This is a genomic window from Streptomyces sp. NPDC029138 (assembly GCF_055564375.1).
In genome coordinates this window covers 1-49,740 of the sequence record NZ_JBVHWM010000074.1, presented here as the reverse complement: position 1 = coordinate 49,740, position 49,740 = coordinate 1, and the positions used below count along the sequence as shown (strand labels likewise).

Annotated in this window: 34 protein-coding genes, 1 rRNA gene and 1 pseudogene; 20 read left to right on the top strand and 16 right to left on the bottom strand. The window is 72.3% G+C overall.

Translation table 11 applies throughout. From position 1 onward, the window contains the following. Window positions 1-104 precede the first annotated feature (104 nt). From ACZ4WH_RS37245 to ACZ4WH_RS37235, 3 genes and pseudogenes are all read left to right on the top strand, one after another. Window positions 105-1,502, top strand: a pseudogene (locus ACZ4WH_RS37245) (CDP-glycerol glycerophosphotransferase family protein); the annotation flags it as partial. A 125-nt stretch (window positions 1,503-1,627) separates the two neighbouring features. Continuing rightward, the gene (locus ACZ4WH_RS37240; RefSeq protein ID WP_468189308.1) at window positions 1,628-3,829 is read left to right on the top strand and encodes a bifunctional glycosyltransferase/CDP-glycerol:glycerophosphate glycerophosphotransferase; all 2,202 of its coding nucleotides are present in this window, start codon (window positions 1,628-1,630) and stop codon (window positions 3,827-3,829) included. A 6-nt stretch (window positions 3,830-3,835) separates the two neighbouring features. After that, complete coding sequence (locus ACZ4WH_RS37235) at window positions 3,836-6,037, top strand: bifunctional glycosyltransferase/CDP-glycerol:glycerophosphate glycerophosphotransferase (RefSeq protein WP_468189306.1); 2,202 nt, start codon at window positions 3,836-3,838, stop codon at window positions 6,035-6,037. A gap of 59 nt (window positions 6,038-6,096) precedes the next feature. Here ACZ4WH_RS37235 and ACZ4WH_RS37230 read toward each other — a convergent pair whose 3' ends face one another. After that, window positions 6,097-6,510: an organic hydroperoxide resistance protein gene (locus ACZ4WH_RS37230; RefSeq protein WP_468189304.1), complete on the bottom strand. Its 414-nt coding sequence runs from the start codon at window positions 6,508-6,510 to the stop codon at window positions 6,097-6,099. Window positions 6,511-6,584: 74 nt separating this feature from the next. On the opposite strand from ACZ4WH_RS37230, the gene ACZ4WH_RS37225 reads away from it, so the two are divergent. Beyond that, window positions 6,585-7,076: a MarR family winged helix-turn-helix transcriptional regulator gene (locus ACZ4WH_RS37225; protein WP_468189303.1), complete on the top strand. Its 492-nt coding sequence runs from the start codon at window positions 6,585-6,587 to the stop codon at window positions 7,074-7,076. Here the strand turns inward: ACZ4WH_RS37225 and ACZ4WH_RS37220 are convergent. Beyond that, on the bottom strand, window positions 7,024-8,508 hold the full coding sequence (locus tag ACZ4WH_RS37220; protein ID WP_468189301.1) for a glycosyltransferase family 39 protein: 1,485 nt from the start codon (window positions 8,506-8,508) through the stop codon (window positions 7,024-7,026). The two genes, ACZ4WH_RS37225 and ACZ4WH_RS37220, sit on opposite strands and share 53 nt — an antisense overlap. A 225-nt stretch (window positions 8,509-8,733) precedes the next feature. On the opposite strand from ACZ4WH_RS37220, the gene ACZ4WH_RS37215 reads away from it, so the two are divergent. Genes ACZ4WH_RS37215 through galE form a run of 3 tightly spaced genes read left to right on the top strand, consistent with a single transcriptional unit; the run spans window position 8,734 to window position 12,718 of the window. Continuing rightward, complete coding sequence (locus tag ACZ4WH_RS37215) at window positions 8,734-10,005, top strand: glycosyltransferase 87 family protein (protein WP_468189299.1); 1,272 nt, start codon at window positions 8,734-8,736, stop codon at window positions 10,003-10,005. Window positions 10,006-10,049: 44 nt separating this feature from the next. Continuing rightward, complete coding sequence (locus ACZ4WH_RS37210; RefSeq protein WP_468189314.1) at window positions 10,050-11,696, top strand: glycosyltransferase family 2 protein; 1,647 nt, start codon at window positions 10,050-10,052, stop codon at window positions 11,694-11,696. A 41-nt stretch (window positions 11,697-11,737) separates the two neighbouring features. Then, on the top strand, window positions 11,738-12,718 hold the full coding sequence (galE, locus tag ACZ4WH_RS37205; RefSeq protein WP_468189297.1) for a UDP-glucose 4-epimerase GalE: 981 nt from the start codon (window positions 11,738-11,740) through the stop codon (window positions 12,716-12,718). An 87-nt stretch (window positions 12,719-12,805) separates the two neighbouring features. Here galE and ACZ4WH_RS37200 read toward each other — a convergent pair whose 3' ends face one another. Beyond that, window positions 12,806-13,444 (bottom strand): TetR/AcrR family transcriptional regulator, encoded by a 639-nt coding sequence (locus ACZ4WH_RS37200; protein WP_468189295.1) that lies wholly within the window; start codon window positions 13,442-13,444, stop codon window positions 12,806-12,808. A 203-nt stretch (window positions 13,445-13,647) separates the two neighbouring features. Between ACZ4WH_RS37200 and ACZ4WH_RS37195 the strand changes: the two genes are divergently transcribed. The 4 genes from ACZ4WH_RS37195 to ACZ4WH_RS37180 all read left to right on the top strand — a co-directional run bounded on the left by ACZ4WH_RS37195 (window position 13,648) and on the right by ACZ4WH_RS37180 (window position 19,431). Next, on the top strand, window positions 13,648-14,562 hold the full coding sequence (locus ACZ4WH_RS37195; RefSeq protein ID WP_468189293.1) for an ABC transporter permease: 915 nt from the start codon (window positions 13,648-13,650) through the stop codon (window positions 14,560-14,562). Further along, complete coding sequence (locus ACZ4WH_RS37190; RefSeq protein ID WP_468189291.1) at window positions 14,555-15,454, top strand: ABC transporter ATP-binding protein; 900 nt, start codon at window positions 14,555-14,557, stop codon at window positions 15,452-15,454. The genes ACZ4WH_RS37195 and ACZ4WH_RS37190 overlap by 8 nt, the downstream gene beginning before the upstream one ends. Window positions 15,455-15,556: 102 nt before the next feature. Beyond that, entirely contained in the window at window positions 15,557-17,770 is a 2,214-nt protein-coding gene (locus tag ACZ4WH_RS37185) for a CDP-glycerol glycerophosphotransferase family protein (protein WP_468189289.1), read from the top strand. Continuing rightward, window positions 17,767-19,431, top strand: coding sequence for a glycosyltransferase family 2 protein (locus tag ACZ4WH_RS37180; RefSeq protein WP_468189286.1), 1,665 nt, complete (start codon window positions 17,767-17,769; stop codon window positions 19,429-19,431). The genes ACZ4WH_RS37185 and ACZ4WH_RS37180 overlap by 4 nt, the downstream gene beginning before the upstream one ends. 107 nt (window positions 19,432-19,538) lie before the next feature. Here ACZ4WH_RS37180 and ACZ4WH_RS37175 read toward each other — a convergent pair whose 3' ends face one another. After that, the gene (locus ACZ4WH_RS37175) at window positions 19,539-20,981 is read right to left on the bottom strand and encodes a hypothetical protein (protein ID WP_468189312.1); all 1,443 of its coding nucleotides are present in this window, start codon (window positions 20,979-20,981) and stop codon (window positions 19,539-19,541) included. A gap of 200 nt (window positions 20,982-21,181) precedes the next feature. Further along, entirely contained in the window at window positions 21,182-26,128 is a 4,947-nt protein-coding gene (locus ACZ4WH_RS37170; RefSeq protein WP_468189283.1) for an NAD-glutamate dehydrogenase, read from the bottom strand. Between the two features lie 708 nt (window positions 26,129-26,836). Here ACZ4WH_RS37170 and ACZ4WH_RS37165 point away from each other — a divergent pair. Then, a complete protein-coding gene (locus tag ACZ4WH_RS37165; RefSeq protein WP_468189281.1) occupies window positions 26,837-27,403 on the top strand; it encodes a DJ-1/PfpI family protein in 567 nt (188 codons plus the stop codon). A 244-nt stretch (window positions 27,404-27,647) separates the two neighbouring features. Here ACZ4WH_RS37165 and ACZ4WH_RS37160 read toward each other — a convergent pair whose 3' ends face one another. Then, entirely contained in the window at window positions 27,648-28,316 is a 669-nt protein-coding gene (locus ACZ4WH_RS37160; RefSeq protein WP_468189279.1) for an HAD family hydrolase, read from the bottom strand. A 57-nt stretch (window positions 28,317-28,373) separates the two neighbouring features. Next, window positions 28,374-28,886 carry a DUF6912 family protein gene (locus tag ACZ4WH_RS37155; RefSeq protein WP_468189277.1) on the bottom strand — a complete coding sequence of 171 codons (513 nt, stop codon included), beginning with the start codon at window positions 28,884-28,886 and terminating at the stop codon, window positions 28,374-28,376. Window positions 28,887-29,220: 334 nt separating this feature from the next. Here ACZ4WH_RS37155 and ACZ4WH_RS37150 point away from each other — a divergent pair, with 334 nt between their 5' ends. Further along, window positions 29,221-29,700, top strand: coding sequence for an Rv3235 family protein (locus ACZ4WH_RS37150; RefSeq protein ID WP_468189275.1), 480 nt, complete (start codon window positions 29,221-29,223; stop codon window positions 29,698-29,700). A 162-nt stretch (window positions 29,701-29,862) separates the two neighbouring features. Here the strand turns inward: ACZ4WH_RS37150 and secA are convergent, their stop codons facing one another. Next, on the bottom strand, window positions 29,863-32,673 hold the full coding sequence (gene secA / locus ACZ4WH_RS37145; RefSeq protein WP_468189273.1) for a preprotein translocase subunit SecA: 2,811 nt from the start codon (window positions 32,671-32,673) through the stop codon (window positions 29,863-29,865). Window positions 32,674-32,926: 253 nt separating this feature from the next. On the opposite strand from secA, the gene ACZ4WH_RS37140 reads away from it, so the two are divergent. Together ACZ4WH_RS37140 and ACZ4WH_RS37135 are read left to right on the top strand one after the other, a co-directional pair. Continuing rightward, window positions 32,927-33,496, top strand: coding sequence for a GNAT family N-acetyltransferase (locus ACZ4WH_RS37140; RefSeq protein WP_468189270.1), 570 nt, complete (start codon window positions 32,927-32,929; stop codon window positions 33,494-33,496). An 88-nt stretch (window positions 33,497-33,584) separates the two neighbouring features. Further along, complete coding sequence (locus tag ACZ4WH_RS37135; RefSeq protein WP_468189268.1) at window positions 33,585-34,760, top strand: winged helix-turn-helix domain-containing protein; 1,176 nt, start codon at window positions 33,585-33,587, stop codon at window positions 34,758-34,760. 3 nt (window positions 34,761-34,763) lie between these two features. Here the strand turns inward: ACZ4WH_RS37135 and ACZ4WH_RS37130 are convergent, their stop codons facing one another. The 7 genes from ACZ4WH_RS37130 to mtnA all read right to left on the bottom strand — a co-directional run bounded on the left by ACZ4WH_RS37130 (window position 34,764) and on the right by mtnA (window position 43,703). Then, on the bottom strand, window positions 34,764-35,510 hold the full coding sequence (locus ACZ4WH_RS37130; protein WP_468189266.1) for a response regulator: 747 nt from the start codon (window positions 35,508-35,510) through the stop codon (window positions 34,764-34,766). 203 nt (window positions 35,511-35,713) lie between these two features. Next, complete coding sequence (gene hpf / locus ACZ4WH_RS37125) at window positions 35,714-36,412, bottom strand: ribosome hibernation-promoting factor, HPF/YfiA family (RefSeq protein ID WP_468189310.1); 699 nt, start codon at window positions 36,410-36,412, stop codon at window positions 35,714-35,716. A 312-nt stretch (window positions 36,413-36,724) separates the two neighbouring features. Beyond that, a complete protein-coding gene (locus ACZ4WH_RS37120) occupies window positions 36,725-37,678 on the bottom strand; it encodes a ComF family protein (protein WP_468189264.1) in 954 nt (317 codons plus the stop codon). A gap of 121 nt (window positions 37,679-37,799) precedes the next feature. Then, a complete protein-coding gene (locus ACZ4WH_RS37115; RefSeq protein WP_468189261.1) occupies window positions 37,800-39,632 on the bottom strand; it encodes an LpqB family beta-propeller domain-containing protein in 1,833 nt (610 codons plus the stop codon). Further along, window positions 39,622-41,742 carry an MtrAB system histidine kinase MtrB gene (gene mtrB / locus ACZ4WH_RS37110; protein WP_468189259.1) on the bottom strand — a complete coding sequence of 707 codons (2,121 nt, stop codon included), beginning with the start codon at window positions 41,740-41,742 and terminating at the stop codon, window positions 39,622-39,624. The genes ACZ4WH_RS37115 and mtrB overlap by 11 nt, the downstream gene beginning before the upstream one ends. 1 nt (window position 41,743) lies before the next feature. Continuing rightward, window positions 41,744-42,433, bottom strand: coding sequence for a two-component system response regulator MtrA (gene mtrA, locus ACZ4WH_RS37105; RefSeq protein ID WP_468189257.1), 690 nt, complete (start codon window positions 42,431-42,433; stop codon window positions 41,744-41,746). A 118-nt stretch (window positions 42,434-42,551) separates the two neighbouring features. Next, on the bottom strand, window positions 42,552-43,703 hold the full coding sequence (mtnA, locus tag ACZ4WH_RS37100; protein ID WP_468189254.1) for an S-methyl-5-thioribose-1-phosphate isomerase: 1,152 nt from the start codon (window positions 43,701-43,703) through the stop codon (window positions 42,552-42,554). Window positions 43,704-43,843: 140 nt separating this feature from the next. Between mtnA and ACZ4WH_RS37095 the strand changes: the two genes are divergently transcribed. Genes ACZ4WH_RS37095 through ACZ4WH_RS37075 form a run of 5 tightly spaced genes read left to right on the top strand, consistent with a single transcriptional unit; the run spans window position 43,844 to window position 49,541 of the window. Next, window positions 43,844-45,256, top strand: coding sequence for a glycerophosphoryl diester phosphodiesterase membrane domain-containing protein (locus ACZ4WH_RS37095; RefSeq protein ID WP_468189252.1), 1,413 nt, complete (start codon window positions 43,844-43,846; stop codon window positions 45,254-45,256). A 4-nt stretch (window positions 45,257-45,260) separates the two neighbouring features. Continuing rightward, on the top strand, window positions 45,261-46,049 hold the full coding sequence (locus tag ACZ4WH_RS37090; protein ID WP_468189250.1) for a DUF4129 domain-containing protein: 789 nt from the start codon (window positions 45,261-45,263) through the stop codon (window positions 46,047-46,049). Next, window positions 46,046-47,242, top strand: coding sequence for a DUF4350 domain-containing protein (locus ACZ4WH_RS37085; RefSeq protein WP_468189247.1), 1,197 nt, complete (start codon window positions 46,046-46,048; stop codon window positions 47,240-47,242). Before ACZ4WH_RS37090 ends, ACZ4WH_RS37085 begins: the two co-directional genes overlap by 4 nt. After that, the gene (locus tag ACZ4WH_RS37080) at window positions 47,242-48,231 is read left to right on the top strand and encodes an AAA family ATPase (RefSeq protein WP_468189245.1); all 990 of its coding nucleotides are present in this window, start codon (window positions 47,242-47,244) and stop codon (window positions 48,229-48,231) included. The genes ACZ4WH_RS37085 and ACZ4WH_RS37080 overlap by 1 nt, the downstream gene beginning before the upstream one ends. Next, window positions 48,231-49,541, top strand: coding sequence for a DUF58 domain-containing protein (locus tag ACZ4WH_RS37075; RefSeq protein WP_468189242.1), 1,311 nt, complete (start codon window positions 48,231-48,233; stop codon window positions 49,539-49,541). Before ACZ4WH_RS37080 ends, ACZ4WH_RS37075 begins: the two co-directional genes overlap by 1 nt. Window positions 49,542-49,649: 108 nt before the next feature. On the opposite strand, the gene rrf is transcribed toward ACZ4WH_RS37075, so the two are convergent. Next, a 5S ribosomal RNA gene (rrf, locus tag ACZ4WH_RS37070) occupies window positions 49,650-49,740 on the bottom strand; the annotation flags it as partial.

Below are 49,740 nucleotides of genomic sequence, written 5' to 3'. Positions count from 1 at the left end.
CCTTCCCCCCCAAACCCCCCCCTCCCCCCCTGTTTCTCCTCCCCCCCCCCCCCCCCCCACCCCCCCCCCCCCACCCCCCCCCCCCCCCCCCACGCCCCCCCCCCCCCCCCCCCCCCCACGGCGAGTTCCTGCGCCGGGCCCGCGCCCACTACCGCCGCTACCGCGTGCCGGGGGCGCGTCCGCGGCTGCGGCACGGCCTGATCCGCTTCGGGCTGCACCGCACGTTCCGGGCGCTCCGGCTGGCCGCCGCCGCCCGCCGGCGCGTGCTGAGGAGCGCGGTGAAGCTCGCCCGCACGCTGCGCGCCGGCGCGCTCCGCGTGCACTACGGCATCCAGCTGCGGCTGCCGCTGCGGTCCGACCGCGCGGTGTTCGCCGCCCAGGAGGGGTACGGCGATCCGGCCGCGCTGGAGGAGGCGTTCCGCGCGCACGCCCCACGGCTGCGCACGGCGTGGGTCGCCCGGCCCGGGCGCGCGGTGCCGCAGGGCCCGCGCCGGCTGACGCCCGGCACGGCCGCCTACTGGACGGCGCTGGCCCGCTCCCGCTACCTGGTCAGCGACGCCCGCTTCGAGCGGCGGCTGCGCAAGCGGCCCGGGCAGGTCGTCGTGCGGGCCCTGGAGGGCACCCCGCTCGGACACACGGGCCTGGATCTGCTGGAGCGCCCGGCGGCGGCCCGCGGCCTGGACTTCGCGGAGCTGCTGCGGGAGGTCGACCAGTGGGACTACGTCCTGTCCGGCAACCGGCACGCCACCCTGACCTTCGAGCGGGTCCTGCCGGGCGGCTACGCCACACTGGAGTACGGACTGCCCCGCAACGACGTCCTCCAGCGGGCGACCGCGGCGGACGTGGCCCGGCTGCGGGCGTCACTGGGCGTCCCGGAGGGCGCGGTCGCGATCCTGTACGCGCCCGCGTACCGCGACCACCGTCGCACCCAGCTCCCGCTGCTGGACCTGGAGCGGGTCCTGCGCCGCCTGGGCCCGCGCTTCGTGGTCCTCGCCCGCACCCATGTCCCCGTCCAGGGCACCCGGATCATCGACGTCTCCGGCCATCCGGACCTGGCGGAACTGTGTCTCGCCTCGGACGCGCTGCTCACCGACTACGCGCCCGTCATGTTCGACTACGCGGGCCTGGACCGGCCGATCGTGGTGCACACCGAGGACTGGGCGGCGTACGAGGCGTGCCGTGGTGCCTACTTCGACCTGCGGGAGTTCCCGCCGGGGGCGGTGGCGCGCAGCGAGGACGAGCTGATCGACATCTTCGCCTCCGGGCACTGGCGCGGCTCGCGCTCGGCGCAGCTGCGGACGGCGTTCCGGGAGCGGTTCTGCCCGTGGGACGACGGGCGGGCCGCCGAGCGGGTGGTACGGCGGGTGGTACTGGGCGAGACGGAGCCGCCGCAGGCGGTGCCGCTCGCGGACCGCACCCCGGCACCGCCGTCCTGCGCGCGCTCCCCGCTGGCCACCGTCCCGCAACCTTCCGGCCCCCTCCCCGTCACCGAGAGCCGCTGAACGGCGTTGGTCCTTCCGGGAGTTCCCATGCCCCTCGGCTCGACGCGGCCCACCCCGAGCCGGCCGTCCACCTGGCGTCCGGCGGGACGGCCCGGCCGCGTCCGCAAGACGACAGAAAGAACAGAATGCCCCGCTTCAGCATCATCGTCCCGTCCCACGGGGTCGCCGGCCGGCTGTCCCAGGCGCTGGACTCGGTCCTCGGCCAGTCCTTCGGCGACCTCCAGCTGATCCCGGTCTGTGACGCCCCCGACGCCCCGGCCGCCGAGGTCGCCGCCGGGTACGCCGGGCGGGACTCCCGGGTGACCCCCGTGCACTCGCCGCCGTCCGCCGGGCTGAGCGGGGCGCGCAATGCCGGGATCAGGGCGGCGACCGGCACGTATCTGCTGTTCCTGGACGGCGACGACCTGCTGCTGCCGGGCGCGCTCGCGGCGCTGGACGCCCGGCTGACCGAGACCGCCGGCGTGGACGTGATGTACGCCGAGCACGAGCGCGCCCCGTGGTGGGAGGGCGAGTCGACGAACCCGGCCGCGCCGCTGCTCGCGGGGGCCCCGAAGGGCGCCTTCGCCCCCGCCGACCGGCCCGCGCTGACCGGTGTCCAGCTGCCCGCGTGGAGCGCGGTCTACCGCCGGGCCTTCCTCGCCGAGCGGGAACTCGTCTTCCCGGACGGCCACTTCACCGACCTCGGCTGGGGCGGGCTGGTGACCGTCGCCGCCGAGCGGATCGCGGTGCTGCGCCGGACGGTCGTACGGCACCGGTTGCGCCGCCAGGGCAGTCGGCTCAATCTGCCCGGGCCGCACCAGCACACCCTGCTGGACCAGGTGGAGCGGGTGCTGACGCGGGCGGCCGAGCACGCCCTGCCGGCCGAGCGGACCGGGCCGCTGTTCGACCAGTTGTTCGCCGTGGTGCTGAAGACGGCGTCCCGGCCGGAGCGGCTGCTCTCCGGGCGCCGGGCGTTCTTCCGCCGCGCGGCCCGCCTCTACCGGCGGCACCGGCCGGCCGGCCACCGGGTGCCGGACGGCAGCCTGGGCGTGCAGCACCGGCTGCTGGCGGCGGGCGCGTACACCGCGTTCCGCGCCCTGCGCGGCGCCAACCGAACGGCCGGCGGCGCCACCGGCCGGCTGCCCCGCCCGCACATGCTGCGCACCCGGCTGCGCTACGCCCGCGACCTGCGCCGCCCGCTCGATGAGAACCTCGCGGTGTACTGCGCCTACTGGGGACGCGGTTACGCCTGCAACCCGGCCGCGATCCACGCCAAGGCCCGCGAACTCGCCCCGCACATCCGCTCGGTGTTCCTGGTGGAGGCCGGCCAGGAGCACGCCGTGCCACGGGACGTCGAGTACGCGGTGATCGGCTCCCGGCGCTACTGGGAGGTGCTGGCCCGCGCCAAGTACCTGGTCAACAACGCCAACTTCGCCGAGGGCGTCGTCAAACGGCCGGGCAGTGTGCACGTGCAGACCCAGCACGGCACCCCGCTGAAGACGATGGGCGTGGACCAGTCGACGTACCCGGTGGTGGCCGCGCAGTCCGGCAGCTTCGCCAAGCTGCTGGGCCGGGTCGACCGCTGGGACTTCAACCTGTCGTCCAACCGCCACTCCACCCAGATGTGGGAGCGCGCCTTCCCCGGCTCCTATGAGCACCTGGAGTACGGCTATCCGCGCAACGACGTCTACTACACGGCGACCGCGCGGGATGTGGCCCGCGTCCGGCGGGAGCTGGGGGTGCCGGAGGGCAGGACGGCCGTGCTGTACGCGCCGACCCACCGCGACCACCACACCGGTTTCGAGCCCGGCCTGGACCTGGAGGCGTTCTGCGCGGCGGCCGGCGAGGACGTCGTCGTGCTGCTGCGCGCCCACTACTTCTACGACCGGGGCAGCGCCCGGGGCTCGGACCGGATCATCGACGTCACCGCCCACCGCTCCGCCGAGGACGTGTGCCTGGCCGCGGACGCGCTGGTCACCGACTACTCGTCCATCATGTTCGACTACGCCAACCTGGACCGGCCGATCGTCGTCTACGCCGACGACTGGGACGTCTACCAGGAGACCCGGGGCGTCTACTTCGACCTGATGGCCGAGCCGCCCGGGCTGGTAGCCCGGACCCCCGAGGAGCTGGCCGCCGTCTTCCGCGACGGTTCGTACGCGGGCCCGGAGGCCGGGGCGCTGCGGGCCGCGTTCCGGGAGCGGTTCTGCCAGTTCGACGACGGGCGGGCCGCCGAGCGGGTCGTCCGGCGGGTGCTGCTCGGCGAGCCGCCGGAGGCGGTCCCGGCCGTGATCCCGCTCGCGGAACGCATCCCCGCCCCCGCCGCCGCGACCCTCGTGAGGAGCTGACCCGCCGTGCCCCGCTTCAGTGTGATCGTGCCCTGTTTCAAGGTGCAGGGCTTTCTGCGCGAGTGCCTGGACTCGGTGCTCGGGCAGTCCTTCGGCGACTTCGAGCTGATCGCCGTGGACGACTGCTCCCCGGACGGCTGCGGCGCGATCCTGGACGAGTACGCCGACCGCGACCCGCGCGTGAAGGTGCTGCACCTGCCGGAGAACGTGGGCCTGGGCCGGGCCCGCAACGCGGGGATGCCGCACGCCACCGGTGACTACCTGCTCTTCCTGGACAGCGACGACACCCTCACCCCGGGCGCGCTGCGGGCCGTCGCCGACCGGCTCACCGAGGCCGCCGACCCGGACGTGCTCGTCTTCGACTACGCCCGCACCTACTGGTGGGGCGGCACCCGGCGCAACGTCCTCGCGCACGTCCTGGCCGAGGCGCCCGACACGTTCGCCGTCTCGGAGTATCCGCAGATCCTCGACCTGCTGATGGTGGTCTGGAACAAGGTCTACCGGCGCGCGTTCGTCACGGAGAACGGCTTCGAGTTCCCTCCGGGCTACTACGAGGACACCCCCTGGACCTTCCCGGTCATGCTCAGCGCCCGCCGGATCGCCGCCCTGGACCGGATCTGCCTGAACTACCGGCAGCGCCGCCAGGGCAACATCCTGTCCACCACGAGCCGCAAGCACTTCGACATCCACGACCAGTACGAGCGGGTCTTCGCGTTCGTGGCCGAGCGGCCGGAGCTGGCTGCCTGGCGGCCGTATCTGCACCGCAAGATGGGCGAGCACTGCCTGGACATCCTGGCCAAGCCGGACCGGCTGCCGCCCGCCGACAAGGCCGAGTTCTTCCGGCGTACGGCGGAGATGTTCCGCCGGCACCGGCCCGAGGGCGCCCTGCCGGCCGGCGAGGTCGGCGTGCTGACCGGTTCCTGGACCGGGTACCGGGTCAAGCGGCAGGCGGCGCGGGCCGGGCGGGAGGCGGCCCGGCGGGCGGACCGGGCGCGCCGGGCCGCCGCCGCGCGGGCCCGCACCGGGTGGACGGCCCTGCACGCCCGCCGGCCGCTCGATCCGCGTCTGGTGGTCTACTCGGCGTCCTCGCACGGGGGCCTGCTCGGTGACCCGGCGGCCGTCCACGCCGCCGCCCGGGAGATCGCCCCGCAGCTGCGCGGCGTGTGGGTGGTGCGGGACGCGGAGACGGCCGCGCGGCTGCCGGCCGACGTCGAGCACGTGATCGTCGGCTCCCGGCGCTACCTGGAGGTGACCGCGCGCGCGAAGTTCTTCGTCAACGACGTCAACTGGCCCGGCACCCTGGCCAAGCGCCCCGGCAGCGTGTACATCCACACCCATCAGGGCACCCCGCTGAAGTACCTGGGCGCCGACCTGCTGGACAAGCCGGGCGCCCGGCTCGGCTTCGACGTGCCGCAGATGCTGCGCCGGGCCGACCGCTGGGACTACAGCCTGGTCGCCAACCGCCACTCCGAGCTGGTGTGGGAGCGGGCCTACCCCTGCCACTTCACCTCGGTGCGCACCGGCAGCCCGCGCAACGACGTGCTGGTGAACGGCGGGCCCACCGACTTCCGGGAGCGGCACGGCATCCCGGCGGACCACACGGTCGTGCTGTACGCGCCGACCCGCCGGGACTACCGCCGCAGCGGGTACGTGGAGCGGATCGACCTGGCCCGGTTCGCGGCCGACCTCGGCGAGGGGCACACGCTCGTGGTCCGGCTGCACCCGTCGCTGGCGAACGGTCCCGCGCGCGGCATGGGCCTCACGGAGCTGGCGCGGCGCGGGATCGTCGTGGACGCGACCGACGAACCACGGCTGTCGGACGTGCTGCTGGCGGCGGACGCGCTGGTCACCGACTACTCGTCCGTGATGTTCGACTACGCCAACCTGGACCGGCCGATCGTGGTGCACGCCGACGACTGGGCCGCGTTCACGGCGAGCCGGGGCGCGTATCTCGACATCACCGCCGAGCCGCCGGGCCATGTCGCGCACTCCTACCGGGAGCTGGCCTGGCTGTTCGCCTCGGGCGGGTGGCGGGACGAGGAGTCGGCGCGGCTGCGCGCGGACTTCCGGGCCCGGTTCTGTGCGTACGAGGACGGGCGGGCCGCCGAACGGGTCGTGCGGACCCTGCTGCTGGGCGAGCGGATGCCCGGTCCGGGGCCATGGATTCCGGGCCAGGCGGCGGCCCCGGACGCGCTGACGCCGGCGTAGCGCGGACGCCGAGGGGGCCGGCCCCGGTCGGGACCGGCCCCCTCGGGCGCGCACGGTGCCTACTCGACGACCAGGTCGACGTCGATGTTGCCGCGGGTGGCGTTGGAGTACGGGCAGACCTGGTGGGCGCTCTCGATCAGCTTGCGGCCGGTCTCCTGGTCCACGGTGTCGGGCAGCTCGACGCGCAGGGTCACCTTCAGCCCGAAGCCCTCGCCCTGCTTGCCTATGCCGACCTCGGCGGTCACGGCGGCGTCGCTGACGTCGACCTTCGCCTGGCGCCCGACGAGCCCGAGGGCGCTGCCGAAGCAGGCGGCGTACCCGGCGGCGAAGAGCTGCTCCGGGTTGGTGCCCTGGCCGTTGCCGCCCAGCTCCACCGGCATGGCCAGGGCGAGGTCGATCTTGCCGTCGGAGGAGACGGCGCGGCCCTCGCGGCCGTGCGTGGCGGTGGCGACAGCGGTGTAGAGCGCGTCCATGAAGACCATCCCTCTCGGGTGTGCGGTTCGTTGTGACCACAAGTAGAGCACACAATTAAGTTGCGCACAACTGAATGGGCCGCAAGAGCTATCCTGGAGTCATGACCGACACGGAGTGGCTGCGCCTGGACCGCCAGATCTGCTTCTCGCTGCACGCGGCGTCGCGCGCCTTCAACAGCGTCTACCGCGTGATCCTCAAGGACCTCGGGCTCACCTACCCCCAGTACCTGGTGATGCTGGTGCTCTGGGAAGAGGGCGACCTGCCGGTCAAGAAGCTCGGCGAACAGCTGCGGCTCGACTCCGGCACGCTATCCCCGCTGGTCAAGCGGCTGGAGGGGGCCGGTCTGGTGCGGCGCGAGCGCAGCACGGAGGACGAGCGATCGGTCCTCGTCCACCTCACCGAGGAGGGGGCTGCACTGCGCGAGCGGGCCCTGGAGGTGCCCCGCCGGATCATGTCGGCGACCGGCTTCGACCTGGCCGAGATCGTCGACCTGCACGCCCGCCTGGACCGGCTCACGACGGCCCTGGACGCGGCGGCGGAGGCGGAGGCGCGAGCAGCGGGCTGACCGGGCGGACGTACAGCCGAACCGTCACACCGCCCCGAACGGCTTCGTCCTGGGCGAGGAACTCCCGCCCCAGCGCGTCGGCCTTCGCCCGCTCGGCCGGGTCGCGGGGGACCCAGCGGCCGGCGAGCAGCCTCCGGTCCGCGACGACCCAGACCCGGTCCACCGACGCCAGCCTGCGGCGCAGCTCCGCGGGCCCGGCCTCCCGCCCGTACAACGTCCCGGACTCGGCCGCCCCCGCCACCAGCGCCACGTCCCGGACGCCCCGGAACGCCCCCGGATACGTGAGCGCCACGTTCCGCGCCGACGCCGGCAGGAACAGCACGGGATCGCCGGGCTCCACCTTGCGCGCGACAGCGCGGGAGACGGCGGCGAGATCATCCGGCCGGCTCCCCGGGTCACGGTCCTTCTGGAGGAGAGGGAACTGGTGGAGGAGGGAGAGGGCGATGACCAGGACGCCGGTGAGGGTGACGTGGGGGAACCGCGGGAGCGGACGCCTGACCAGCGCTCCCGCCACCCACTCCGCCCCCGACGCCACCAGCAACGGCGCCCCGGACAGCGCGTACAGCACGTACCGGTCGACGTACAGCGGCGAGAACTGCGACGCCAGCATCAGCACCACCGGCGGCACCACCACCACAGGCAACGCCACTCCCGCGGACGTCAGTTCCCCCCGGCGCCCCACCAACCCCACCAGCCCCACCACCGCCAACGCGAGACACACCCAGAACACTTCGTCCGTCGGCCCCAGAAACCTCCGCAGCAACCTTTCCGCCGTATCCGCCGTAGGCGTCCGCAACCAGGCCACCTGCGCCGACTGACCCCGCGACACCACCACCATCGGCACCAGCGCGACTACGACCGCCGTCGCCGCACTCCCCCACGCCAGCCACACCCGCGCCCCGACCCGTGCCAGCGCCAGCGACACCGCGTGGGCGAGGAGCAGCAGCACCGCGAACTCGTGGAGCCAGCAGGTGAGTCCGAGGACCGCGCCGTACGGCCACCAGGACCCGCACGGCACCGCCCGGACGAACAGCAGGGTCGCCCCGGTGGCGCCGGCCGCGACCAGGGCGTACGAGCGGCCCTCCTGCGCGTAGTGGCCGGCCATCGGCGCGACGGCGTAGAGCAGCCCGGCCCACAGGCCGACGCGCGGCCGGACCAGCCGGGCGCCGAGGGCGGCCACCAGGCCCGCCGTGACGGCCGCAGCGCACACCGACGGCAGCCGGAGGGCGACCTCTCCGGGGTGGACGGCGAGGACGGGCCGCAGCAGCAGGTAGTACAGGCCGTGCACCGCGTCCACGTCGTGCAGCAGGAGCCAGATCCGCGGCACCGTACGGCGTCCGACCTGGAAGCTGACGGCCTCGTCGCGCCACATGCCGCCCCGGTCCAGCCCCCAGAGCCCGAGCGCGAGCATCAGCAGCGCGGGCAGGCACACGACGACGGCCCGGTGGAGCGGTGCGGTCCCGGGTGCCCCGTGCGGGGGGTGGCTCGTTGCACCTGTCGGTACGCCCGTGGTCGTTCCAGCCGCCCGACGCGACTGCGGTTTCGCAGGAAGCCCGACGTTCACCATGGCCCGATCTCTTGCGATTAGCCAATATTTGCGGTCCTTGACGGCGTATCAGCATGAATACACCATCCGCACCGCTTAGGCTCCCATGTGATGAACCGTCTCCGTGTCACCCCCGGCCCGGTCCTCGCCCTCGCCGTCCTGTGGCTCACCACCCGCGCCCTGATGCTGTGGCTGCTCGTCCACGGCGGCGCCCGGCTGCTTGGCGGCGGTTCGGTGAGCCGTGAGGTGTGGCGGCTGTACTTCCACTGGTACGGCGTCCTCGCGCACGGTTCCTTCCCGGTGCACGACACGCTGTGGCAGTACCCGCCGGGCGCGGGCGCGGTGCTGCTGGCGCCGGGCCTGCTGCCGGGCCTGACGTACTTCGAGGCGTTCGTGGTGCTCACGCTGGCCGTGGACGCGCTGACCGTGGCGGCGCTGCTCCGCGCGGGCACCCGGCCCGGGCGCAGCCTGCTCGGCGCGGCCCTGTGGACCGGCGGTCTGCCGCTGCTGCTGCACATGCCGCTCGCCCGGTACGACGTCCAGGTCACCGCTCTGGCCGTGCTGTCCCTGCTGGCGTCGGCGCGCTCCCCGCGCGCGGGCGGTGTGTTCGGGGCGCTGGGCGCGGTGGTGAAGGTGTGGCCGGCGCTGGTGCTGCTGGGCACGCCCAGGGGGCGGCCGACGCGCAGGGCGTGGGCGTGGGGGGCGTGGGCCGGGGTCGCGTGCCTGGCCGTGCTCGCGACCTTCTTCACGCATCCGCTGTCCTTCCTGCGGGAGCAGGGCGGCCGGGGCGTGCAGATCGAGTCGCTCGGCGGTACGGCGCTCAATCTGGCCCGGCACGCCGGCTGGCCGGGCCGGACCCGCTACCAGTACGGCGCGATGGAGATGGTCGGCCCCCATGTGCACGCCGTGGCCACCGCCTCGCTGACGCTGACGGCGCTCTCGTTCGGGCTGCTGGTGCTGTGGCGGGTGCGGGCGCGGCGCTGGAGCGAGGCGACGCCGTACGACGCGGCGCTGAGCGCGGTGCTGCTGTTCACGGTCACCAGCCGGGTCATCAGCCCGCAGTACATGATCTGGCTTATCGGGCTGGCCGCCGTGTGCCTGACCTCGCGGCACACCAGCCAGCGGCCGGTGGCGGTGCTGATCCTGGTGGCGTCCGCGCTGAGCACGGTGGCGTTCCCGATGTACTACCGCGAGGTGATCGACGGCAGTTGGGCCGGGTGCCTGCTGATGCTGGCCCGGAACGGGCTGCTGGCGGCCGCCGCCGTGCTGTCGTTCGTACGGCTGTGGCGGGCCGCGCGGCCGTACGCCGAAAAGTCCGTGCCGAGGACGCAACCCCGGCCCGGTTCCGACCGTCTTCCGGAGCGAGCACTAAGCGCCTCTTAACGGGGTATTACCGAAATTTTCTACGCTCCCGGCCCGTGGACTCCATGCACCCAGAACCGCGAGACCCGCACCCGGCACCGGCGCCGGCACCTGGACCGCCCTCGGTGCCGGCGGCTCAGGTCGCCGTGGTCGTCATCGGCTACAACGACCGCGCCCATGTGGGCGAGGCCGTGCGCTCCGCGCTGGCGCAGGGTCCCGCCGTCGCCGAGGTGATCGCCGTGGACGACTGCTCCACGGACGGCAGCGACGGGCTGCTCGCCCGGCTGGCCGCCGGTGAGCCACGGCTGCGGGTGGTGCGCCGGAGCGTGAACAGCGGCGGCTGCGGGAGCCCGCGCAACACCGGGATCGACGCGGCGACGGCGCCGTACGTGATGTTCCTGGACAGCGACGACGTGCTGCCGCCCGGTGCGGTGGACGCGCTGCTGGCGGCGGCAGCGGAGGCGCGCGCCGAGGTCGCGAGCGGTCTGTGCGTGCGCCGGGAGCTGCCGTCGGGGCGCGAACAGCCGTGGCAGGCGCCCCTCTACACGGCGCACACCGTCCTCGCGCGCCCCTCGCAGCGCCCCCGGCTGGTCCACGACACACTGTGCGTCAACAAGCTGTACCGCACCGACTTCCTGCGCGAGCACGGCATCCGCTTCCCCGAGGGCCGCTTCCTCTACGAGGACTTCGTCTTCACCGCGCGCGTGCTGGCCGCGAGCCCGCGCGTCGCGCTGGTACCGGACCGGGTGTACGTGTGGCAGGTGCGCCGGTCGGCCGAGCGGCTGTCGCTCTCGCTGGACCGGGAGCGCATCGAGAACTGGACGGCGCGCGTCGAGGCGTGCGCGCTGGCGTACGACGTCCTGCTGGGCGCCGGGCAGAAGGAGCTGGCGCGGGCGGCACGCGCCAAGTTCCTCGATCACGAGGTGCGCATGTACGCGCGCGAGCTGGGGTTGCGCGACGCGCACTACCAGCGCGCGTGGTGGACGCGCACCCGGGCGTACCTCGCGCGCTACGACGCGCCCGACTGGGAGCTGAACCCCGCCGCCCCCGGCCGTCTCCTCGCGCGGGTCGTCATGGCCTCCCCCGAGCCGCGCGACCTGCCCCGCCTGCGCGAACTCGCCGCCCGCCCGGCTCGCCTGCTCCCGCCGTACGCGCGCACCCCCGAAGGCGACCCGGTCTGGTCCGCCGACCTCCCCCAGGTCTCCCTGACCCCCCTCCTGACCCGGCCCGTCGCCACGCTCCCGCTCGCGGTCGACGCGGAACTGCGCCCCCGCGCGCGTGCCTCGCTGCTGCGCCTGCGGCTGCACGAGCTGTACGGAAAGGTCGCCGAGGCGGGCCCGCCCGAGGTGGACATGGAGTGGCACGCGCGCGAGGACGACCGCACACGCGGGCGCGCGACGGTGGCGCTCACGCCCTCCGGCCCGGACAGCTGGTCCGCCGAGATGCCCGTCGACCTGGCGGGGCTCGGCTCGGGCACCTGGGATCTGCGTCTGACCCTCCGCTTCCCGGACGGCACCCGGCGCGAGGTCACGGCGCACGCCCTCACGGGCGCGGGGCGCCTGCGCCGGCGCGCCGTGCCGAGCGCCCTGCACGGCGTACTCCTGGCACAGCCGTACGCCACGCACTCCGGCGCACTGGCCCTGCGGGTGGCGACCGGGCTCCACGGCGTGCTGGCCGTGGTCCGCGGCCGGCTGCGCCGCCTGCTTCACTGAGACACGGGCCGACCGACGAACCGATGAGGAGATGGCCGCACATGACCTGGCTGATCACCGGCGGCGCCGGATACATCGGGGCGCACGTCGTACGGGCGATGACCGAGGCGGGCGAACGCGCGGTCGTCTACGACGACCTTTCCACGGGGATCGCCGCGCGCGTACCGGACGAGGTGCCGCTGGTGCGCGGCTCGGTCCTGGACGCGGACCGGCTGGCCCGCGCGCTCGCCGAGCACGAGATCACCGGGGTCGTCCATCTGGCGGCGAAGAAGCAGGTGGGCGAGTCGGTGGACCGGCCGCTGCACTACTACCGGGAGAACGTCGAGGGCCTGCGCGTGCTGCTGGAAGCGGTGACGGCGGCGCAGGTCCCGTCGTTCCTCTTCTCCTCCTCGGCGGCCGTGTACGGCATGCCCGACGCCGACCTGGTGACGGAGGAGACCCCCTGCCGTCCGTTGTCCCCCTACGGCGAGACGAAGCTGGCCGGCGAGTGGCTGGTCCGCGCCACGGGACGGGCGACCGGCCTCGCCACGGCGTCGCTGCGCTACTTCAACGTGGCGGGCGCGGCCGGGCCCGAGCTGGCCGACACCGGCGTGTCCAACCTGATCCCGATGGTCTTCGAGCAGCTCACGGAGGGCGCGGCGCCGCGCATCTTCGGCGACGACTATCCGACGCCCGACGGCACGTGCGTCCGCGACTACATCCACGTGGTCGACCTGGCCGAGGCGCATGTGACCGTCGCCCGCGCGCTGCGCTCCGCGCCCGGTGCCGACCTGACCCTGAACATCGGCCGGGGCGAGGGCGTCTCCGTCCGCGAGATGATCGACCGCGTCAACGCGGTCACCGGCTACGACCGTCCCCCGACCGTCACCCCGCGCCGCCCCGGTGACCCCGCGCGCGTGGTGGCCTCCGCCACCCGCATCGCCACGGAACTGGGCTGGCGGGCCAAGTACGACGTCCAGGACATGATCACGTCGGCGTGGGAGGGCTGGGTACGGCGGCATCCGGAGGCGGCTCGGTCGTAGGGAACCCGCCGTCGGGGCCGGGGCCGTCACCCGGTCGCGGCCCCGCCGTGGCTGCTCGCGCGGTTCCCCTCGCCCCTTCGGGGCACCTCACAGCGCCTTCAGCGCGCCCGCCGTGGCCCGTGCCAGTTTCTCCAGGTACCCCTTCGGCAGCTTCGGCGACCGGATCACCACCGAGCGCCAGTACAGCGGCCCGGAGATCAGGTCCAGGGCCAGGTCGGGATCGACACCGGTACGGACCTCGCCCCGCCTTTCCGCCGCCGCCACGATCCTGCTCGCCACCCCTTCCTGCCCGTCCCGCAGCGCCTTCTGGAAGGCCTCCGCGATCTCGGGGTTGCGGGCCGCCTCGGCCTGGAGGTCGGGGATGATCTGGGACGCGACCGGATGGCGCAGCGCACGGGACGTGACCTCGTACAGGACCCGCAGGTCACCCTCCAGGGAGCCGGTGTCGGGCACCGGGAACCCGGTCACCGCCATCGCCGAGACGACGTCCAGGACCAGGTGGAGCTTCGAACGCCACCGCCGGTACACCGCCGTCTTGCCGACCCCGGCCCGCCGGGCGATCCCCTCGATGGACATGCGCGCGTAGCCGGCGGCCGCCAGTTCCTCGAAGACGGCCGCGCGGATCGCCTCGGTCACGTCCTCCCGGAGCACGGCCGCCCCGGCGGGCGCCCGGCGGCGCGGACGCGCCGGCGGCTCGTCGGCGGACTCGGCGGCGTTCGTCGTCATACCCCACAGCATAGGGCGTTACGACGAAACGGTTGCGTTCCGACGTCCGTTGGGCCTAATCTCGCGTTGCGACGATACGGTCCCGTCCCGACGTAAGAGAACGTGAAGAGAAGCGTAAGGAAACGCCGGACGACGGGCACGGACACGGCGATCCCGGCGAAAGTCGGGCGCAGCACCCCCTCCCCCGAGCGAAAGCAGCGGATGTGAGCCAGGTCCTCCACACACCGCCCCCCACCCAGGCCCCGGCAGACGACGATCTCGCGGCGCTGGCCGCCCGGCACGGCCTGTCGGTCAGCGGCGCCCGCCCCTCCCTGCCGGAGTACGTCCGCCAGCTGTGGGCCCGCCGTCACTTCATCACCGCCTTCTCCACCGCCAAGCTCACCGCGCAGTACAGCCAGGCGAAGCTCGGCCAGGTCTGGCAGGTCATGACCCCGCTGCTGAACGCGGCGGTCTACTACTTCATCTTCGGCGTGCTGCTCGGCACCAAGCACGGCGTGCCCGACTACATCCCGTTCCTGGTCACGGGCGTGTTCATCTGGACGTTCACGCAGAGCTCGATCATGGCGGGCACCCGCGCGATCTCCGGCAACCTCGGCCTGGTGCGCGCCCTGCACTTCCCGCGCGCCGCCCTGCCGATCTCCTTCTGCCTCCAGCAGCTCCAGCAGCTGCTGTTCTCGATGGCCGCGCTCGTCGTCATCCTGCTCTGCTTCGGGGTGCCGGTCACCGTCTCCTGGGTGCTGGCCCTCCCGGCCCTGGTGCTCCAGTTCACGTTCAACGCCGGGGTGTCGATGATCATGGCGCGGATGGGCGCCAAGACCCCGGACATCGCGCAGCTGATGCCGTTCGTGCTGCGCACGTGGATGTACGTGTCCGGCGTGATGTGGAGCATCGACAAGCTGGCCCAGAAGGACGACCTGCCGCGCGTCGTCACCGTCCTGCTGGAGATCAACCCGGCCGCCGTCTACATCGACCTCATGCGGTTCGCGCTGATCGACAGCTTCCACGCGAGCCAGCTGCCCCCGCACGTGTGGGCGGCGGCGATCGGCTGGGCCCTGGCCGCGGGCATCGGCGGTTTCATCTACTTCTGGAAGGCTGAGGAGACGTACGGTCGTGGCTGAGCGCAGCGAAGAGAAGGTCCCCACCGTCGTCGCCGACCGCGTCGACATCGTCTACCGGGTGAACGGCACCGGCGCCGGCCGGGGCTCCGCCACCGCCGCCCTCAACCGGATCCTGCGCCGCAAGCAGACCGAGAAGGCGGCCGGTGTGCGCAAGGTGCACGCGGTGAAGAAGGTGTCGTTCGTCGCCTACAAGGGTGAGGCGATCGGGCTCATCGGGACGAACGGCTCCGGGAAGTCGACCCTGCTGAAGGCGGTCGCGGGCCTGCTCCCGGTGGAGAACGGACGCATCTACACCGACGGCCAGCCCTCCCTGCTGGGCGTGAACGCGGCCCTGATGAACGACCTCACCGGCGAGCGGAACGTCTTCCTCGGCGGACTCGCCATGGGCATGGCCCGGGAGCAGATCAAGGAGCGCTACCAGGACATCGTGGACTTCTCGGGGATCAACGAGAAGGGCGACTTCATCACCCTGCCGATGCGCACGTACTCCTCCGGCATGGCCGCCCGGCTCCGCTTCTCCATCGCCGCCGCCAAGGACCACGACGTCCTGCTGATCGACGAGGCACTGGCCACCGGCGACCGCTCCTTCCAGAAGCGCTCCGAGGCGCGGATCCGCGAGCTGCGGCAGCACGCGGGCACGGTCTTCCTGGTCAGCCACAACAACAAGTCGATCCGTGACACCTGCGAGCGGGTGTTGTGGCTGGAGCGCGGCGAACTGCGCATGGACGGGCCGACCGAGGAGGTCATGAAGGAGTACGAGGCGTTCACCGGCGACAAGAAACCGGCTCCGAAGAAGCCCGCACCGAAGGCGGATGCCACAAAGGCGAAGCCGGATGCCACAAAAGCGGACACACCGCAACCGGACGCGCCGAAAGTCGGTCTTCCTTCCTGAGCCCAGCCCTTACGCCAACCGCAGTTATCCCTTTCATCCGTTTAATGACAGTATGTTATGAAGGGTGCGCCGGGAGACGACGAGTCGAAGGAGTCCATTGCGATGCCCCAGTTGAGCGTGATCGTCTACGGGCCGAACGCACAGGGGCATCTGACCGACCTACTGGACTCCTTGGCGGCCCATCCCCTCACCGACGCCGAGGTGATCGTCGCCGCCGTCGGCGACTGGGCCCTGGAGACGGCCGAGCGCCACGCCCCCGAGACGATCGTCGTCCCGCTGCCGGACGGCACCGGTGACCCGGCGGCCCGGGCGGCCGGCGCCGCCCGCGCGTCCGGCCGCTGGCTGCACTTCGTCCACGCCAAGGACGGCCTGCCGGCCGGCGCGCCCCGCCTGATCGCCGAGCGGACCGCCGAACTGGACGCCGCCACCACCTCCTCGGACCCTGTCGACGTCCTCCTCTTCGACCACGTCACCACCACCTGGCAGACCGCCGCCCGGCCCTCCCGCGACGGCCGCCACCTCGCCGCCGTCGGCCGGGCGGGCCGACCCCTGGACGAGGCCGCCGACCTGCTGCGGCTCACCCCGCTCCTCGGCAACCGCGCCCTGCGCGCCGCGTTCTGGCGGGCTCACGAGGAGCGGCTGAACACCGACGACGAGCCGCGCGCCGCCCACGCGGCCCTGCTGCACGCCGGCCGGGTCGCCTGCCTCAACCAGACGGCGTACGAGCACCGCGTGCTGCGCCCCGAGAGCCTGCCGCCGCGCGCCCCCGAGGACCGGCTCCGGCTCATCGACCGCTACGAGGCCCTGCTCCCGCTCACCAAGGACCGCCGCGCCGCCCGCACGGTGCTGTACGACCTGATGGTGCGCGACCTGGTGCGCACCTTCGCCCGTGAGGACCTGCCCGACCCGGTGGCCCGCGAGTTCTTCCGCCGCGCCTCCGTGGCCGCGGTCCGCTGGCGCCCCGAGGGCCACCGCCGCCCGGCGGGCCTGGAGGGCGTACGGCACGCGCTGCTGGAGGAGGGCGCGTACACCAGGTACCGCGCGTTCCAGGCCGCCAACCGCAGCCGCCGCGCCGCCCGCAAGGCCGTACGCACCCGCAAGCGGCGGCTGAGCGCCAAGGTCCGCGACCACCAGTACCAGCGCGCCCTGAGCCGCCCGGTGGACCCGGACCTCGCCGTGTTCGCGGCCTACTGGGAACGCGGGGTGGCCTGCAACCCGGCCGCGATCGCCGCGAAGCTCGCCGAACTCGCCCCGCACATCCACCCCGTGTGGGTGGTGAACAAGCAGAACGCGGCCCTGCTGCCGCCCGGCACCGACCACGTGATCCCCGGCACCCGCCGCTACTGGGAGACCCTGGCCACCGCCAAGTACCTGACGAACAACGTCAACTTCCCCAACGCGGTGGTCAAACGCCCGGACGCCGTGCACCTCCAGACCCACCACGGCACCCCGCTCAAGCGCATGGGCCTCGACCAGATGGACCACCCGGCCGCCGCCAAGGGCCTGGACTTCGCCGCCCTGCTGGCCCGGATCGACAAGTGGGACTACAGCGTCAGCGCCAACAGCCACTCCACCCGCATGTGGGAGCGCGCCTACCCGTCGCGCTACACGTCCCTGGACTACGGCTATCCGCGCAACGACGTCTTCTACACGGCCACCGCCGCCGACGTCCGCGCCGCCCGCGACCGCCTCGGCATCGCGCCCGGCAGAACCGCCGTCCTCTACGCCCCCACCCACCGCGACTACGAGGCCGGCTTCACCCCCCGCCTCGACCTCGCCGCCCTCGCCGACCGGCTCGGCGACAACACCGTGCTCCTCGTCCGCGCCCACTACTTCTACGGCGGCGCCGCCTCCCCGCTGACCGGCCTGCGCCGCTCCGGCCGGATCATCGACGTCTCCTCCTACGACCCCGTCGAGGAGCTGTGCCTGGCCGCCGACGCGCTGGTCACGGACTACTCGTCGATCATGTTCGACTACGCCAACCTGGACCGCCCGATCGTGGTCTACGCCGACGACTGGGAGACGTACCGGACCACCCGCGGCGTCTACTTCGACCTGATGGCCGAGCACCCCGGCCAGGTCGCCCGCACCCAGGAGGATCTCGCCGAGATCTTCGTCTCCGGCGCCTGGCGCGACGACAGCGCGGCCAAGGCGCGGGCCGCGTTCCGGCGCCGGTTCTGCGAGTACGACGACGGGCGCGCCGCCGAACGGGTCGTACGCCGGGTGTTCCTGGACGAACCGGAGGACGCGCTGCCACCGGTGCTGCCCATCGAGGACCGCACCCCCGCCCCGACGCCCGAGGAGGCCACGGCATGACCCGCCCCGACGTCACGGTCACGGTCATCGTCTACAACGACGCGGCCCGCCTCCCCCGCGCGGTCGCCTCGCTGCGCGCGCAGACCCACGCGAACATCGAGATCGTCATCAGCGACGACCACTCGACGGACGAGACGCCCACGGTGGCCCGGGAGTTGGCGGCCCAGGACCACCGCATCCGCTACATCCGGCTGCCGGAGAACAGCGGCGGATGCAGCGCCCCGCGCAACCGGGCCATCGAGATCGCCCGGGCGCCGTACCTGATGTTCCTCGACAGCGACGACGAACTCCCGCCCCGCGCCGTCGAGTCGCTGCTCGCCGCGCACCGCGAGCGGGACGTCGACTTCACCATGGGCGCGGTCCGCCGGGTCCGGGTGGACAACGGCCGCCGCTCGACCTGGATGCCGCACCTGGTCGCCGAGCGCCGCACGCTGGAGGGCATCGAGGCGGACCCCCGTCTTCTCTTCGAGCACCTGTCGACGAGCAAGATGTACGCACGCGCCTTCCTCGACCGCCACCAGCTCCGCTTCCCCGAGGGCATCCACTACGAGGACCAGCTGTTCTCGGCACAGGCGTACTGCCTGGCGAAGGCGTTCACGATCATCCCGGACCCGGTGTACGTCTGGTACATCGAGCCGTTCGCGGACGCGTCCTCCGCCTCCATCTCCAACCAGCGGCACAAGATCTCCAACGTCAGCGACCGCGTGCACGTCCAGCGGCTGATCGACGAGTTTCTGGTGAGCAGCGGGCACGCGGGGCTGCGGGAGGACAAGGACTACAAGTTCCTCAAGCACGACTTCCGGATGTACGCCGGCGACCTCCCGTACCGGGACGAGGAGTGGCTGACGTCCTTCACCGAGATCATGAACCCGTACCTGGACACGCTCTCCCCCGAGGCGTACGGCCGACTGCCGCGCGCCGAGCGGGTGGTGCTGGAGCTGCTGCGGGACGGCAGGCCGGCCGAGGCCCGGCTGGCGGCGCGCGGGCTGGGGCACGCGGTGGCGCCACGGCAGGTGACGACCGACGGTACGGGGGTCCCGTACTGGGGGGACACCGTGCCGTCGACGGAGCGCGCACGCCGTGAACTGGACATGGCGGAGCTGGAGTTGGACACGCGGCCGTTCCCGACCGCTCAGTTCCGCCACGAGATCACGGAGCTGACGCCGGGCGCCGGGGCGACCCTGACCCTGGCGATCCGCACGTACGACCCCGGTCTGCGCCTCCCCGTGGGCCCCCAGCGCGCGTCCCTGCTCCTGACGCCCGGCCGGCGCCGCATGACGATCCCCTTCCGCCTGGACCCGGTCCGTCCCGGCGTCTTCGAGGGCACGGTCCGTCTCGACCTCGCGTCCGCGCCGGTCCCGCTCCACGGCTTCCAGGGCGTACGGCATCCCTTGGTCCGCCTGGACCAACAGGGCCTGTCCAACTCGGGCCTGCTGCTGGCTCCGCTGGACTTCCCGACCCGCACGGCCCGCATCGCCTACCACTCCGGGGCGGCCCCCCACGAACTCACCATCGAACCGGAAGGCCGCAATCCCGGCCGTCTACAGTTCCGCTGGCGTCCGGTGGGGGTGACGGCCCGCATCACCCGCCCCACCATCCGCCGCCTGGCCCGACCCCGAGTCCGGAGCGCTGCGCGGCTGGTGGCGAGTGTGCTGAAGTAACGGGGGTTTCAGCGCCGTTGGCGTGTAGGCGCGTGGTCAACTGCGGGCCCGTCGTGGCAGCTCGCGCAGTTCCCCGCGCCCCTTCGGGGCGCTTACGCCGCTGCGGCTCAGAGCACCACTCGGTACAGGGTCTGGCCTCCCGGGCCCACGGCCGTCCTGCGGAGCCACGGTGCGCCGGCGCCCCCCACGACCCACTTCACCCCGTACTCCCGCAGAATCCCCCGCCGCTCCTCAGCACCCGCCGCCGTCGAGAAGTACCGCTCCACCGCCGCCTCCCTCCGCCCCGCATCCCGAAGGAACACGTCCGGATACCCCGGCGCCACGGTGTACGGACCGTACGCGGGGATCTGCCGAGCCGGAAACGTACGTGCCATCACCACGTCCCCGTACCGCACCCCCGCCCGCATGATCCACTGATACCCCACCCACGGCGTCCGGTACTTCTCCGCGACCACCCCGGGCAGCGCGCCCCGCGGCACCACGTACCCGAGCGTCCCGGCCTGCGTCCACGCCCCCACCGCCAGCGCGGCGAGCAGCACGCACGCCCACGCCCTGCGCACCACGGCCCGCCCCGCCGACACCGCCTCCAGCGCCGCCGCGAGCTGCGCCGGGATCAGCGCGGCGGGCAGGGCGCGGCCCCAGGAGTAGTGGCCGGTCAGGCCCCCCGCCGCGAACATCAGCGCACCGAACAGGAAGAAGAGGACCAGCGGGTCGCGGTGGTCGCGGCGCCGGCGGAACCCCAGCGCCGCCACCCCGAGCAGCACGAGCCCGAACCGCCCGGCCAGGTCCTCGTACAGCGGCCGGTGGATGGCCTCCAGATCCGCGCCGGCGGAGAACAGCGCGAAGAAGTCGTAGTACGGCCAGACCCACAGCACCAGCAGCCCCAGGAGCAGCCCGGCGCCCAGCCGGAGCAGCGCTCCACGCGCCGGGCGCGCCGCGAGCACCGTCGCCAGCCCGCCCAACGAGGCCACCACGCCCGTGAACTGGTGACACAGCAGGATCACCGCCCACAGCGCCCCCAGCCCCAGCCACACCCCCCACGCCGCCTCCCCGCGCACCACCCGCGTCAGCCAGGCCCAGAAGTGGAAGGTGAGTCCGAGCGCGAACACGCTGGGGTACGACACCGTCAGCGCGAGGGAGTTCAGCCCGAGGAAGCCGCTCCAGTTGAACAGCAGCGGGCCCCAGAGGAGCAGCAGGCTCAGGAATGCCAGCGCGGGGGCGGCGCGATGGTCGCTGAGGGTGCGGACGTAGCGCCGGACGCCCGTCACCAGCAGGCCCAGCCCGGCGAGCGCGGCCAGGCGCAGGACCACGAAGACCGACAGGCCCGTCAGCTTGGCGACGGTGCCGAGCAGCAGCATCCAGGGCGAGTAGTACGGGCTCGGCGTGTCGGCGTCGACCAGCGGGTTGCCGGGGTGCGGCAGGCTGTGCCGGAGGCGCTGGATCGTTGCCGCGTGCATGCCGAGGTCACCCGCCCACGGCAGGCGGACGACGACCCAGCACATCAGCACCACGACGAGCGCGGCGGCGACCCGCGGCAGCTCACGGCCCATGCGCGACGCGGGGCCGCCCCGTGGTGCCGTACGGCTCACCTGTTCGGTGTCAGACGGCGCGGTGTGCACACGCCGACCCTATCCGAAGCCCCGCGAAGAGCAGGAAAAGGTAATTTCGCGGCACGTTCAGGGCGAGAGGCGGGCAAGAAGAGGGGCGCCCCGGGCAGACGGTGCCCGGGACGCCCTTTCCTGCCGTACGGCTACGAGTGCGTCCGCAGCAGCGTCCGCATCGTGCGCATCGCCACCGACAGGTTGGCGAGATCGAACGAGTCCGAACTGCGGATCTCGTCCAGCGTGGTGCGGGCGCGGCCCAGGATCGCGCTGTTCTTCTGCTCCCACGCCTTGAACCGCTGCTCCGGCGTCGAGGTGCCGTTGCCCACCGCGAGGATGTCCGCGGTGAGGGCCGCGTGCGCCGCGTACAGGTCCTCACGGATGGAGGCGCGGGCCATGGACTGCCAGCGGTCGGCGCGCGGCAGCTCGATGATGCGGTCCATGAGCTGGGTGATGTTGAGCCGGTCGGCGAGGTCGTAGTAGACCTCGGCGACGTCCAGCGGCTCCTTGCCCATGCGGTCGGCCACCGACACGATGTCGAGCGCCGGGAAGGCGGAGGAGAAGCCGGCCACGCGGGTGGCGAGTTCGTCCGGGACGCCGGCCGCGGACAGCTCGTCGTACACGTGCTGGTACCACTCCGCGTCCGCGCCGCGCAGCAGCTTCGGCAGCTCCTGCCAGACCCGCTCGACCCGCTCGGCGAAGAACTCGACCGTCTCGGCGAGCTGGAGCGGCTGCGGCCGGTTGTTGAGCAGCCAGCGGGTGCCGCGCTCGACCAGGCGGCGCGAGTGCAGCCGGATGCGGGTCTGGACGGCCGCGTCGACCCTGTTGTCCAGGGCCTCGACCGCGTCCCACACCGGCGCCGAGCAGAAGATCGCGCGGGCCGCGGTCTGGGCGCGGACGATCTCCTCCAGGGAGGCGCCGGTCTCCTCGCGCAGCCGGTGCAGATACGTCGTACCGCCCGTGTTGACCGTGTCGTTGACCAGCACGGTCGTGGTGATCTCGCGGCGCAGCGGGTGGCTGTCGATGGCGTCGGCGAACCGCTCGCGCAGGGCCGACGGGAAGTACGCGTGCAGCAGGCCCCGCAGGTACGGGTCGTCCGGCAGCGAGGTGTGCAGCAGCTCCTCCGCGACCGTGATCTTCGTGTACGCCAGCACGACGGCCGTCTCCGGGCTGGTCAGGCCCTGGCCCTGGGCGAGGCGCTCGCGGATCTGCCGGTCGGTGGGCAGGAACTCCAGCGCCCGGTCCAGGTGGCCCTCGCGCACCAGGTGGCGGATGAACCGCTGCTGGGCGTGGAGCATGTCCTTGGCCTGGAAGAGGGCGTTGGCCAGGGCGGTGTTCTGCGCGTAGTTGTTGCGCAGGACCAGCGCGCCGACCTCGTCGGTCATCTCGGCGAGCAGCTTGTTGCGCTGCTTGACGGTCATGTCGCCGTCCGCGACCAGGCCGTTCAGCAGGATCTTGATGTTCACCTCGTGGTCGGAGGTGTCCACGCCGGCGCTGTTGTCGATCGCGTCGGTGTTGATCTTGCCGCCGTGCAGGGCGAACTCGATCCGGCCGAGCTGGGTCAGGCCCAGGTTGCCGCCCTCGCCGACGACCTTGACCCTGAGGTCCTTGCCGTCGACGCGGATGGCGTCGTTGGCCTTGTCGCCGACGTCCCCGTTGGACTCCGACGACGCCTTCACGTACGTGCCGATGCCGCCGTTCCACAGCAGGTCCACCGGCGCCGTGAGGATCGTCTTCATCAGGTCGGCCGGGGTCATCTTGGTGACCTTGCCCTCGATGCCGAGGGCCTCGCGGATGTGGCTGTTGAGCGGGATCGACTTGGCCGTGCGCGGGAAGATCCCGCCGCCCGCCGACAGCAGCTCGGTGTTGTAGTCGGCCCAGCTGGAGCGGGGCAGCTCGAACAGGCGGCGGCGCTCGGCGTAGGAGACGGCCGCGTCCGGGTCGGGGTCGATGAAGATGTGCCGGTGGTCGAAGGCGGCGACCAGGCGGATGTGCTCGGACAGCAGCATGCCGTTGCCGAACACGTCACCGGACATGTCACCGATGCCGACGACCGTGAAGTCCTCGCTCTGCGTGTCCACGCCCAGCTCGCGGAAGTGCCGCTTCACGGACTCCCAGGCGCCGCGCGCGGTGATGCCCATGCCCTTGTGGTCGTAACCGGCCGAGCCGCCGGAGGCGAAGGCGTCGCCGAGCCAGAAGTTGTAGGTGTTCGCGACCTCGTTGGCGATGTCCGAGAAGGTCGCGGTGCCCTTGTCGGCGGCGACCACCAGGTAGGTGTCGTCGCCGTCGTGCCGGACCACGTCCCGCGGCGGCACGACCTCGCCGGCCACCATGTTGTCGGTGATGTCGAGCAGCGCCGAGATGAACGTCTTGTAGCTGGCGATGCCCTCGGCGAGCCACGCGTCGCGGTCCACGCTCGGGTCCGGCAGCTGCTTGGCGACGAAGCCGCCCTTGGCACCGACCGGCACGATGACGGTGTTCTTCACCATCTGCGCCTTGACCAGGCCGAGAATCTCGGTACGGAAGTCCTCACGCCGGTCGGACCAGCGCAGACCGCCTCGGGCGACCTTGCCGAAGCGCAGGTGGACACCTTCGACGCGCGGCGAGTACACCCAGATCTCGTACGCCGGGCGCGGCGCCGGCAGGTCCGGGATGGCCTGCGGGTCGAACTTCATGGAGACGTAGTCGTGCGGCCGGCCGCCGAGCGTCCCCTGGAAGAAGTTCGTGCGCAGGGTCGCCTTGATGACGGTCAGGAACGACCGCAGGATACGGTCCTCGTCCAGGCTGGCCACCTGCTCCAGGGCCGCGTCCAGCTCCTCCAGCAGGGCGTCGGTGATCTCCAGGCCGGCCTGCTGCCGTTCCGGGGACATCCGCGCCTCGAACAGGGAGACGAGCAGCCGGGTGGTGTGGACGTTGTTGCGGAGGGTGTCCTCCATGTAGTCCTGCGAGAAGGTCGAACCGGCCTGCCGCAGGTACTTGGCGTAGGCCCGCAGCACCATCGCCTGCCGCCAGGTCAGCCCCGCGCTCAGCACCAGCGCGTTGAAGCCGTCGTTCTCGGCCTGGCCGGTCCAGGTCGCGGCGAACGCCTCCTGGAAGCGCTCGCGGGCGTCGTCGCCGAGGTACTCCCCGCCGCCCGCCGCCTTCGGCATGCGCAGACCGAAGTCGTAGATCCAGGCGGTGGTGCGGTCCGCGCAGCGCAGCTCGTACGGCCGCTCGTCGGTGACCTCGACGCCGAGGCGGCTGAGCACCGGCAGCACCTTGGAGAGGGAGACCGTGCCGCCCTTCTGGTAGATCTTGAACCGGCGCTCCTCCGGCCCGGCGCCCACCGGCTCGTACAGGCTCAGGCTGAACTTCTTGTCGTCGCTGAGCTGCTCCAGGTGGACCAGGTCGGAGACGGCGGCGCGCGGGGTGTGGTCGGCCTTGTAGCCCTCGGGGAAGGCGTTGTTGTAGCGGCGCAGCACCTCGGCCGCGCGCTCCTCGCCGCACTCGGCGGTCAGCGCCTCGGCGAACGCGTCCGCCCAGGAGCGGGCCGCCTCGACCAGGCGGGCCTCGATGCGGTCCTTGTCGGCGTCCGACAGCTCGGGCAGCTCGGTGCCCGGCGGGACACGGACGACGAAGTGCAGCCGGGAGAGGATCGACTCGGTGTTCCAGGCGGTGAAGTCGACGCTGGTGCCGCCCAGCTCCTCCTTGAGGATGTCGATGATCCGCAGGCGCACGCCGGTGGTGTAGCGGTCGCGCGGGAGGTAGACGAGGGCCGAGTAGTAGCGGCCGTACTCGTCCTGGCGCAGGTACAGCCGCAGCCGGCGGCGCTCCTGGAGGTAGAGCACGCTCGTGGCGATGGGCTGGAGTTCCGCGGCGGGCGTCTGGAACAGCTCGTCACGCGGGTACGTCTCCAGGATCTGGAGCAGGTCGCGGCCGTCGTGGCTGTTGGGCGAGAACCCGGCGCGCTCCAGCACCTCCTCCACCTTGCGGCGGATGACCGGGACGCGGCGCACGGACTCGGTGTACGCGGCGGAGGAGAACAGGCCGAGGAAGCGCCGCTCACCGACGACGTTGCCGTCCGCGTCGAACTTCTTGACGCCGATGTAGTCCAGGTACGACGGCCGGTGCACGGTGGCCCGGCTGTTGGCCTTCGTCAGCACGAGCAGCTTGTGCTCGCGGGCCTTGGCGCGGGCGTCGGCCGGGAGCCGCTCGAAGGAGGGGCTGACCGGGTGCTGGTCGTCCTCGGCGTGGTGCGGGTCCGAGCGCAGTATGCCGAGACCGGTGCCGGGCACGGCGGCGAGCGTGTCGTCGTCGCGCAGCTGGTACTCGCGGTAGCCGAGGAAGGTGAAGTGGTCGTCGGCCAGCCAGTGCAGCAGCTCGCGGGCCTCCTCGGCCTCGGGCCGGGGCAGGTCGGCGGGGACGGGCTCGCTCTGCAGGCTGTCGGCGAGCCGGGTCGCCGCGTCCCGCATCTTCTCCCAGTCCTCGACGGCCTCGCGGACGTCGGACAGCACGCGCAGCAGGTCGGCGGTGATCTGCTTCAGGTCGGCCCGGTCGGTCTCCCGGTCGATCTCGACATGGATCCAGGACTCGACGTGCGCGTCGTGCGGGAGGTCGCCGAGGAACTCCGTGGACTGGTTCGACAGCACCTCGATCAGCTTGCCGGTCAGATCGCGCCGCACGACGAACTGCGGGTGGATCACGACGTGGATGCCCCGCCCCTGGCGGGTCAGCTCATTGGTGACCGAGTCCACGAGGAAGGGCATGTCGTCGGTGACGACCTCCACGACGGTGTGGCTACAGGTCCACCCGTTCTCCTCCACGGTCGGGGTGTGCACCCGGACGTTCGCGGTGCCCTGGGGGCGGGTCTCGGCGAGACGGTAGTGCGAGACCGCGGCGCCGAAGACGTCGACCGGGTCGCGGTCGGCGAGGTCTTCCGGGGCGGTGTGCAGGTAGTAGCGCTGGAGGAACGCGAGCACGGATTCGCTGTCCGGGGTGCCGGGGGTGCCCTCGCTCGTCGTCCCGGTCGGTAGGTGCCCCCCGACCGGGCTGTTCTCAGCTACCCGGGCAGCCCGTTCGAGCAGCTCGGCCTTGGCTTCGTCCAGCTTGGTCTGCATTGTCCTCTGGCTCCTGTCGCGCGCCGTTGCGTGACGTAGAAGGAAGTACGGTCTCTTTCCCTCCGGCTCGACGCCACGGCCCGGGGTGTCCGGTCCGATCCGACGCTATGCCGCGAGGTGAGATGAGCGGGGGGTATTCGGCCATTCTCGGCACGTCCGTCGACTGTGACGCTGCTCTCGGCATCGCCGTGTCCCGGGCCGTCCTCGGCGTCCTGGGGGCGTCCGCGCCCCCGTCCCGCCCGCGAAGACCAGCGACCGCCGCCCGGTCACGGAGGTGTTCCGTGCAACCCGGGCGCAGGGCAGGAGCAGGATCGCCCCCGCGAGATATCGCGCTGATCACGCCACAAGGCTATCCCCACTTACCCCGGGCCCGTCATGAGCCGTATGTGTACAAAACCGAGGGTCGAAGTTTGACGTTCTGCACAGCGGCGTGGTGCGGGCGGGTGACGTATCCGATGGCTGGTTCCGGGTGGCCGGTCCTGGGTGGTTGTCGCGGGTCGCCGGCTTCGGGGGGCCGTCGGGGTTCACCGGTCCCGGAGCACCGTCGGGATCACCGATTCCGGCCACCGGTGCCCGATTCCCGGTCACCCGGTCGCGCCCCCGCGTACGCGGTCGCACCCTGAAAAACGCGGGGCCCTCTTGGCAAGGGGCACCCGGCGGAGGCACGGTGCCCAGGACACTGTGCGGAGTCTGCCCGGAGGAGCCGACATGCCCACGAAGATCCTCATCGTCACCGGCGACGCAGCGGAGTCCCTGGAGGTGCTCTACCCCTACCAGCGCCTGCGCGAGGAAGGCTACGACGTCCACATCGCGGCCCCCACCCGCAAGACCCTCCGCTTCGTCGTGCACGACTTCGAGCCCGGTTACGACACCTACACCGAGAAGCCCGGCTACACCTGGCCCGCCGACCTGGCCTTCTCCGAGGTCGACCCGGGGGACTACGCGGCCCTCGTCATCCCCGGCGGCCGGGCCCCCGAGTATCTGCGCAACGATCCCGAACTGCGCAAGATCCTCAAGGCCTTCTTCGACGCCGACAAGCCGGTCGCCCAGATCTGCCACGGCCCGCTACTCACCGCCGCGATCGACTCCCTCCGGGGCCGCCGGGTCACGGCCTACCCGGCGCTGGAGCCGGACATGCAGGCGGCCGGCGCGGGCTTCCAGGACGCCGAGGCGGTCGTCGACGGCACCCTGGTCTCGTCCCGCGCCTGGCCGGACCATCCGGCATGGATGCGGGAGTTCCTGACGGTGCTTCGCTCGAAGGCACCGGTGAGCTGAGACTTGAGGGCGCCGACGGGCTGAGACGCGAAGGCGTCGGTGAGCTGGAGGCGTGCGCGGTGCCGCCGTCCAGCTCGCGGTGCGTCGGCGGCGTCAGGTCCGTCGTGGCCGGTCGCGCAGTTCCCCGCGCCCCTGGGGAGCTGCGGCGGCCGGGGTACCCAGCCCAGGTCGGCCACGGCACCGGGCGCCCAAGTCCGCAGGCTCACCCCGACGCACCGCAGGCCCACCCCGACGCCCCGCAGGGCTACGCCGCTATCCTCCGCGCCTCCGCCACCGCCTCGGCCAGCGAATCCACCACCGGCGCCCCCACGCCCTCCAGACTCGCCCGGCTGTGCGACCCCCCGCTGTACAGCACAGCCCGCGCCCCCACGTGCAGCGCGGCGACCGCGTCGTCCGCCGCGTCCCCGATCACCACGGTCCGCTCCGGAGCCGCCACCCCCATCAGCGCCTCCAGATGCCGCACCATGTGCTCGGCCTTGCTGCCTCCGGACGGCCCCGTACGCCCGTCGACCCGTATGAAGTGCGCCTCGATCCCGAAGCCCCGCACCAGCGGCACCAGTTCCTCGTGCCCGTACATGCTCAGCAACGACTGGCTGTGCCCCGCCGACCGCCACCCCGCGAGCAGTTCCTCCGCCCCCTCGGTGAGCCGGCACCGCACCCGGTGCTCGGCGTAGTACCGGTGGAAGACGCCGTCCATCAGCTCCCACTCGGCGTCGGTCGGCAGCCGGCCGAGCAGCCGCTCGTAGAACTTCGGCACCGGCACGCAGTACAGCGCCCGGTACTGCTCCAGCGTGATCGGCGCCAGCCCCAGCTCGGCGAAGGCCGCGTTCGTCGCCCCGATGATCGCGTCATTGTCGTGGAACAGCGTCCCGTTCCAGTCCCAGACGATGTGCGCGCTTCCCTGCATCCCCATGTCCAAGACCGTACCCGCCCCCACTGACAATCAGGGCACCACCGCGATCGGCCCAGGTCAGCCCAGGCCGACCAGGTTGGGGATCTCCTGCGTGGCGTACCACAGCAGCTCGTGGTCGTCCGCCCCGTCCACGACGAACTGCGCGTCGTCGTCACCGCCGTCCGCCGCCTCCAGCGCGTCCGCCGCGGCGGCCACGTCCGTCTCCGCGTCCTCGGCGTCGACGTGCACGGAGGCCGCCTTCGCGAGCGGCACGGCGATGGTCACGGTGACCTCGCCGAGCGCGGAGGGGTCGAGCGCGCGGTCGGGGTCGACGCGCGCGGCGCCGTCGGGCACGTCCACGGCTACCACGACCCGGCGGCGTGCCGCGCCCGGGTCCGCCGCGAGCAGCCGCAGCGAGGCCAGCGCGGCCCGGCTGAGCGCCGCGTACTCCAGCTCCTCGATGTCCTCGGAGAGGTACCACTCGCGCAGCGCGGGCGTGACGGCATACGCGACGAAGGGGCCGGTCCCCAGCTCACCCGTCTTGTACGCCTCGGCGAGGGCGGGGAGGGTCAGGGGAACGTAGACGCGCATGCTGGCCGCTCTTTCCTGTTCCTGGTCAAAGGCTCCGCTGGGCCCCGGGGAGGGCGGCTGGCGCGTCTCCCGGAGGGCCTTCAGGATACGTGCGGCCGTCCCCTTTCGGGCCCCTGCCCGCACCCGTGGAGGCGTCCACTCCAAGCCTCCGATTCACCCTCTCCGGCCGCTTGGCCATGGGCCGCAGGGCTCCCCGGTCCCCTCGGATAGGTGAACGTTCCGGGCCCTCCGGCACTCGCCACCACGTCCTTGCCAGCCCCTGGGGCGCCCCGTACAAGATCCCCACCACTGGTTACCGCCCGGTATCCCCCGGGCCCGCCGAACGGGGACCCCCATGAACAAGGTCATGAGCCGTACCGCCCAGCCCCGCCCGCGGCACCGCCCGCCGACCCGCCGCGACTCCCGCCGCCCCGGTGGTGCCCCACCCCGCACGCCCAGCCGGCCGACGGCCACACGGCCGGAGGCGGCCACTACGCAGCCCACGACGGCCGTACGGCAGCCCCGGCCCACCGACCTCTTCGCCGAGCGCCTGCTGGCCGTCCTGAGCGGTCAGCGGCCCGTCCACTGGATGCTCCGGCACACCGCGGGCCGCGCCTACGACGACCTGGCCCGCCTGGCCGAACGCAGCCCCCTGCGCACCCCCGGCTCCCGCCCGGTCGTCCACGACATCGGCTACTACGTCCCCAGCCAAGGTGCCCTGGAGGTCTTCGCCCGCATCGCCGCCGGCGACCGACTACGCGCCATGGCGTTCCGCCTGGAACTGGGCAAGGACCTCCGCTGGCGCTGCACAGCGGTGGAAACGGGCGCGCCGTAGGGGTGCGGACCGTCGTCGAGGTGCGGGCGCGTCACGGATGATCGCGCAGTTCCCCGCGCCCCTGGGGGACTACAGCGGCCGACGCCCCCGACAACGCGGAAGGGCCGGGTCCCCGAAAAGGAACCCGGCCCTGCTCAACCGCTGAGGCGCCGCAGGCGACCGTTACTTCTTGCGGCGCCGTCCGCCCTTGGCCTGCCGGCGTCGCTCGGCCCGCGTGAGCCCGTCCGACTCGGACCGCACCGGCTCGTCCTCCTCCAGGTCACGCTCGACGATGCCGCCCTCACCGTCCACCGTCGGCGCGGAGAAGTGCAGATCCCGCCGCTGCGGGACATCCAGCCCCTTCGCACGGATCTCGGGACGCGCGCCCGCCTGCGCCGGCACCGTGTCCTGGACGCCCTCGCCCACCGGCTGGGCCTCCTCGACCGGGACCTCCTCGACCTGCTGCTCGACCTGGACCTCCAGGTTGAACAGGTAGCCGACGGACTCCTCCTTGATGCCGTCCATCATCGCGGTGAACATGTCGAAGCCCTCACGCTGGTACTCGACCAGCGGGTCCTTCTGCGCCATCGCGCGCAGGCCGATGCCCTCCTGGAGGTAGTCCATCTCGTAGAGGTGCTCGCGCCACTTGCGGTCCAGGACCGACAGCACGACCCGGCGCTCCAGCTCCCGCATGATCTCGGAGCCGAGCTGCGCCTCGCGGGCCTCGTACTGCTCGTGGATGTCCTCCTTGATGGACTCCTCGATGTACTCGGCGGTCAGACCGGCCCGGTCGCCGGCCGCCTCCTCCAGCTCCTCGATGGTGACCTTCACCGGGTACAGCTGCCGGAAGGCACCCCACAGCCGGTCCAGGTCCCAGTCCTCGGGGAAGCCCTCGGAGGTCTCGGCGCGGACGTACGCCTCGATGGTGTCGTCCATGAAGTGCCGGATCTGGTCGTGCAGGTCCTCGCCCTCCAGGACGCGCCGGCGCTCGCCGTAGATGACCTCGCGCTGCCGGTTGAGCACCTCGTCGTACTTCAGGACGTTCTTACGGGTCTCGAAGTTCTGCGTCTCGACCTGGGCCTGCGCGGACGCGATCGCGCGCGTCACCATCTTGTTCTCGATCGGCACGTCGTCCGGCACGTTGGCCATCGACATCACGCGCTCGACCATCTGGGCCTTGAACAGGCGCATCAGGTCGTCGCCCAGCGACAGGTAGAAGCGGGACTCGCCCGGGTCGCCCTGACGGCCGGAACGACCGCGCAGCTGGTTGTCGATGCGGCGGGACTCGTGCCGCTCGGTGCCGAGGACGTACAGGCCGCCCAGCTCCTCGACCTCTTCCTTCTCCGCCTTGACGGCCTGCTCGGCCTTCTCCAGGGCGCCGGGCAGGGCAGCGGCCCACTCCTCGATGTGCTCCTCGGGGTCGAGGCCGCGCTGGCGCAGCTCCGCCTCGGCGAGGTCCTCGGGGTTGCCGCCGAGCTTGATGTCCGTACCACGGCCGGCCATGTTGGTGGCCACCGTCACGGCGCCCTTGCGGCCGGCCTGGGCGACGATCTGCGCCTCGCGCTCGTGGTGCTTGGCGTTCAGCACCTCGTGCTGGATGCCGCGCTTGCTGAGCTGCTGCGAGAGGTACTCCGACTTCTCGACGGAGGTCGTGCCGACGAGGATCGGCTGGCCCTTCTCGTGCTTCTCGGCGATGTCGTCCACGACCGCCTCGAACTTGGCCACCTCGGTGCGGTAGATCAGGTCCGACTGGTCCTTGCGGATCATCGGCTTGTTGGTCGGGATCGGGACCACGCCGAGCTTGTAGATCTGGTGGAACTCGGCGGCCTCGGTCATCGCCGTACCGGTCATGCCGGAGAGCTTCTTGTAGAGGCGGAAGAAGTTCTGGAGGGTGATCGTGGCGAGCGTCTGGTTCTCGTCCTTGATGTCCACCCCTTCCTTCGCCTCGATCGCCTGGTGCATGCCCTCGTTGTAGCGGCGGCCGGCGAGGATACGGCCGGTGTGCTCGTCGACGATCATGACCTCGCCGTCGATGACGACGTAGTCCTTGTCCTTCTTGAAGAGTTCCTTGGCCTTGATCGCGTTGTTCAGGTAACCCACGAGCGGGGTGTTCACCGACTCGTAGAGGTTGTCGATGCCCAGCCAGTCCTCGACCTTGCTGACACCGGACTCGTGGATGGCGACCGTGCGCTTCTTCTCGTCGACGTCGTAGTCGCCGGTCTCCTCGAGGCCCTTGAGCGGGTTGCCCGCCTCGCCGCGCTTGAGGCGCGTGACCAGCTTGGCGAAGTCGCCGTACCACTTGGTGGCCTGGTCGGCCGGGCCGGAGATGATCAGCGGCGTACGGGCCTCGTCGATGAGGATGGAGTCGACCTCGTCGACGATGGCGAAGTTGTGGCCGCGCTGCACCAGCTCGTCCTTCGACCACGCCATGTTGTCGCGCAGGTAGTCGAAGCCGAACTCGTTGTTCGTGCCGTAGGTGATGTCGCACGCGTACTGCTCGCGGCGCTGAGCCGGCGTCATGTTGGCGAGGATGCAGCCGACGCTCAGGCCCAGGAACTTGTGGACGCGGCCCATCATCTCGGAGTCGCGCTCGGCCAGGTAGTCGTTGACCGTGATGAGGTGGACGCCGTCGCCGGACAGCGCGTTCAGATACGCGGGCAGCGTGCCGACGAGGGTCTTGCCCTCACCGGTCTTCATCTCGGCCACATAGCCGAGGTGGAGCGCGGCACCGCCCATCATCTGCACGTCGTAGTGGCGCTGGCCGAGGACGCGCTTGGCGGCCTCGCGCACCGTGGCGAACGCCTCGGGGAGCAGGTCGTCCAGGCTCTCACCGTCTGCGTAGCGCTGCTGGTACTCCGCGGTGAGGGCCCGCAGCTCGGCGTCGGAGAGGTCGACGAAGTCCTCTTCGATGGAGTTGACCTGGTCCGCGATGCGGTGCAGCTTGCGCAGGATCTTGCCTTCGCCTGCACGCATGATCTTCGAGAGGACGGACACGGGGGCTGGTCTCCTTGCCGGTCGGGCCTGGGACGGTCGGTTTTCCTTCTGACGTACTGAGCAACGGCCATCGTATGCGAGGACCCGGCTGCGCCGGGAGGCCTGGCGGCCCGACGGCTGCTTCACCCAGGACAACGGACGGGGCTTGCGGATGGTGCCGCATCGGAGCGAGGAATTACGCGAAACGTGATCGCCCGCTCACACATCGCGAAAATCCATGGCCGGGACGGGGCGTACGCAGCAGAATCGGGCGATGGAACCCGTCACACTCACCACGGACCGTCTCCTGCTGCGCCCGGTCGGCCCCGCCGACACCGACGCGGTGTACGAGGCCGCACAGGACCCCGACATCCAGCGCTGGACGGTGGTCCCCTCGCCCTATCTGCCGGAGCACGCGATCGGCTTCACGGAGCAGATCGTCCCGGACGGCTGGTCCCAGGGCTCGGTGTTCACCTTCGGCGTCTTCCTCACCGGCGGGGAGCTGGCCGCCATGCTGGCCCTCACGATGCGCTCGCTGGGCACGGCCGAGGTCGGCTTCTGGGCGGCCAAGGAGCACCGCGGCAACGGATACGTCGTGGAGGCCACGCTCACCGCCTGCCGGTGGATCTTCACCGAGGTCGGCGTCGACCGTGTCGAATGGCGAGCCGAGGTCGGCAACCACGCCTCCCGCGCGGTCGCCGAACGCGCGGGCTTCACCATCGAGGGCACCTTGCGCTCCGGCCTCAACAACAAGGGCGTACGCCGGGACTGCTGGGTCGGCTCCCTGCTCCCCTCGGACCTGGGCCTGCCCTCCACGGCTCCGTACCTGCCCGCGCGTTCCTGAGTCCCTGTTCCTCGGAACCTACTTCCTCGCTCCTGATGGACGCCCAGCTCGTCGCGGGCTGTCAGTGGCACCCTCTATCGTCCGACGCATGACGACCCTTCCGCGCCCGACGACCACTCTCACCGCGGACGACGCCCGCCGGATCGCCCTGCGGGCCCAGGGCCTGCTCGGCGCGCCCGACCGGCGCGCGGGCGTCCGCGGGGTGCTGCGCCACCTCGGCGCGGTCCAGCTCGACACGATCTCGGTCCTCGCCCGCTCCCACGAACTCGTGCCCTACGCCCGGCTCGGCGCGGTCGGCCGCAAGGCCGTGGAGGCCGCGTACTGGACGGACACCCATGCCTTCGAGTACTGGTCGCACGCGGCCTGCATCCTCCCCATCGAGGAGTGGCCGCACTTCGCCTTCCGCCGCCGCGCCTACCGCGACCGGCCGCACTGGCACCACGAACTCCCCGACGGCGCCTACGACCAGGTCATCAAGCAGCTCCGCACGGAGGGCCCGCTGACCGCGACCGAGCTGGGCGGCGCGAAGAAGACGAACGACTGGTGGGACTGGTCGGGCACGAAGGTCGCCGTGGAGCGCGCGCTGATGTACGGCGAGGTGGTGTGCGTGGAGCGGCGCGGCTGGAAGCGGGTGTACGACCTCGCCGAGCGCGCGGTCCCGGACACGCTGCTGCACGACGAGCTGGACGACTCCGAGTGCCTGCGCCGCCTGGTCCGGCTGGCGGGCGAGTCGCTCGGGGTCGGTACGCGCGCGGACATCGCCGACTACCACCGTCTCAAGGCCGAGCAGGTCGACGCGGTGATCGCGGACTCCGGCCTGGTGCCGGTCGAGGTCGAGGGCTGGGGCAAGCCGGCCTGGGCGGACCCGGCGGCCCTGGCGACGCCGCCGCGCGGCCGGCACCGCACCACGCTGCTGTCGCCGTTCGACTCACTGATCTGGGAGCGGGCGCGCACGGAGCGGATCTTCGGCTTCACCCACCGGCTGGAGGCGTACGTCCCCAGGCCCAAGCGCGTCTACGGCTACTTCGCCATGCCGGTGCTCGCCGGCGGCCGGCTGGTCGGGCGGGTCGACCCGGCGCGGGAGGGCCGCACGCTGGTGGCCAAGCAGGTCACCCTGGACGGCCCCAAGGCGGTCCCGGCGGTCGCCCAGGCGCTGGTCGAGGCGGCGACGTGGGTGAACTGCACGAACGTCCGCGTGGAACGCGTGGACGCACCCGAGCTGCGGGAGCCCCTCGGCAGGGAACTCGCCGCCCTCCTCGGATAGGCGCTAGCGGATCTCCAGGATCTTCTCCCGCATCGCGTAGACCACGGCCTCCATCCGGGAGTGCAGCTGGAGTTTCTCCAGGATGTTGCGGACGTGGTTCTTCACGGTGTTCTCGGAGATGAACAGTTCCTTGGCGATGTCCCGGTTGTTCATACCCGTGGCGACGAGTTTGAGGACCTCCAGCTCGCGGTCGGTCAGCCGGGGCGCGGGGACCAGCCGGCGCTCGTCGGTGCGCTGGATCATCGACTTGAACTCGGTGAGGAGTTTCGACGCCATCGACGGGCTGATCTGCGACTGTCCGTCGGCCACCGCGCGAATGGCGGTGGCCACCTCGTCGGTCGAGATCTCCTTGAGGAGATATCCGGTCGCGCCCGCCTTGATGGCGTCGTAGAGGTCGGCTTCCTCGTCACTGATCGTCAGCATGATGATCTTCGCGCTGGGGGCGACCTCCTTGATGGAGGTGCAGGCCTCGATCCCGCCGCGCTTGGGCATGCGGACGTCCATCAGCACGATGTCGGGCAGCAGGTCGGCGGCCTTGTCGACGGCCTCGGCCCCGTCGCCCGCCTCGCCGACGACCTGGATGTCCTCCTCGGCCGCGAGCACGATCTCCAGGCCGCGCCGGAAGAGGGCGTGGTCATCCACGACCAGGACTCTGATCGGCTCGTCGCGCGACGAGCCCGTGTCCGGGCCCCTGCCGATGACATCGTCGTCGGCGTCCCCGTCCCGCATCGGTCCGAAGGTGTCCGCCATCGTTCCTCCCCCTGAAGGCTGTGGCCTGTGGTCCTGTGCCATCGCCAACCCAAGGCAGCGGCCCACCGGTTGGGCCGGTGCGGCCATGATTTCATGCCCGGGCGGCACCGAGGTGACGTGCGGGGCGCGAAGTGGTCGCACACCGGTGCCCCTGGGGGCGCACACGCGCTCCAGGGGCACCCGCACAGCTTCAGCCGGGGGGATCAGCCGCCCAGCGTGCCACCCGCCGCGGGGGGCTGCGCCTGCGCCTCGGCGACCATCGGGTCGGTGCTCAGGTGGATCACGCCGTAGTCGTAGGCGTGTCGCCGGTAGACGACGCTGGGTTCCTTCGTCTCGGAGTCGATGAACAAGTAGAAGTCGTGGCCGACCAGTTCCATCTCGTACAGGGCCTGGTCGAGCGTCATCGGGGAGGCGACGTGGGTCTTCTCGCGGACGATGAGGGGGCCTTCACCCTTGACCTCCAGCGAACCGATCTTCTTGGTCGGCACTCCGTCCGTCTCCTCCTCCTGGACGGGGAGGCCGCTACCGCTCAGTGTCGCCGCGCCCGGGACGTGGTCGGGGACCTCTGCCGCTGAGATCCGGCGCGCGCCGCGACGCGAGAACCGCTTGTCGTGCTGCTTGCGCAGCCGGGCATCCAGCTTCTCCGCCGCCAGGTCCAGTGCCGCGTAGGGATCGCTGGCCGCTGCCTCCGCCCGGATCACCGGACCGCGGGAGCGGAGCGTGATCTCCACTCGGTCACAGCGGTCGGCCTGTCGGGGGTTCGGCTCCTTGGACACCTCGACGTCGAGGCTGATCACCTTGGCATCGAGCCTCTGGATCTTCTCCAGCTTCAGCTTCTCGGCCACGTGCTTGCGGAACCGCTCGGGCACCTCGGTCTTGCGGCCTTTGACGACGATGTCCACGCAGAACTCCGTTCCCGGATCGCTCCGCTGCATCGGCGGAGCATCTCCCTTTCGCACCAGGTCCGGTGATCACCGGACCTCGGACTCGGTGACTTCCACCTCCTCCTCCCCCATGGGCGAGATCTCCACCCCACCGGCGCGGGTGATTGCCAAAAACCCGCAGCACGGCATTCGGATACGAGAGGTGTGGCCTGCGCCTTTCCTCACACCCGAACATATCTCGCCCGGACGGATGCCGTCACCCTCTACTGCGACGTACCTCCATTCAGGTGAATTACCCCTGTCACTAGCTGGAACGATGCACGTTGACGATCAGTTCCTGCTCATTTCGAAAGAATCGTGAGGGGCTGCGATCACGGCGGCATGGAGGACCGGCCGCAGGGCGTTCGGCGCCGCCTTTTCCGGTGCACTGTGCACCGACTCCCTTCTCTCCGGCGACGTACCGATCCATCGTTCCTCCCTACCTTCCCGAGTTATGGCCCCATACACGACCGTCCTGCCCTCACGACCGGATACGGCCGCCTCCCGCACGGCCCGCGCCGCCTCCGCGAGAGTGGCGCCCGTCGTCATCAGGTCGTCGACCAGCACGACACGGCCCGCGCCGAGCAGCCGGCCGCCTCCCGGACTCACCTCCAGCGCCCCGGCGAGGTTCACCAGGCGCCGCCGCGCGTCCAGCCCCGCCTGGTCGGCCACGGCCCGGCGCTGGCGCAGTACGGCCGCCACCCGGGCCGGTGTCCCGGTGCGCCGTAGCTCCCCGGCCGCCGCGAGCGCCATCCGCCGCACCGGATCGTGCCCACGCGCCCGCACGGCCCACCGGGCGGAGGGAACGGGGACCAGCAGGACGGGCCCGCGCTCCGGCCGCCCGGCCGACTCCGCACCGTGCAGCACGGGTCCGTGCCTCGGCCGCCCGGCCGACTCGGCGCCGACACGAGCACCGGTACCGGCAGCGGCAGCGGCGCCCCAGGCGCCGCCCGCCCCGAGGCCCGCCCGCACGGCCCCCGCCAGCGCCGCGCCCAGCGCCCCCGTGAGCGTCAGGGCGCCCCGCTCCTTGTGCGCCAGCAGCAGCGCCCGCACCTCCGCCGCGTAGGGAGCCACCGCGTGCACCACCGGCAGCCCGGCCGGCTCCGGCACCGGCCGCACCCGCCGCGCCGCGCTCCCGTGCAGCGTGGCCCGGCAGCGCGCGCAGAGCGCCGTACGAGGTGCGCCGCAGCCCGCGCAGTCGGCCGGCAGCACCAGGTCGGTGAGGTCCTGCCACCACCCCCGCATGACCACCACTGTGCCAACACGATGGCGGGCCGGCCACCCCTGTGGACAACGCCCTGTGGATAACTCGACGCACCAGGCACCAGGCACCGCGTACGGCCACAGGAAGGGAGGTGTCCTGCTCTCAGCCCGGATAGACCGGCGCCGACCCGTCCTTGTCGACCTTCTGCCACTGCGCCCCGGACGGCAGCCGTACGATCCCGTCCTCCGAGTAGGCCACCAGCGGCACCCGCTCGTCCTCGGACGCGGCGATCGCCTTGACGCTGGTGAGCGCGCCCGGTGCCGGGCCGTCGAGGGTGGAGCCGTCGACCTGGACGTACCGCATCTGCTGCACGCCCCCCTGCTCCTGCCCGACGACGAGCAGCCTGCTGTCCCCGGCCCAGGAGATGGCGCTGACCTGCTCCAGGTCCGGCGCCGCCGACCGCAGTCCGTCCACCGTGATGCCCTGCCCGGTGCCGTCGTCGCGCTGGATGCGGCCGATGACCAAGGACTGCTTGCCGTCCTTCTCCACGACCAGCGCGATCCGCGCCCCGTCGGCGGCCACCCGCGCGTCCTTGATCTGGCCGGACAGGTCCGGGACGGCGACCCGCTCCGGTCTGGCGACGCCCTGCTCCAGGACGAACAGCCGCGGCCGGTGCGGGTCACGGTCGGCCACCCACAGGTCGCCCTGGGCGTCCCAGCTCGGGGTGGCGAGCCGGTGGTCGGGGGTCGTACCGGCGCTGGTCACCTGCGGATCGCCGAGCGATCCGCCCGACGCCAGCGACGTGACGTACAGCGTCCTGCCCTCGTCGCCGACGCCGGCCGCGGTGTGCTCGTCCCGCGACACCGCCACCGACTGCAACCCCTTGCCGCCCTCGCCCAGCGGACCCGGCACCGGTACGGACCCCGTCCCGGTGCTCCCGGTCTGCATCCGCACCATCCGGTGCTTGCCGTCGAGGAAGTACAGGTTCACGGGACGCTTGGACGACCCGTGCCAGGCGACGGACTCGGCGCGCTCATCGGTCAGTTCGCACAGCCGGTCGCCGCCGGTCCCCCGCAGCTCGACGGACTCCAGCGTCGGCGCCAGGTTCCGCAGGGTGAACAGCATCTGCGTCGCCATCTCGGTGCACTTGCTCGGCGCCACCCGGGACGGCTTCAGGTTCAGCGGCACCGTCAGTTTGTTCTGGTCGTCCGGAGCCAGCCCGGACACGCCCTTCTGCAACGCCGTACCGGTCGGGAAGCTCGACCTGACCACCGGTCCGAGCCAGGTGGTGGGCCCGTTCAGCAGCGAGCGGACCAGCTGGGTCATCGGGTCCACCTTGCTGCGCACGAACACCGGGTCGGCGACCGCCACCGGTTGCCCGCTCGTCCCGACCGACGCGTTGGAGGAGAAGTAGTACTTGTCGACGGACGTGTAGTTCCGCTGGAAGTCCGACTTGCCCATGACGACCCCGTCGGGCAGCCCGTCGATGCGCCACTGCCCGTTCTTCGGGTCCTTCGTGAGGTGCAGCTTCTTGCGGTAGGTGCCGTCGGCGGGCTGGTAGGCCTGCTGCGCGTCGACCGTGGCGACCTGGCTGCCGGCCAGCACACAGGTGACGCTGTTGGTCTCCTCCCGGCCGCCCGGTCGGCAGTCGGTCTCGATGGTCGGCCCGTTCGCGAGGACGGTGGTCGACCGCTCGGGCCGCCATGTGCGGGCCGCGTCGGCCGTCAGATACTTGCGCGCCGTGTCGTACCCCGGGTCGTCGCTGGTCAGCGCCTCCAGGAAGCCCTGCATGATCTCGCCCGGACCGGCGCCGTCGGCCGGCGGCATGGCGAACACCCGGACCCCGGTGTCCTGCCGCGGCGTGGACTCCACGTCCCGCAGGTCCCCGCTGTCGGGCATCGAAGCGCAACCGGCCAGCAGTACGACACCCAAGGCGGCGTACGCCACCGCGCGCCCCGGCCGCCGCCGTGCGCCCCCCTCGCGGTCAGCGGCCACGAAATGCCTCCCCTGGCTCGGTCGAGTCCTCCGGCGCGGCCGCGTCCGGCCGGCCCGCGCCGGCATCCGGTGCCGGACGTGCGGCGGGCCCGTCACCCGGGCGCCGCGCGGCACCGGTGGGCCGGGGCACCACGCGCGCGCCGTTGCCGTTGCCGGGCAGGGCGCTCGGGTCGACGGCCGGGGTGCCGGTGGACAGCTGCGACGCGATCGACGCCCGTGGCGGCAGCGCGGGCGCCTGGGCGCCGTTCTGCTGCACCGGAACGGTAGCCCGCTTCTCCTCGTCCGACCGGGGCAGGCCGGCGTCGTCGAGGCCGCGGTTGCGGCGGGAGTCCTTGGGCTCCAGCGGTATCGGCGAGCCCCGCAGCGGCTCGTCCGCCGTCCTGGGCAGCGTCAGCCGGAACTGGGAGCCGCCGCCCGGCTCTCCCCAGGCCTGGAGCCAGCCGCCGTGCAACCGCGCGTCCTCCAGGGCGATCGACAGCCCGAGGCCGGTGCCGCCGGTGGTACGCGCGCGTGCCGGGTCGGCCCGCCAGAAGCGGCTGAAGACCCGGGTCGCCTCACCGGGCTTCAGCCCGACGCCGTAGTCCCGCACCGCGATGGCCACGGCGCCGCCCGCGGCGGCCAGCTTGACGACGACGTCCTTGCCCTCGCCGTGCTCGACGGCGTTGACGACGAGGTTGCGCAGGACGCGCTCCACCCGCCGGGCGTCCGCCTCGGCGACGATGGGCTGCTGGTCACCGAGGACCCGTATGTGCGTGCCCTTGCGCTCGGCCAGCGGCTCGGCACCGCTCACCACCCGCCGGACGACCTCCCTGAGGTCTATCGGCTCCGCTTCCAGTGCCGCCGCTCCGGCGTCGAACCGGCTGATCTCCAGCAGGTCGGCGAGCAGCGACTCGAACCGGTCCAGCTGGTCGGCGAGCAGTTCGGCCGACCGTGCGGTCACCGGGTCGAAGTCCTCGCGCGCCTCATGGATGACGTCGGCGGCCATCCGGACGGTGGTCAGCGGGGTGCGCAGCTCGTGCGAGACATCGGAGACGAACCGCCGCTGCATCCGCGACAGGTCCTCCAGCTGCTGGATCTTGCCCTGCAAGTTCTGCGCCATCTTGTTGAAGGCCTCGCCCAGGCGCGCGATGTCGTCCTCGCCGGTGACCTTCATCCGCTCCTGCAACCGTCCGGCGGACAGCCGCTCCGCGATCCCGGCCGCCATCCGCACCGGCGTGACGACCTGCCGCACCACCAGCCACGCGATGGCGCCGAGCAGGACGACGACGAACAGCCCGGCGGTGGCGAGCGTGCCCTTGACCAGGCTCAGGGACTTCTCCTCCTGCGTGAGCGGGAAGAGGTAGTACAACTCGTACGGGCGGCCGTTGGGGTCGTTGACCTGCTTGCCGATGACGAGCCCCGGCTGCGAGTCCTTGCCGCCGTAGTAGACGATCCGCGTGTTGCTCTGGACGGCTGTCGTACCGCTGTTGACCCGCTCGCGCAGGGCGGCGGGCACGCTGGAGGTCGGGTTGACGTTCCCGGAGCCGCGCGGGCTGCGTCCGCCGCCGCTGTCGTCGCCCACGGGCAGCGTCACCACATCGAAGGCGCCCGCACCGCCGCTGGACAGCGACTCCACGAGGTCGCTCATCCACTGGATGACGTTCTGCGACTGCCGCCCGTCCGCGGTCGCCGCGCCGTCATCGGCACCGGCGGCCCCGGCCCCGGCTCCCGCACCGGTCCCGCCGGCCGCCTCGTCGGCCTTCTGCTTGGCCACCGCGAACCCGCCCGTGGCCTGGCTCTGCGACGCCTTCACCTTCGCGTCGAGCAGGCCGTTGCGCACCTGCCCGATCACGACGAAGCCCAGCAGCAGGACGACACCCAGCGACATCAGCAGGGTGGTGGCGACGACCCTGAGCTGGATGTTGCGCCGCCACAGCCGCATCACCGGCAGCAGCGGACGGCGCACCCAGCGCAGGAACAGGCGAAGGACCGGACTGCCCTGCACTCCGCCCTCGAGCAGCCCGCCGTCGAGCAGGGCCCGCAAGCGCGCACCGACCGCTGTCCGGCCGACAGGCCGCCCCGGACGGGTCCCGGACCCGCCGGGAGCCGAAGCGGCGCTGTCCCCGGACATGTCAGCTCGGTCCGGCCTTGTAACCGACACCACGGACGGTCACCACGATCTCCGGCCGCTCCGGGTCCTTCTCGACCTTGGAGCGCAGCCGCTGGACGTGCACGTTGACGAGCCGCGTGTCCGCCGCGTGCCGGTAGCCCCACACCTGCTCCAGCAGCACCTCACGGGTGAACACCTGCCAGGGCTTGCGCGCGAGCGCGACCAGCAGGTCGAACTCCAGCGGGGTGAGCGCTATCGCCTGCCCGTCCCGCTTCACCGAATGCCCGGCGACATCGATGACCAGGTCACCGATGGTGAGCTGCTCCGGCGCCGGCTCCTCCGACCTGCGCAGCCGCGCCCGGATCCGGGCCACCAGCTCCTTCGGCTTGAACGGCTTGACGATGTAGTCGTCGGCACCCGACTCCAGGCCCACGACGACGTCGACGGTGTCGCTCTTGGCCGTGAGCATCACGATCGGCACACCGGACTCCGCCCGGATCAGCCGGCACACCTCGATGCCGTCCCGTCCGGGCAGCATCAGGTCGAGCAGCACCAGATCGGGCTTCGTCTCACGGAAAGCGGCCAGCGCCTTGTCGCCGTCGGCTACGAAAGACGGCTCAAAACCTTCACCACGCAGCACGATGCCGAGCATCTCGGCCAGTGCGGTGTCGTCGTCGACGACAAGGACTCGTCCCTTCATAAACGACATCATCCCATTCTCATAACAGCGACAGGCGCCCTGGTGAGGGAGGTCACTGGCCGGTGACGATAGTCGTACGGGGCGGTCACTGTCTGCCCCCGTCCGTCGACGTCGGTGTCGATCACTGCTGTCAGCTCGACGCCGGCGGAGCCCCAGCCGGAGGCCGGGCACACAGTTCCGCGAGCGCCTCGGCCGTCACGGGCGAGACCGCTCCCTCCTCGGTGACGATCGCCGTCACCAGTTCGGGCGGGGTCACGTCGAACGCCGGGTTGTACGCCTGGGTCCCCAGCGGCGCCACCGGAATCCCGCCGCCCACTCCTGCCACCTGGGCCTGGGGCGCCGCCACCTCGGTCACCTCGAAGCCGGGACGCTGCTCGACCTCGATGGACGCCCCGTCGGGAGTGTCCGGGTCGACCGTCGTCAGCGGCGCCACCACGATGAACGGCACATGGTGGTACCGGGCCAGCACAGCGAGCGGATAGCTCCCCACCTTGTTCGCCACCGACCCGTCGGCCGCGATCCGGTCCGCTCCGATCAGCACCGCGTCCACCTCGCCAGCCGCGAACAGGGAACCCGCCGCGTTGTCCGTGAGCAGGGTGTACGCCATGCCGCTGCGGGCCGCTTCGTACGCCGTCAGGCGAGCGCCTTGCAGCAGCGGACGCGTCTCGTCCACCCACAGCCGCCGCAGCCGGCCCGCCCGGTGCGTGGCGAGGGCCACCGCGAAGGCCGTGCCCTCCCCGCCCGACACCAGCGACCCGGTGTTGCAGTGGGTCAGGATCCGGTGCCCGCCGCCGGGCAGCAGCTCGTCCAGCAGCGCCAGACCATGGGCCGCCATCCGGGCGCTGGCCTCGGCATCCTCCTGGTGCAGCGCTCGCGCCGCCGCCAGCGCCGCCACGGCGGCGGCGGTGGGGTCACCGGTCCTGGCCAGCGCCGCCTGGTGCGCCGCCTGCGCCCGGCGCACCCCGACGGACAGGTTCACCGCGGTGGGCCTGGCCTCTTCGAGCGCGCGCGCCGCCTCGGCCACGTCGAAGCCCCGCGCGGCGGCGAGCGCGACGCCGTACGCCCCCGCGATCCCGAGCAGGGGCGCCCCCCGCACGGCGAGCGACCGGATCGCCTCCACCAGCGCCGCCGCGTCCGTGCACACCAACTCGGCCTCTTCGGCCGGAAGCCTCGTCTGATCAAGAAGGACCAGTACGGGACCTTCTGGTGGTTCCTCCCATCGGATCGCCGGTATCTCGGTCGGCCGCTTGTCCCCGCCGGTTCGCGCCTGCTGATCAACCATGCCGTCAGTCTGCCCTGGATCCGGCGGACAATTGAAGGCATCCAGCGCCCACCGTGGCCGGTCCCCCGATGACCGGCACATGGCACGATGGCTGCCAACCTGCCGCCGCGACCGCGGACGGGCACCGAGAAGGAGCTTCGATGACAGACACTCCGGGCTGGGCCTCGCCCGGATCCGCCCCGTCGTCCGAGGGGCGGGAACCCGGTGCGTCCGGCCCCGCCGAGCCCGCGGACCGCCCCGGCCCGACGGAACCCGCGCCGCAGCCGGGCCCGGACGCGCAGGACGCGGGCTCGAAGTGGTCCAAGGAGCAGCCGCCACCCGGCCAGTGGTCCGCGCCCACCGGTGCCCCGAGCCCGAACCAGGCCCCGCCGCCCCCACCGCCCGGCCCGGGCTGGGGCGGCCGGCAGCCTGGCGGCCCCGGCCCCGGCGGTTACGGTGGCCCAGGCCCCGGCCCCGGTGGTTATGGCGGTTACGGCGGCCTCCCTCCCGGCTACGGCGGTTACGGCACCCCGGGCGGCTACCCCTCCTGGGGCGGCGGCTGGGGCGGTCCCCCGCCGGCGGCCAAGCCCGGCGTCATCCCGCTGCGCCCGCTCGGCGTCGGCGAGATCCTCGACGGCGCCGTCTCCACCATGCGCACCTACTGGCGCACGGTCCTCGGCATCGCGCTGGCCGTCGCCATCGTCACGGACACCTGCCTGGTCCTCGTCCAGGGCTTCTTCGTCAACGACGCCCTCGCCCGCACATCGCTCGACAGCCGGACCGCGACCCTCGACGACGTCTACCGCTCGCTGCGCGACTCCATGATCGCCACCGGCGTCGTCACGGTGATCTCCGCAGCCGCCGTCATCGTCGCCACCGCCCTGCTCACGACCATCACCAGCCGCGCCGTGCTCGGCAGACCGGTCAGCACCGGCGAGGCCTGGCGCGAGGCCCGCCCGCAGATCCCGAAGCTGGCCGGTCTGCTCCTCCTGCTCGGCCTGATCACCGTCGGAGTGATCGTCGTCGGCGCACTGCCCGGCTTCCTGGTGCTGCTGAGCGGCGGCAGCGACGCCGGCGGGTCCGCGCTGTTCGCCCTGGGCATCCTCGGAGCCGTCGTCGTCGCGGTGTGGCTGGCCATCCGCTACTACCTGGCCGCGCCCGCCCTGATGCTGGAACGCCAGAGCGTCACCAAGGCCATGAGCCGCTCCGCCAAGCTGGTGCGCGGCTCCTGGTGGCGCGTCTTCGGCATCCAGCTGCTCGCCTGGCTCATCGCCAACATCGTCTCGGCCATCGTCACCATCCCGTTCGCCCTCATCGGCGCCGCCGTCAGCGGCGACGGCATGGGCGACTTCCTCGGCACCAGCGGCGGACACGTCGGCTGGGCGTTCCTGATCATCCGGGGGATCGGCTCCCTGATCGGGACCACGCTCACCCTTCCGATCAGCGCCGGCGTCACCGTGCTCCTCTACATCGACCAGCGCATCCGCCGCGAGGCCCTCGACCTCGAACTGGCCCGCGCCGCCGGCGTCCAGGGCTATGGCACCGGCGCCTCCGGCCCCGTCCCCGGGAGCTGATGCGGTGAGCCTCGCGGGGGGAGTTCTCACGGCGGCGACCCCGTCGGGCGCCGGCACGGCGGTCGCAGGCCGGCTGCTGCGCGCGACGGACCGGGTCGTCCTGGCGGCCGGTGGCTCGGGAGACGAACCACCGGTGACCATCGGACGCGATCCCGCGCGCAAGGCGGCCCGGCGCGAGCTGTCCAAGGGGATGTACCACGAGAACGACCCCAGCCTGCTCCAGCGCGCCCTCAACGCGTTCTGGGACTGGCTCGACCGGGCCCTCGGCACGGCCGCCTCGGCCACCCCAGGCGGCACGCTCGGCCTGGTCGTCGTCATCCTGTTCGTCGTCGCCGTCCTGGCCGCCCTGTGGTGGCGCCTGGGCACCCCCCGCCGCCGGCCCACCTCCGCCGCCGGCCTGTTCGACGAGCGCCCCCGCAGCGCCGCCGAACACCGCGCCGCCAGCGAGGCCCACGCGGCCCAGGGCCACTGGAACCAGGCCCTCCAGGAACGCATGCGGGCCCTCGTCCGCTCCCTGGAGGAACGGGCCCTGCTCGACGTACGCCCCGGCCGCACCGCCGACGAAGCAGCCGCCGAGGCCGGCCGCGTCCTCCCCGCGCACACGGACCGGCTGCGCGCCGCCGCCCGCGAGTTCGACGACGTCACATACGGCGGACGCACGGCCGGCGAGCCGTCGTACCACCGCCTCGCCGAACTCGACCGCGACCTGGAACGCACCAGACCGGTCCTCGCCAACAGCCCCGCCAGCGCCACCAGCACGGCCCAGAACACCCGCAAGGGGGCCGCCGAGTGACCACCGAGGCCACCCCGACGGCCACCTCCACCGCGCCCACCGGCCGCCAGGTATGGACCCGGACACGAGGCATCGCACTCGCCGTCGTCCTGCTCCTGGCCGCGGCCGTCGCCATGGCCGCCGTACGCTCCACCACCCGGCACGGCGACCTGGACCCGCGCTCCCCCGACCCCTACGGCAGCCACGCCGTCGCCCAACTCCTCGCCGAGCGGGGCGTCTCCACCCGCGTGGTCACCACCCTCGGCGCGGCCCGCGCCGCCACCGGCCCGGACACCACCCTGCTGGTCGCCGTACCCGACCTGCTGACCCACCGCCAACAGACCCAGCTGCACGCGGCAACCGCATCCTCCGGCGGGCGCACCGTCCTCGTCGCGGCCGGCAGCTGGTCCGTCGAACGGCTCGCCCCCGGGGTCGCCGCGGACCCCGCCACCAGCGACAGCTCCACCCTCGACCCGGACTGCACCCTGCCCGAAGCCCGGCGCGCGGGCCCCGCCGACACCGGCGGCGTCCGCTACACCACCACCCACCTCGACGCCGACTCCTGCTACACCAGCGACCGTCTCGCCACCCTGCTACGCATCCCCGCGGCCTCCGGAGGCGGCGACACCGTCGTGCTCGGCGCGCCCGACATCCTCTACAACGACCGCCTCGACGAGCAGGGCAACGCCTCGCTCGCCCTTCAACTCCTCGGCTCCCGCCCCCATCTGGTCTGGTACCTCCCCTCGCTGTCCGACGCCTCCGCCACCGACAACGGCGAACGGAAGAGCTTCCTCGACCTGCTTCCCCCGGGCTGGCTCTGGGCCACCCTCCAGCTCTTCATCGCGGCAGTCCTCGCCGCCTTCTGGCGGGCACGCCGCTTCGGCCCGCTCGTGCTCGAGAAACTCCCCGTCGCGATCCGCGCCTCCGAGACCGCCGAAGGCCGCGCCCGCCTCTACCGCAACGCCAACGCCCGCGACCGGGCCGCCGCCGCTCTTCGCTCCGCCACCCGCACCCGCCTCGCCCCCCTGGTCGGCATCCCCGTCACCCAGGCGCACACGCCCGAGGCCCTGCTCCCCGCCCTGTCCACCCACCTCGCCGGCGACGGACAGGCCCTGCACTCCCTCCTCTTCGGACCGCCGCCCGGCGACGACGCGGCCCTCATCGCCCTCACCGACCAACTCGACGCCCTCGAAAGAGAGGTACGCCGTTCATGATGGACCCGACCACTGACAACGCCGGGCAGAGCGGGGACGCGGGCACCGCCCGGGCCTCGCTGGAAGCCCTGCGCGCCGAGATCGCCAAAGCCGTGGTCGGCCAGGACCCCGCCGTGACCGGCCTCGTCGTCGCCCTCCTCTGCCGCGGACACGTACTACTAGAAGGAGTCCCCGGGGTCGCCAAAACGCTGCTCGTCCGCGCCCTCGCATCCGCACTCGAACTCGACACCAAGCGCGTCCAGTTCACTCCCGACCTGATGCCGAGCGACGTCACCGGCTCCCTCGTCTACGACGCCCGCACCGCCGAGTTCTCCTTCCAGCCCGGCCCGGTCTTCACCAACCTGCTCCTCGCGGACGAGATCAACCGCACCCCGCCCAAGACCCAGTCGTCGCTGCTGGAGGCCATGGAGGAACGCCAGGTCACGGTCGACGGCATCCCCCGTCCGCTCCCCGAGCCGTTCCTCGTCGCCGCGACGCAGAACCCGGTCGAGTACGAGGGCACCTACCCCCTCCCCGAAGCCCAACTGGACCGCTTCCTCCTCAAACTGACGATCCCTCTGCCCTCCCGGCAGGACGAGATCGACGTCCTCACCCGGCACGCCTCGGGCTTCAACCCGCGCGACCTGCGCGCCGCCGGCGTACGCCCGGTCGCCGGCCCCGCCGACCTCGAGGCGGCCCGCGCCGCGGTCGCCCGGACGACCGTGTCCCCCGAGATCACCGCCTACGTCGTGGACATCTGCCGCGCCACCCGCGAGTCGCCCTCCCTCACCCTGGGCGTCTCCCCGCGCGGCGCGACGGCCCTGCTTGCCACCTCGCGCGCCTGGGCCTGGCTGACCGGCCGCGACTACGTCATCCCCGACGACGTGAAGGCCCTCGCCCTGCCCACGCTGCGCCACCGCGTCCAGCTGCGCCCCGAGGCCGAAATGGAAGGCGTGACCGCCGACTCCGTCATCAACGCCATCCTCGCCCACGTCCCGGTCCCCCGCTGATGGCACTCACCGGACGCGCCGCCCTCCTCGCGGCCCTCGGATCGATCCCCGTCGGCATCCTGGAACCAGGCTGGACGGGCATCCTCGCGGTCAACGGCCCACTGGCCCTGGCCTGCGCCTGTGACTACGCACTTGCCGCGCCGGTACGCCGTCTCCAGCTGATCCGCTCCGGCGACACCTCCACCCGTCTCGGCGACACCGCCGACGTCACCCTCACGATCACGAACCCGTCCCGCCGCCCGCTGCGAGCCCGGCTGCGGGACGCGTGGCCACCGAGCAGCTGGCAGCCAGGCACCGAGACCGACGCCTCCCGGCACCGGCTGATCGTGCCACCGGGCGAGCGCCGACGCGTGACGACCCGGCTGCGCCCCACCCGCCGCGGCGACCGCCACGCCGACCGCGTCACGATCCGCTCCTACGGCCCCCTCGGACTCTTCTCCCGCCAGGGCGCCCACAAGGTCCCCTGGACAGTACGAGTCCTGCCCCCGTTCACCAGCCGGAAGCACCTCCCGTCGAAACTCGCCCGATTGCGTGAACTCGACGGACGCACCAGCCTGCTGACCCGCGGGGAGGGAACGGAGTTCGACAGCCTGCGCGAGTACGTCCCCGGAGACGACACCCGCTCGATCGACTGGCGCGCCACGGCCCGGCAGTCCGCCGTCGCCGTCCGCACCTGGCGCCCCGAGCGCGACCGGCACATCCTGCTCGTCCTGGACACCGGCCGCACCTCCGCCGGCCGGGTGGGCGACGCACCACGCCTGGACGCCTCCATGGACGCGGCTCTGCTGCTCGCGGCTCTCGCCTCGCGCGCGGGCGACCGCGTGGCGCTGCTGGCCTACGACCGCCGGGTACGTGCCCTGGTCCAGGGCCGCTCGGCGGGCGATGTGCTGCCGTCCCTGGTCCAGGCGATGGCGACGCTCGAACCGGAACTCGTCGAGACCGACGCTCGTGGTCTCACCGCCACCGCGCTACGAACCGCACCCCGGCGCTCCCTGATCGTGCTCCTCACGACGCTGGACGCGGCACCGGTGGAGCAGGGCCTGCTGCCCGTGCTTCCGCAGCTCACTCAACGCCACACTGTTCTGGTCGCCTCGGTGGCAGATCCGCAAATTGCCCGCATGGCGCAGGCCCGCGGTGACACGGAGGCGGTGTACGAAGCGGCGGCAGCGGCTCAGGCGCAGAGCGAGCGCCGGCGCACCGCGGAACAACTCCGTCGCCACGGGGTGACGGTGGTGGACGCGACACCGGAGGATTTGGCGCCGGTACTTGCGGACGCGTATCTGGCTCTGAAAGCGGCGGGTCGGCTCTGAAAGGCTTCGGCCCGTCGTTGTTCTGCCCGTCCTGTCGTGTCGGTGACGTCGAATGGTCCTGAACGCAGAAAACCCCCGCACCGAAGTGCGGGGGTTTCCTCAAAAATTGTTCGGCGGTGTCCTACTCTCCCACAGGGTCCCCCCTGCAGTACCATCGGCGCTGTGAGGCTTAGCTTCCGGGTTCGGAATGTAACCGGGC

Bases quoted from the DNA above. Each gene is read 5' to 3' on its own strand.
- ACZ4WH_RS37130 (WP_468189266.1), bottom strand. From the start codon at position 35,510: ATGGCGGACACCTTCGGACCGATGCGGGACGGGGACGCCGACGACGAT.
- ACZ4WH_RS37185 (WP_468189289.1), top strand. From the start codon at position 15,557: ATGCCCCAGTTGAGCGTGATCGTCTACGGGCCGAACGCACAGGGGCAT.
- ACZ4WH_RS37210 (WP_468189314.1), top strand. From the start codon at position 10,050: ATGCACCCAGAACCGCGAGACCCGCACCCGGCACCGGCGCCGGCACCT.
- ACZ4WH_RS37180 (WP_468189286.1), top strand. From the start codon at position 17,767: ATGACCCGCCCCGACGTCACGGTCACGGTCATCGTCTACAACGACGCG.
- mtnA (WP_468189254.1), bottom strand. From the start codon at position 43,703: ATGGTTGATCAGCAGGCGCGAACCGGCGGGGACAAGCGGCCGACCGAG.
- ACZ4WH_RS37200 (WP_468189295.1), bottom strand. From the start codon at position 13,444: ATGACGACGAACGCCGCCGAGTCCGCCGACGAGCCGCCGGCGCGTCCG.
- ACZ4WH_RS37225 (WP_468189303.1), top strand. From the start codon at position 6,585: ATGGGCCGCAAGAGCTATCCTGGAGTCATGACCGACACGGAGTGGCTG.
- ACZ4WH_RS37135 (WP_468189268.1), top strand. From the start codon at position 33,585: ATGACGACCCTTCCGCGCCCGACGACCACTCTCACCGCGGACGACGCC.
- ACZ4WH_RS37170 (WP_468189283.1), bottom strand. From the start codon at position 26,128: ATGCAGACCAAGCTGGACGAAGCCAAGGCCGAGCTGCTCGAACGGGCT.
- ACZ4WH_RS37080 (WP_468189245.1), top strand. From the start codon at position 47,242: ATGGACCCGACCACTGACAACGCCGGGCAGAGCGGGGACGCGGGCACC.
- galE (WP_468189297.1), top strand. From the start codon at position 11,738: ATGACCTGGCTGATCACCGGCGGCGCCGGATACATCGGGGCGCACGTC.
- ACZ4WH_RS37175 (WP_468189312.1), bottom strand. From the start codon at position 20,981: ATGGGCCGTGAGCTGCCGCGGGTCGCCGCCGCGCTCGTCGTGGTGCTG.
- ACZ4WH_RS37075 (WP_468189242.1), top strand. From the start codon at position 48,231: ATGGCACTCACCGGACGCGCCGCCCTCCTCGCGGCCCTCGGATCGATC.
- ACZ4WH_RS37215 (WP_468189299.1), top strand. From the start codon at position 8,734: ATGAACCGTCTCCGTGTCACCCCCGGCCCGGTCCTCGCCCTCGCCGTC.
- mtrA (WP_468189257.1), bottom strand. From the start codon at position 42,433: ATGATGTCGTTTATGAAGGGACGAGTCCTTGTCGTCGACGACGACACC.
- ACZ4WH_RS37120 (WP_468189264.1), bottom strand. From the start codon at position 37,678: ATGCGGGGGTGGTGGCAGGACCTCACCGACCTGGTGCTGCCGGCCGAC.
- ACZ4WH_RS37150 (WP_468189275.1), top strand. From the start codon at position 29,221: ATGAACAAGGTCATGAGCCGTACCGCCCAGCCCCGCCCGCGGCACCGC.
- ACZ4WH_RS37240 (WP_468189308.1), top strand. From the start codon at position 1,628: ATGCCCCGCTTCAGCATCATCGTCCCGTCCCACGGGGTCGCCGGCCGG.
- ACZ4WH_RS37160 (WP_468189279.1), bottom strand. From the start codon at position 28,316: ATGGGGATGCAGGGAAGCGCGCACATCGTCTGGGACTGGAACGGGACG.
- ACZ4WH_RS37230 (WP_468189304.1), bottom strand. From the start codon at position 6,510: ATGGACGCGCTCTACACCGCTGTCGCCACCGCCACGCACGGCCGCGAG.
- ACZ4WH_RS37155 (WP_468189277.1), bottom strand. From the start codon at position 28,886: ATGCGCGTCTACGTTCCCCTGACCCTCCCCGCCCTCGCCGAGGCGTAC.
- ACZ4WH_RS37140 (WP_468189270.1), top strand. From the start codon at position 32,927: ATGGAACCCGTCACACTCACCACGGACCGTCTCCTGCTGCGCCCGGTC.
- ACZ4WH_RS37165 (WP_468189281.1), top strand. From the start codon at position 26,837: ATGCCCACGAAGATCCTCATCGTCACCGGCGACGCAGCGGAGTCCCTG.
- ACZ4WH_RS37095 (WP_468189252.1), top strand. From the start codon at position 43,844: ATGACAGACACTCCGGGCTGGGCCTCGCCCGGATCCGCCCCGTCGTCC.
- mtrB (WP_468189259.1), bottom strand. From the start codon at position 41,742: ATGTCCGGGGACAGCGCCGCTTCGGCTCCCGGCGGGTCCGGGACCCGT.